The following is a 57069-nucleotide window of genomic DNA, read 5'->3' on the forward strand; positions in this document are numbered from 1 at the left end:
TGAGCGACAATTCATCTTCCAATTTAAAACAGTTTCCAATCGACTCTGCTGAATTGAGCTTGCCTTGGAATTGTTCAGCCTTTTTGGCTAGTTTTTTGACTTCTTCGTATTCTTGATCCCATGCTTTGCGGTTAGGAAACAAATCTTCCAGTTTCCATGTATTTTCCACTGGCGCATCAGCGCGTTTTACAATTTCACTCATGGAGAGCCTCCTCTGATCGAACGTAATGTGGGGTAGGGCTGCGGCAGTAAGGGACGGATGCCAAAACGAAGAAACCGCCACGCTTACCATAAGCAGCAGGGCAAGAGGTTTTACAGGATGCATATAACGGCAGATCCTCCTTATACCATGGCTTGTATGCCATAGTATGACCTCTTACGCCCGAAAGTATAATTTTCCCTACTGTGGGTTGGAACCTATATTTAATAAGCTGTATACAATGAGATAAAAGGCAAGGCAAACCATGATTACAGCAGTGAGGGCCATCCACTTTTTGAGAGGAGTCGGTATCGTATCACGCTTCATGATCAGCACTCCGCCCAGCGTGAAGGCCAGAATAATGAAGATGAGATAGCTGTTGGACACCATGAATAGGCTAGACCTGTTTGAAAGCGTTCATGATCCGCTGCCACTCTTCCTCATTATCTTGAAAGGACTGCTTGGGAAACCGATTTTGAGCCCAATGCATCAGCGCCGGACGGCTTAAAAACGTGTGGGCTTCCTCGCCCCAATCATCGGATATTTCCCGTAGAACGATGTAACGGCCCTGCACCTCGACAGTCATCATGTTCCAATTGTCTTTTTTGTATATTTCGTGTTTTTTCATCATATGCATGTCTCCGATTTTATAGATGTTTTGGTTCATGATACCGCAGTTTCCGCCGCAAAAGCAAATCATTCCAGCCCGAAAAACCAGGAAAAACATCAATTGCATTGTGAAAAAGCATGAAGTATAATATGGATATTCGCCATAGATGGCGGTATTTTTAGGAGGTTGTTCACTTGAAAGGTACAGTTAAATGGTTTAACGCAGAAAAAGGTTATGGCTTCATTCAAATGGATGGTGGCGAGGACGTATTCGTACATTTCTCCGCAATCCAAGGCGACGGCTTTAAAACTTTGGAAGAAGGTCAAGCGGTTGAATTCGAAATCACTGAAGGTAACCGTGGACCCCAAGCAGCTAACGTAATCAAACTGTAAGTGTAACTGAATTGTAAGAATGGTTCCGTTTCTACGGATGTCTTATATATTACGGTTAAACTATGAATTGAGAGCGCAGTTCCTTAAATTTAAGGGACTGCGCTTTTTTGCGTAAATACGTTTATGCTATGAGAACATTGAGCAGGAATAGGGTATTATACGTAATAAAACTAGGCAGAAGACATTTTAAATTGAAGGAGTTGAGAAAATGAGTGCAGCAGAGGCTAATCGTAAGCCTTCCCTGATTGAAGGTCCTATTGCCAAAACGCTGTTTATGTTCTCTTTGCCGATGCTGTTCGGAAACATTCTGCAATCCCTGAATGGAACGATCAATTCGATCTGGGTTGGGAAGTTTCTGGGAGAAGCCGCATTGACTGCCGCTTCCAACGGAAATATTATAATGTTTTTTCTTATCAGTTCGATTTTTGGCGTCACCATGGCTGCCACTATTATGATCGGACAAAATATCGGAGCAGGAGACGTAGCTGAAACCAAGCGCGTAGTAGGTACAAGTGCTGTCTTTTTTCTGGTGCTCGCCTTTGCTATAGGTATTATCGGATTTTTGAGTGCGCCTTGGATTCTTCATGTACTCAATACACCTACCGAATCGGTGGATATGGCGATCACGTATACGCGTATTATATTCGCAGGCATGCCTTTTTTGTACGGCTATAACTACATCATGACTGTAATGAGAGGGGCTGGAGATTCCAAAACACCATTTTATTTTCTGATCGTTTCCGTCGTACTGGATGTACTACTCAACCCGCTGTTAATATTCGGATGGGGACCGATTCCTGCTATGGGTATTGGAGGTTCCGCTACTGCTACCCTGATCGCTCAAGGGATCAGCTTTGTGTTGATCCTCATTTACCTATATCGAGTAAAATATTTTTTGCGCATTACATCTTCAGAGCTTCATTTACTCAGATTTGATTGGAAAATTATTTGGACCCTAATCCGTAAGGGAGTGCCGATGGGGTTGCAAATGATTGCTGTCTCCACCAGTGCGATTGCATTAATGAATCTGATTAATGGCTACGGGACAGTGGCAGCTGCAGCTTATACAGCAGCCAATAATTTGTCCAGCTATGTGCAGATGCCGGCAATGGCGTTAGGTGCAGCTGTTTCTTCCTTTGCCGCTCAAAATATCGGAGCCGGACGTTGGGATCGAGTGCGTACAACAACCTGGATTGGGATTGTGTATAATTTTGTGTTGACTGGTGGAGCAGTGGTATTGATTTACATGTTTAACCGTCAGGCCTTGCTCATGTTCCTTCCTTCTACGGGGGGTGCATTGGAATTGGGTATGCGGATTAATCTGATCACCTTGTGGTCTTTTGTTATATTCGGTATTACCAATGTCATTACAGGTGTTGTTCGATCAACGGGTTCCGTAATGGTACCGCTTTTAATTACCATTATTTCATTATGGGGCATTCGTATACCTCTGGCCTATGCATTTGTCGATGAGTATGGTCTAGATGCTGTATGGTGGAGCTTTCCTGTTGGTTTTGCTATCTCTGCCGTAGCAGTCATTTTCTATTATGCTTTCGGGAAATGGAAGCAGGCAAGCATGGGAGAGGGAATCCAAGGCGTGAAGCCAGCAGAGGACAAAGGTTAGGTAGGCCATTTATACTATTTGCGGTTAAAGTCTTATAAGGATAGATTTTGTGTAACTCCTATTTTTGACTAATAATACATTACAGGTATAAAGTCTTTTTGTAAGAATAGCTCATTTTTCTTGAATCTTAAAGAAAAAAGTGAGGTTGTTCATTTGTGCTAAAAGGACGATCATATTATAATGGATATGGTTTGGATAGGTATAATTACGTAGACAACAATGTGGAGGCACCGTCATTTGAGTTATGTTGAGCAAGGACGTTATCAAGTACCGAGAGGCCCCATAGGTCTAATGAGCCGAATGTACAAGCACATTCTCCCTGAAACGAAACTAGAATTGAGTAACTGGAAGAGCAAGGCCGAACAAATTCCGGACCCTGAGCTGCGAAGTCAGGCGCTTGCGAGCATAGCGGATAAGACGTTTCACTGCGTGGGTGGGGCGGTTTATGCCGCAGCCAATATGTCTGCCCGGCAGACGCTAATTCCGCTGATCGTAGCGTATCAGACCATTAGTGATTATCTGGACAACCTGTGTGATCGCAGTACGTCCATGGATCCGGATGATTTCAGGCTGTTGCATCAGGCTATGCTGGATGCGGTTAATCCGACGGCTAGGCCAGTGAATTATTATGAGTTGCGTCGTGAGCAGGAGGATGGCGGTTATTTGACCGGGCTGGTGACAACCTGTCAGTCTTGTGTAAGCAGGCTTCCGGGCTATGAGGCGGCAATGCCTTACGTTCAGGATTTGGCGCGATTATACACGGATTTGCAAGTATACAAGCATATAAAACCCGAGCTGCGGGAACAAGCGCTTTTGGACTGGTGGTCACTTCATAAAGATCGTACACCAGAGTTGCGCTGGAATGAGTTTGCTGCGGCTACCGGTTCAACTCTGGGGGTCTTTATGCTGTTTCTTGCTGCCAGCGACCAGCATCTGACAGATGCAGGGGCTGCCTCAATACATGCATCGTATTTTCCACATGTGTGCAGTCTTCATATTTTGCTGGATTATCTAATCGATCAAGACGAAGACCGGAAGGGCGGAGATCTTAACTTTTGCAATTATTATGAAGATACCGACATGATGCTAGACCGGATCGCCTACGTTGTGAATCGGGCGCGGGCTGATATTGCAGATGTCCCTGCCAGCTCCTTTCACCGGATGATTATCGAGGGATTGCTGGCTTTATATTTATCCGACCCTAAAGTTAGCGAGCAGCAGGACGTTCGCGCTGTTTCGAGACGTTTAATGAAAAATAGTCCGCTCATGCGTTTGTTTTTCTTATTAAACAGTCGATGGATAAGAAGGCTTATATGATTATTTTGAGGAGGTCATAAATCATGACAGCAGTTAAGAAAATTGCAGTATTAACAAGTGGTGGAGATTCACAAGGGATGAACGCGGCAGTTCGCGCCGTCGTACGCAGCGGATTGTATTTTGGACTGGAAGTATTCGGGATTCAACGTGGTTATCAAGGCCTTTTGAACGACGATATTTTTCCAATGGATCTGAGAAGCGTCGGAGATATTATCCAACGTGGGGGTACTGTACTTCAATCTGCAAGATGCCTGGAATTTACGACTGAAGAAGGGCAGAAAAAAGGCGCGCAAATTTTGCGTGACCGTGGAATTGATGGCGTAGTCGTGATCGGTGGCGACGGTTCCTACCAAGGAGCTAACAAACTGACCAAGCAAGGCATTAAAACCATGTGTCTTCCAGGTACGATTGACAATGACATTTCCTTCACGGACTACACGATTGGTTTTGATACAGCGGTTAGTATCGTAGTGGACGCAATCAACAAGCTGCGTGATACAATGTCATCCCATGAACGTTCTTCCATCGTGGAAGTTATGGGACGTCATTGTGGTGATATTGCTCTGCATGCGGGCCTGGCTTCTGGCGCAGAAACAATTTTGGTGCCTGAGGTAGAATTTGACCTGAACGAAGTATCTGATCGCATGAAACAAAACTTTAAGCATGGCAAACGCCACAGTATTATTATCGTTGCGGAAGGCGTAGGCAAAGGCGAAAATGTAGCACAGGTAATCCAAGAAAACTGTCCGGATTATGAACCTCGTGTTACGGTGCTGGGGCATATCCAACGTGGAGGTACACCAACAGCGTTTGACCGTAACTTGGCGAGCCGTTTGGGTGACTTTGCTGTTCGCCAATTGATCGAGGGCGTATCTGATAAGGCTTGCGGAACGATTGACGGTAAGCTGGTAGCTACAGATATTGACAAGGTTGTAAATACTAAAAAAGATTTCAACATGGAGCTTTATGAGCTGGCCTTGCGTTTGTCCCAATAATAAGAACCTTCTACGTACAGTAGATCGGTTCTGATATTGGAAAAGATCAAAATTATGCGGATGACCCGAGTCATCCGCTATTTTTTTAGCTTTGAGTCCTATCAGGAGGTGTCATATATGTACCTATTCAAAATCGAAGTGGACAGTTCGGAAGGAGCGCTGACCGTCATTCTCGCTGCTGAAAATGAAGAACAGGCATTTGAAGAGATTGAACAACATGTGGAGAGACACTTTCTTTATCCTCCCAAGCTGAACGAAGTGGCTATTGTGGAGAAAAAACGAATAACTTTAGGCGCAGCATATGTAATCGAGACACGCAAAGGCTAAATAGCCTCTGCGTGTTGTTTTTTTTCGGCGAAACGACGTTGTACTCTCACCAGACGCCAGAGAAGTAAAATAGCGCCTACTGCCAACCCTGTTATCAAACCGATCCAGTAGCCGTAGGGTCCCAATGAAGTCCAGCGTGCCAGTATATACCCTACAGGAAGCCCAATGACCCAATAGGAGAGGAATGTGAGCAAAAAGGCTGGATTGACGTCTTTATACCCGCGTAGCGCTCCTTGTGTAGGTGTAGCGACAGCATCGGATATCTGAAAGAAAATCGCATAGATTAGAAAATGCTGTGCCAATTGAATGACCTGCGGATCGGTGGAGTAAAGTCGAGCGACCTGTTCACCCCAGATAAGGAGTACAATAGCTGTAATCAGTGATAGACCTACTGCGCTGCTAATCCCCATTACACTATAAGATTTGGCATCCCGCGGACGAGTAGCTCCTGTTTCATAGCCAACTAGAATCGTAAGTGCCATGCAAATGCTGAGAGGAATCATATACAGCGTAGATGCAAAGTTCATGGCAGCCTGATGTGCGGCTATGGTAGCTGTATTATAACTGCTCATGAAGAGAGTGACGGCTGAAAAGACGGCAGTCTCAAAAAATATAGCAAATCCAATCGGTACGCCAATCTTGATGAGCTCTTTCAAAGCACCAGCAGCAATCCCGTATATTTTGTTGAAGATTCGGTATTCGGCAAATATTTTTCCACGATGCGCAGTGATACCGGCGACCAGCATGATGATCCAGTAGGTGGTTGCCGTTGCCACTCCGGAGCCTACACCTCCCAGACGCGGAAAACCCCAGTTTCCATAAATAAGAAGATAGTTCAACAATACATTGATGGGTAACGACATGAGCGTGATGAACATCGTAAAGCGGGTTTGTCCCAATGCATCCATAAAGCTTCGGAGTACAGTGTAGGCAAATAGAGGAACAATCCCAAAGGCCATGGCACAAAGGTAGTATAGGGCCACATTATGAACTCTAAGTTCCAAGTTCATACCGTTCAAAATAGGTTTGACCAAAATGATGCCAGCAATCAAAACGATCATAGACAGGGCGAGAGAGAGCCAAAGTGCTTGAATGACATAGTAGGAGACTTTATCTTTGCGCTGTGCTCCCACTAATTGAGATACAATAGGTGTGATAGCCATAAGTATTCCGTTAAGGCCTGTTTGTACAGGAATCCACAGACTTACTCCAATGGCTACTCCAGCCAGATCAGCAGGGGAAAAGTGCCCTGACATATTCGTATCGAAAAAAGTCATGGCAGATAGTGCAAGCTGGGTAATCAGGATAGGGAGCAAAATGTAGAAAAGCTGCTTCCATTTCTGCCCCGTTGTTAGAGTCAATTGCATTTTTGTTTTCCTCATTTACTAGGGATTCATTATTCGTATATATCATAACATGTAAGTATTTATTGTAAGGGATACCGCTATATTTGAACAGTAATAAAAAAGACTGCACCCGTTCGCCAAACAACGGGACAGCCTTCGAAATAATGATATAATTTCTAAATTTTATATAAAATAATAAAAAGTCCGGAGAGATAAATTATTTGTAAGTTACTCCGCTTGTATAGCGGTTTGTGGCATTCCAGAGTAAATATTCATCCACTTTCATATCCTTAAGCGCTCGTATCTGGTCCTCTACTTGAGTTTTCCCATACTTGGCATAATGTCCGCTCCCCAACCAACTTGCGGTAAAATCCTGGATCCAAGGACGAATAATTGGCTTTAGCTTGCCCGTCGGATCGAGCTTTTTGTGTGTATCGGCCATAGAGCCTTTAATCGTCTGGTAAGGATTCTTATCGGGGTCTTTTACACCGAACCAGCCTGTGGTGTAGTGACTTGGATAAACCATGGGCGAAATGACATCCACATTTTCGGAGATTTTAGTGAAATCCTGTCCGATCCCCTCCGCAGCAGGAACGGATGCAGCATATCCGAAAATATCTACCGATACTCGTACACCTAATGGAGCAAGCTCTTTGCGGGCATATTGTACGAATTCAGCGACTGCATCCGAGCGGGAATGATCTGATTTAGTATATTTCAGCTTGTCTGCTCTTTTCTCAAAGCCTTCGGGGAAACGAACATAGTCAAATTGAATTTCCTTAAAACCAAGTTTGGCTGCTTCCTTAGCGATGGCGATATTATAATCCCATACTTCTTTATTATAGGGATTGACGAACCCGTCTCCTTTGCCGTTTTTCCAGACAGAGCCGTCAGGATTACGGAAAGACATCTCGGGATTTTTGTTTGCCAGTACCGTATCTTTAAATACGACAATACGAGCAATCGGGTAAACATTATGCTTTTTTAATCGGTCCATCAAACCGGAAATATCCCGAATGAATTTTTGCGGCTTACCCAGTTTGAGCAGCTCGGGATTGGTCGTTGGATAAGTAATGTAACCTGCATCGTCCTTAATATCAATAACCATAGAATTGAGCTCTGTCTTGTCAAGCAGTTCAAGCAACTGGGTCATACGCGTTCCGCCTGCGCTATAAGCTGTGACATAGATGCCCTTGATAGCAGGAGTCGTCGGTTGTGGGTCAATTTTAACTGGAGGATGGGAGTCATCCACCTTCGTATTATTGTGCTGAGCCTGAATCATGGCGCTGCTAATTGTTGTTGCCACCGTATCTTTTACATTTGGAGCGTTGGCTGACTGATCCCCGTTTCCGCCTATCCCCATCGCCAATAGCATAATTGCCCAAATCATATTCATTTCCTAACTCTCTCCCTTATGTATGTCGCTTACCTGATTATACGTAAAGTTATGTATCGAAAAACAACACGCTTGTAACCAATACTGGAATCATCAGGCACAGTCTTACATGATTAACCCATCACGTGTTCATTGAATCCATAAAAATACATAAATAATGCCGCTCTCTTCGCGGTTGTAGATGCAACCGGAAGAAGCGGCACTTGGTAAAGAAATTTATTGAAGATAATTATTGTCTTGATGCTCGCAAATACTGTACTGAATAATTTCTAGCGCATCCGTTGGCTTGAGTATGGCCATCCCGTCCCGAAGCACAATCATCGAGTTCAGCTCATCCTTTTTGAGAGAAGGAAGCATTTCCGGGTACCATCTTAAGACAATGTCGGACAGTTTTACCGTTTCCATTTCCACAAAAATCACCCTTTCCTGCTCGGAATCATTCCAAAAGAATCATTCAATACGATTCGGAAAAGCAAAGTGCCTGTGAAATAGCAGGTAAAGCTGGTCTTTATATACTATGGGAACAGCGCACATATAGTGTACCACAGAAACTGTATTTTGACACTTGGGTTTGTGCTTATCTTCGGCGAAATGAACCCATCACCCCAACTGTTTCCACAATATTGACAAAAGCTGAAGGGTCCACTTCTTTAATGATCCGTTTTAATTCAACTAGCTCGTAGCGTGTCGTGACAGTCATCAGCATATCCTTTTCGGTATGTGAAAATGCGCCTTCAATTTTTATTTTGCTAACACCGCGAGGTGTGGTCAACATCCGCTCCAGTAGCTTGTCGGTGTGTTCTGTAATAATGTAGACGGTAATCTTCGTGTGACTGACATAGATTTGATCCAATACCTTGCCAGTCACAAAAATAGATAGCATCGACGCAAGTGCAATATTCCAATCATCGTTCAAATATCCTGCTGCAAGAATGACCAGTCCATTCATGCCAACAAGTACAGTTCCTACGGGGAAGTCACGATAACGAGTGACGATGGAACCGATAATGTCAAAACCGCCCGTAGACCCCCCTACCCGAAAGGAAATTCCTGCTCCTACGCCGATCATCACCCCACCAAAAACGGAGGCTAGTAGGGGGTCCGACACGACAGATTGCACCGGTACCCACGCCAAAATCCACGTTGTAACGACAACGGATAAAATGCTCAGGCTAATAAAACGCTTGCCTAAAATAAACCAGCCTGCAATAAGCATCGGGATATTGATAATAAAATACATCGCGCTGATATCAAATTTTGTGAAGTAGCCAATTAACATGGAAAGACCGGCTACTCCCCCGCTCAGCAAGTGGTGTGGCACGAGAAACAGATTAAAACCGCATGCAATGGCAGCGGCTCCAAGAATGACAGTTAAGCAGTTTAACACTATTTTTAACAACTTATTTTCACCTCATTTAAATTATACGGGAAGCAACTTGCTGGTATTCATGAATTGTTCTGTGCTATAATGCGATGTGGATATTCTTGAGTAGGGACCTATGTCCAGAGAAACACTTAAAATTTAAACTGTTTTAAAAAGGATAAATTCGTTTAAGATGTATCGGATAGGTTCCCCAAATTCATTACAGAAAGATACAGTTATAGGTCTAAATAAACTGTCACTGTATTGGGGCAAACTTATACAATAATATCGCTACTTAAGAATACAGACAACATTGTGGATTGTCCACCACATCCACCATTATGAAGGAGTTTGAATAAATTTGACGACATTTGCAGAATTTGATCTTGAACCGAAAGTAATTCAGGCGATTACAGAACTGGGCTTTGAAGAAGCAACACCAATTCAATCCCAATCCATCCCGATTGCACTGCAAGGCAGAGACATGATTGGCCAAGCCCAAACAGGTACTGGTAAAACCGCTGCGTTTGGTATTCCGCTGATCAACAAAATTTCTAGAAGCGACGAAAAAATCAGAGCCCTGATCATGGCACCAACACGTGAGCTTGCTATCCAGGTAGCTGAAGAAATCGAAAAACTCTCCCGTTTCAAAGGTCTTCGTACTTTGCCAATCTATGGTGGACAAGATATCGTACGCCAGATTCGTGCTTTGAAAAAGAAACCTCAAATTATTATTGGTACGCCAGGACGCTTGCTTGACCATATTAATCGCAAAACCATCAAGCTGGAAGATGTAAACACAGTTGTTTTGGATGAAGCAGATGAAATGTTGGATATGGGCTTCATGGAAGATATTCAATCCATTCTGAAGCAAGTTCCAGACGAGCGTCAAACGATGCTTTTCTCGGCTACAATGCCTCCTAATATTAAAAGATTGGCTGAGCAATTCCTCAAAAATCCTGAGCATGTTTCAGTTATCCCTAAACAAGTTAGTGCTCCACTGATTGATCAGGCCTATATCGAAGTTCCTGAGCGTCAAAAATTCGAAGCATTGAGCCGTTTGATCGACATGGAATCCCCAGAACTTGCTATCGTATTTGGTCGTACCAAGCGTCGGGTAGACGAGCTGGCTGAAGCTCTGCAAAAACGCGGATATTCTGCAGACGGTTTGCATGGTGACTTGTCTCAAAACCAACGTGATGCTGTAATGCGTAAATTCCGTGACGGAAGCATCGATGTCCTCGTAGCGACTGACGTAGCTGCCCGTGGTTTGGACGTTTCCGGCGTAACTCACGTTGTGAACTTTGACCTTCCGCAAGATCCAGAAAGCTATGTTCACCGTATTGGACGTACTGGACGTGCAGGTAAAGAAGGGGAAGCTTGGTCTTTCGTAACGCCTCGTGAAATTGACCATTTGCACTTTATCGAACGTGTAACTCGTCACCGCATTCCACGCAAGCCGCTTCCAACGTTGGCTGAAGCTCTGGAAGGCAAACAACGCATCATTGCTGAACGTCTCCTAGAGGCTGTAGAAAGCGGTGAGCTGAACGAGTATAAAGGTTTGGCTATTCAAATGCTGGAGCAATATGACTCTGTACAACTTCTTTCCGCAGCTCTGAAGCTGATGACTGGTGAGAAGAGAGAAGCTTCGATTGAACTGACTCCAGAAGATCCGATCCGTGCAAAACGTCGTAAACCAGACGTGCGTTCTGGCGGTCGCAAGCCTTCTAACTATAGTGGTCGCAGCAACGGTGGTTACAATTCCAACCGTTCTGGCGGTAGCGGCGGTAGTGGAAGTAAAGGTGGATATGGCGGTTACAACCGTGGCAAAGAAGGCGGTGGCAACAACCGTGATTCCGGAAGCCGCTACAGTGGAGATCGCAAACCACGCCCGAGCAGCAATGGAGAAACTCGTCGTCCTGCAAGACGTGAAGATTCCTCTTCCGAGTAAGAAATGAAATAATGAAAAGTCGAAGCAGATGAAGCTTCGGCTTTTTTGTTATGATTGAATCAGTATGTATGAACCTTTTAGCCATCTGCTTTAATGGGTCACGTATTGATTTCACTGGCGTATTAGGGCTGAAATACGGTATGATATAGTCAAGAGCCGGAATTTATAGGCATAGCAACATGAGTCTTGGAACTGCCAAGGCTTGCGGAGGGAGAGACTGACATTGGAGTTTAAAGGAGCTATGGGTGGTATTTACCGCCTGACCGAGTGGATTACCCGACTGGCGGCTACAAATTTGTTATGGGTGTTATGTTCGTCGCCTTTTGTGTTCTGCCTCATACTGAAACTACTTGTAATGAATCAGAATTTGGCTAATGAATCTTTACAAATGAATTGGGCGATGGCTGTTTTGGCACCGCTTACTTTATTTCCAGCCACATCGGCTATGTTCACAGTGGTTCGCAAATGGGTAATGGGGGATACCGATACAGGCGTGTTTCGTACCTTTTTTAAAGGGTACAAAGAGAACTATAAGCAGAGTCTGATCGGGGGTATCTTTTACACGTTACTGTTTGTCATCATGTATGTGGATTATACCGTATATATGACACAACTCAGCAACTTGCAAATCGTGGGCGTAATTATGCTTATTCTTATCATTATTTTGCTTGTGTCTATGTTTAACTTCTTTTCGATGGTGGCTCATTATCATATGTCTACCGGACAAATTATTAAAAATGCGGTTTTACTGACGCTGATTCGACCATTCCGTGTATTTTCCACCATGCTCGGCAGCGCTGTTGTTATATTTATCGGAGTCAAATATCCTGTGCTTTTCCTATTCTTCATCGGCAGCGTGGTTGCCTGGTTCGCTTTCTTTAATTTTTATGGAACATTCCTCAAAATGCAGGATCAAATGGAAAAGATGAAACAGAAAGATGAAGATACGGCAAGCGTTGAAGACAAGAAAAGTGATAACCTCTAAAAATAAAACATATTTCTCCTAGCATTTACTTTCTGAGTGAGAAGCGCTATAATAAGGTCACATCCTGCGATGCACGTTACGGTCATTTGTTGTTTTGAACCAATGACAATGTCTAGGGAGATCTATACGGATGAATAGCTGAAAAGCCCTGTCAATTTCTGACAAGGGGACTTCAAAAGTTTATTCTGCGGTCACCCACCTGCTAAAGCAGGTTCAGAAGACGCTATGGTCGGACGGCATCGGCGGGTACTCCAAAGATAATGAATACACTCTGTTCATGCTTCGTGCAGAAACAGGGTGTTTTTTGTATGCAACAATGTTAAACTAAGACATGAGGTACTAAGGTCGCATACCACAGGTATGGTCGGTTAACTTTTTGTTGTTTAACGTTTTTATAAAGCGCTTGCAGCAAAACAACCGATGTGCTGCATTATGGCAACGATTATCGTGAAGGAGGAAATGTCTTGTCGTTGAAGAGGACTCTGGTAGGGATTGTGCGCAGCCAAGAAGGTACAAGCGACCGGGTCAAGGACCCCCAAATGAAGACACGCTATTATAACTTATCGAGAGACAAGGCTTGGGAAGAAGTATCATCTATTTTGAAAAAAATTCCTGGCTACAAGGTACTCCATGAGGTAGCATCTGTAGGTGAGATTACGTTAGAGAAGCGAACGGCGTTCGGTAGAACCGTCGACATTACCGTTTCTATATTGTCCGTCTCGCCAGTTCGGAGTGCGGTGGATATTTATTCTGCTTCACGCGGATCGCTAGGGGACTTGGGCGCGAATTACCGCATCATTTTGCAACTGTTCGCTGTGATTGACAAGAAGCTGTCCGCTCATAAGGTCGTGCAGTAATTGTAGATGTGTGAGCAGTGATGTGGCAGACAAACGTCAAAAAAGCGAGGAAGGCAACCCTTCACTCGCTTTTTTAATATTCAGTCTGATTTAGACGAGTTTTTTCACTGCTGCAATCGCTTGGTCATAGTCAGGATGTTCGGACATTTCGCTCAAGTATTCTACGTAAGCGATTTTATCATTTTGATCAATTACAAAAATAGCTCTATGATCCAAATGGAATTCCTTAATGAACACACCATAAGCTTCGCCGAAGGAATGATCCTTATAGTCGGACAGTGTCAATACGCGGTCGATACCGGCAGCACCGCACCAACGAGCTTGAGCGAAAGGCAGATCGACGCTGACAGTCAGCACCACGACTTGATCCCCAAGAGAATCAGCTTCCTGGTTAAAACGTCGAGTCTGTGCGTCACACACGCCTGTATCCAAAGAAGGAACAACGCTGATCAGCTTGACTTTACCTGCAAAGTCTTGAAGTGTGGCTGTTTCCAACAGGTCTTTCTGTAATTTGAAATCAGGCGCCTGATCTCCAATTTTCAGTTCAGGACCTAAGAGAGTCAAAGGATTGCCTTTAAAAGTAGCAGCTCCTGTACGTTCTTGTGCCATATGTAATAGCCTCCTTGGTTTTTAGCATTGGTTATCGTTGCCGAAATCTATTATAATCTTTTATAAAAGACATTGTCCAATTTGAATAAGGTGGAGACACCCATGAAGGAAGGATTGCCTTGATTTTTTTACGCTATGAGAACTGGAAAAGTTATTTGCGGTTTTACCCAGTGACCTGTCTGATTTTGCTCATTAATATTGTGATGTTTATTGTACTCACCGTACAGGGTGGATCGGAAAATAGTTTGACGCTGATCCGATATGGAGCATTGATTAATGAAGCGCCATTCACTGATCAGCTGTGGCGATATGTATCAGCCATGTTTTTACATGCAGGATTTGATCATCTTCTGTTCAATTCCTTCGCCATACTCGTATTCGCTCCTCCGTTGGAGCGTTTGCTGGGGTCCTTCCGTTATGTGTTATTGTATCTGGTCACAGGCATTGTAGGGAACATACTGTCCATCGCGCATTACAACATGGTGACGGAAACGACAGTCTCTGTAGGAGCCTCAGGAGCGATTTATGGCATCTATGGAGCATTTCTATACGTTGCCCTATTCCAGCGGTCACTGATGGATGACGCCTCGCGCAAAACGCTGTACACGCTGCTTGGGTTTGGTATCCTGTTTTCTTTCGCTGTAGCGAACATTAACTGGACCGCTCACTTCGGGGGATTGCTCAGTGGGTTTTTCCTTTATGGATTAATGATCAGATTGACTGGCCAACGTAAACGTCACTAAAGACAGTTTTACCGTAAGTTAGCAGGGTAAGAAGGAGGATGATGTTCGATTGACGTCTTCTTCCGGATGTTGAAAAACAGATTGGAGCGAATATCGGAGTGGAATTACGACAGTTGCAATACTTCATGAAGGTAGCGCAAAAAGAACATGTCACTCAGGCAGCCGAGGAGCTACATGTGGCGCAATCTGCGGTAAGTCGGCAAATTCATCAGCTTGAAGAGGAGCTGGGAGTTAATCTTTTTATGCAAAAGGGTCGAAATTTGCAGCTTACGCCAGTGGGACAGCTATTTTGCAAACGGGTTGAGACGATTATAAAAGATCTAGAGCGAGCTGTTTTGGAGGTTCATGAGTTTTTGGATCCTGAGGGGGGCGAAATCCGCATCGGTTTTCCGCACAGTTTGGGGATTCATCTTATTCCTACGGTGGTGGCTGAATTCCGAAAGCGGTATCCCAATGTTAAATTTAGATTTAAACAGGGAATGTACCCGAGTTTAATTCGTGATGTGTTAGCGGGTGAGGTGGATTTGGCTTTTGTATCTCCTTTTCCGGATCGTCATGATCATGTAGAGGGGGATGTGGTACTGACCGAGGAGTTGTTTGCTGTTCTCCCGCCCAATCATCCTTTAGCCACGGCCAAACACATCACGCTGAGTCAGCTTAAAGGAGAAAAATTCATCCTGTTCAGAGATGGATATTCGTTACGCCCGATTGTCTGGCAGGCTTGTCTGGAGGCAGGATTTACGCCGGATATTGCTTTTGAAGGTGAAGAGACAGATACGATTCGCGGATTAGTTGCGGCCGGTATGGGAGTCAGTCTTTTGCCTGAAATGGCGTTGTTTCAGACCAACCCGCTTCAACCTGCAAGAGTGTCGATTGTTGATCCAGAGGTCACGCGAACTATTGGCTTGATTCATCGCAGAGATGACAAACTACCCTTAGTTGCAAAGTCATTCCGAACTTTTTTGTTGCAATATTTTGGCCTTAAAGGTAGTGCTGCTACTCCGAATGGAAGTGCTAAAGCGGATTTAGGGCAGTGAGTATAGCTGATTGGTTTTAGATAAAGGAAAAAGGTTGTTCCTCTTGGTGGAGGAACAACCTTTTTTGTAATACAAGCAATTAATCCCGGCTGTTAAAGATACCGATTAAGCGGATTAGTTCCAGCAATGAAACGAGAGCTGCAGCCACATAAGTTAATGCAGCAGCATTTAATACTTTGGCTATACCCCGTTCTTCATCACTACGGATAAACCCTTCGGAAACCATAATTTCTCGGGCGCGGTTGGAAGCATTAAATTCAACCGGTAATGTAATTAATTGAAAAGCGACAGTAGCCGAGAAAAAGATGATACCCAAGCCAATCAGGTTCGTGTAGCTGAATAAGAAACCGGCAATCAGCAGAAACGGTGCAATCCCGGAAGCGAAGTTTACGATCGGAAAGATCCGGTGACGGAGTGCCAGCATGGGATAATGCTCTTTATGCTGAATGGCATGACCGACCTCGTGACATGCTACGGCAACTGCAGAAATGGATTTTTCATAATAAACGGGCTCGGACAGCCGCACGACTCTTTGCATTGGATCATAATGGTCAGATAACGCACCAGGTACTGGTTCAATAGGCACATCATGCAAACCATTGCGATCCAGCATATGTCGAGCTGCATCATAACCGGTCAACCCATTTTCATTTGGGACATCAGACCATTTATTAAAAGTACCTTTTACACGGAATTGCGCCCATAAGGATAATCCGAACGCAAGAATAATCAATATATACATACCCATCATAAAGCAACCCTCCATTATTGTTCATCATACTAGCCCGGGTATCTACATCATAGAACTATGCTCCAGGAGATACTTCAGAGCTTCGATACAAGCGGCGCTTTGTGGTAGTAGACCAGTAAGCAACTTGCGCGCTTGAACGGGCTTGAGCTGCCCCAAAAGAGGCTGTAGTTCATTGACTTCACGTTCTAGACGCTGCATGTGCATCTCTAGACTCGTTAGTTTGTCAGTGACGTGCTCTTCCCCCGCGACCGAGTTCCATTTAATCAGTGTCTGTCTGATTTCCTCAAGGCTATACTTCTCTTGTTTCATTTGGTTAATACGTTCAAGCCTGTTTAAGGTTTCATCATTATAAAGCCGATAATTTTTCAATGATCGTTCTTCAGGTGTGATCAAACCAAGCTTTGTGTAATAATCAATAGTTCGTTCGCTGACACCAGCCGCCTTGGCTAGCTCACCAATTCGATACAGCTTCATATCCCCATCTGTCTTCACCTCGCGCTCTTCGTTCAACCTTCAATATTAGCATTTGCAAACGGAGTGTTTATAAAGAATATTTTACATGATTCCCAACCATACAGTCAAACGTCATGCTTTTTTTCGGAGAGAAACAAGCTACTTTTATAGTTAGTAAATGTGACATGGAGTGTTTGGGATCATGTTTTTTTAACGTAATAAAAAAAATCTTGTCAACTTTCATGTATTCTGATTATAATGACAATAAGAATTTCACGAAATGTAAAGAAACTTAACATTCGAGGGAGTGGGCTTCATGAGAAAAAAGTGGTTAGTTGTATTATTGGCCATGCTGACAGTATTAGCTTTTCCGGTAGGTGCGTTTGCTGCTGACGGTCCGACAAATATTCAACTTCAAGCCGGGCTAAACACGGCCTTTACGTTCTTGGCATTTATACTTGTATTTTTTATGCAAGCGGGATTTGCATTGCTAGAGGCAGGCTCGACACGAATGAAGAATGCGGGCCATGTCGCTGGTAAAACGATTCTCACCACGGGTGTTGCGGCTTTGTCCTTCTGGGCACTTGGATTTGGATTCGGCTTTGGTAATGATGGCGGAAACGGATTTATGGGACTGACGGGTTTCTTCATGAGTGGTACGGATGCTGCTGCATCGTTTGATGCTCTTTCAGGTCTCGATGTTCCGATTACAATTATGTTTTTGTTCCACTTTGCTTTCGCTGCGGTATCACTTTCTATCGCATGTGGGGGGATGGCAGAGCGTGCAAAATTAAGTGTATACATTATCTTCGGTATTTTGTTCTCTATCGTGATCTATCCGGTTGTAGCTCACTGGGTGTGGGGCGGCGGATGGCTTGGTAAGTTGGGAATGCAGGATTATGCCGGTTCGACGGTAGTCCATTTGACAGGCGCTACGGCGGCACTCGTCGCTACACTGCTGCTCAAACCGCGTCTGGGCAAGTTCAATAAAGATGGCAAGCCGAACATTATCCCTGGTCATAATCAGGTGTACTCTATCTTGGGTGTTATTATTCTGTGGTTTGGTTGGTTTGGGTTTAACCCAGGTAGTGCTGTATCGGCTATGAACGACGGATTCTTTGGATATGTCGCCTTGACTACCAATATTGCTGCTGCGGCAGGTGGAGTTTTCGCTTTGCTCGTATCCTGGATGGTATACGGAAAGGCAGATATTCCTGCTATGCTAAACGGTGTGCTGGCGGCTTTGGTTGCTATTACTGGTTCTTGTGCCTTTGTAGCCCCTTGGGCGGCACTGGTCATTGGTGCAGTTGCAGGGATCGTCACTTTCTTTACAGCGCAATGGTTCGAGCGTGCAAGAGTAGATGACCCTGTATATGCTTTCTCTGTGCATGGTGTTGCAGGGATGTGGGGCGCAGTGTCCACAGGGTTCTTCGCTACTCCTGAGCTTGTAAAAATAACAGGTGTAGGTCAAGCGGGTCTGTTCTATGGTGGGGGATTTACACAATTAGGAGTACAGCTGCTTGGACTGATTGGCACCTTGGCTTTCGTGTTCGTCATTTCCTTCATTATTCTGGGTGCGATGAAAGCGATTATGGGTATTCGCGTTACGGAAGAGGAAGAAACGATGGGACTGGATATCAGTGAACACGGTACGTACGGCTATCCTGAGCAAATGAAGTTGGTTGCCGAGGCTGAAAAGCGTTCTGGAATTGTGAACTAATATGTAAAATATAAAGAACCAGTATGGATGAGCGGAGGAGATGGAAGTATGGAACTGCAAAATATGGCCTCTTGGGTGAGTTCCGCTGAAGCGATTGATCAAGCAGATACGCCTGAATCGCTAAGGCGGGCCAGGGTCGACTCTCAAAAATGGCTGCTGGCTTCCCAAGCCTCCGCTCCGTTATCAGACTGGTTACGAACGGCGAATGAAATGCATGACCGCATCGCGGCCAGAGCTGTACAAATGTGCGAAAAAGGGATGGTTGAGGATGGCTTCGGCCCTCCTCCCGTCCCTTATGCATTTATAGCCTTCGGAAGCATGGGGCGCTCGGAATCGACGCTGTGGAGTGACCAGGATAACGGGATGATTATCAGTGACACAATATTTGTTGATAAAGAATTGTATTTTAGAGAGTTTGGTCGCAGAGTGTCTGCGATGTTAGAGTATTTGGGATATCCCAAATGTGAGGGGAAAGTAATGTGCTCGGAGCCGTTGTGGCGCCAAACATTGTCTGGATGGCAAGAACAGCTAACGAAATGGTCGGACGATTTTGCTTGGGAGCCGATCCGTTATCTGATTATCTCGTCTGATATGAGGCATATCGCTGGAAATGAGCAATTATCTGCAAACTGGAAACGAAGTTTTTATGAGTTGTTCCGAAAACATCCTGATTTACCCTCGGCGGTACTTCGGAACACGGTGAGGCATAAAGCGACACTTAATATTTTAGGTCAGATTGTTACCGAGCGCTTCGGTGAGCATGCGGGCGATTTTGATGTGAAATACGGGTTGTACATTCCGCTGGTCAACGCAGTCCGTTTTTTGGCGTTGCAACATGGTGTAGAGGAAACCTCCACCCTCAAAAGGCTCAGTCGTCTCGCATCATTGGAAGCGGCACCGTTGCCTTTACTCGACGCTTGCGAGCGTGCCTTTCGGATTGCGCTTCAGCTACGAATGGCTACGCCAGTGAAGGAGAATGATGGATTGCTGGTCAGCAATGGCTACCTGGCTGTAAAGCCGCTGAAACAAAGTAAAGGCTGGCATGAGTTGCGCGAGGCGCTTTCGACGGTACGACGGCTGCATCGTGCGTTGCAAAGGCAGTTGCGATTTATGGAAGGGAGAAGGTCATGAAGGAACCAGCGCAGGGAAGTGGCTTCTGGAGCGCTCTCCGCAGAGGAGGAGTGCCGTCTGCGATTGCATCTGTAATGGGGGCTCCTACGGCTCAGCAGATGGCTTTTATTCGCTCTTTAACCCGGGAGCAACGGCGCTCTGAAGTATTGCGGACCCCGCTGGATCGTTTGGAGACGGTAGTTTTTGATCTGGAGACAACGGGATTTTCAGCACAGCATGGAGATGAGATTTTATCGTTCGGGGCGATTCGGGTTGTCGGGGACATGATTATGGAAAAAGAGCAGTTTTATACGCTTGTCAATCCACGGACTGTGATTCCTGAGCACATTACCGAGCTAACTGGGATTACCCGGGAAATGACGGATGAAGCTCCACCGCTTATGAATGGACTGCACGACTTTATGTCCTTTGTAGGTGGGCGAGTACTTGTGGCACATGCTAGCGCTCATGACAAGGCCTTTTTGAATGCTGCGTTATGGAAAACATCTAAAGTTCAATTGACTCACCGTGTTCTGGATACGATGATGCTTGCCAAATGGCTCGAGCCACAGCAACATCAAACCTACAGTTTGGATGAATTGTTGACCTACCAATCCATTCCGATTGAAGGGCGGCACCATGCGTTAGAGGATGCGAAAATGACGGCTAAGCTGTGGGTTGCGTATGTTCAGGAAATGCTGAAGCGTAATGTGACCAATTTGGCAGATGTCTACGCGCATTTAAGTCATGCTTGATTCAGTACAAGGCATAGCATTCATATACACATAAAACAGCAAGTTCGCGATTTCGTGGGTTTGCTGTTTTTTGCGTCCTGTTGAGATTTAGAAGGTTAGAGGTGGGAACAGTATGGGCATCCTATGGAGAAGGTAAGGGTCATTTAGATGAAAGACAGGTGATAAGACTGTGAAAAGATTTTTTTTCATCAGAGCGATGGTTATGCTGGTTGTGGTTGGGGCTTCATGGGGAGTTATTGCAAACACAACTTATACAGCAAGCCTGTCCATGAAAAATGCACCATTAAAAGAGGAATATGGTAGAGAAGGACTTGAAGCTGAGAAAGAGGTAGAGGCTGAAACACATGCGGTAGAGGTAATGAAAAAGATAAAGCCTGGTCAACGGCTTCCTTCTATGATTTTAAAGGGGTTAAACGGCAAGACCTACGATGTAGGGGCCACGCGCAATAAAGTTCTGGTCATTAGCTTTTGGGCTTCGTGGTGCGACCCGTGCCGATTAGAAGCGCCTATGCTGAATGAGTTGTATAGTAAGCACAAAGATGATGTGGATGTCTATGGTATCAATGTAACTCGCTATGATCGATTGGAGGATGTACAGAAGTTTTCCCGCTCTTTGGATCTCCAATTTCCCATTTTACTTGATGAGCAAGGAGCATTGTTTGAACAATTTGGAGGGGTAGCTTTTCCAACCCATGTAATGGTTGATCATCATGGACAGGTCCGCGAAATCATAATCGGCATGCTCAGTGAGCAGGAGTTGGAACGCAAAATAGAAAATCTTCAAAAAAAGAAGGTGTCTTTGGGAGCGAGTAGACCGCCAAAGGCACCTTATAAGCTCATGCGAGCACCTAATTAGTGATTAACTAATCCATGATGAGTAAGCTCTGCCTGATCGTTTTTTGGAGTCGGTGCTTCCAACAGTGCGTAACGGAAACTGTCCAAGAGAGCTTCCCAGCTGGCTTCAATTACATTTTCGGATACACCTACGTTACTCCAGACGTCCTCGTAATTTTTAGACTCAATGAGCACACGTACCTTGGCGGCAGTGGCATCCTTTTCGTCAAGCACACGTACCTTGTAGTCAGCCAAATGCATGTCACGCAAGGCAGGGAAATATTGAGAAAGAGCCTTACGGAGTGCGTTATCGAGCGCGTTAACAGGGCCGTTGCCTTCAGCTGCGGTATAGACACTTGTCCCTGCGACATTCAGTTTCAAAAATGCCTCGGATACGACCGGCCGGCCGGCTGTTTTCTCTACCAGCACTTTAAAGGACTCAAAAGAGAACATTTCCTTCACTTCACCACCTGCTTCACGAATGAGCAGTTCCAGCGAAGCATCCGCGCCTTCAAACTGGTATCCCTGATGCTCCAGTTCCTTGATGCGGCTAATTACACCGCGTGCTTCATTACTGGATGGGTCAAGGGTGATGCCCAGCTCTTGCGCTTTGGATACCACGTTGCTTTGTCCGGCCAGTTCGGAGACTAAGACCCGCTGCTTGTTCCCCACGAGTTCAGGAGCAATGTGCTCATAAGTTCGCGAGTCGCGCAGAATGGCTGACACGTGGATGCCCCCCTTATGGGCAAAAGCTGCATTGCCAACATAAGGCTGGTTAACAGGCATATTGACGTTGGCGACTTCACTCACAAAACGGGCTGTGTTGTGGAGTTGATTTAACTTCTCGGTATCTAGACATTCGTAGCCCAGCTTGAGCTGCAAATTAGGAATGACGGAGCAAAGGTTAGCGTTACCACACCGTTCACCGTAGCCGTTGATGGTACCCTGAACCTGCCTTGCGCCTGCTTGTACAGCACTTAGAGAGTTCGCTACTGCCAATTCGCAGTCATTGTGTGTATGAATACCCAACTGTGACCTCGTTATCTGGCTTTGCAGCATAGTGACAATTTCCTGAATCTCATGTGGTAGGGTACCGCCGTTTGTATCGCACATCACGAGCCAATCCGCGCCTGCTTCTTCAGCTTTTTTCATAACGGCCATTGCATACTCGGGATTGTTTTTATATCCGTCGAAAAAATGTTCGGCATCAAAAATAACCTCCATCCCCCCTTGCTTTAAAAAGGCGATGGAGTCGTAAATCATAGACAGATTTTCCTCCAGTGTCGTCTGTAAGGCGGTGTGTACATGAAAATCCCATGATTTACCCACAAGTGTAGCAGCCTGAGCGCCGGATTCCAGAATTCGTTGAAGATTGACATCCTGTGCTGCGATGCTATCTTTGCGGCGCGTGCTGCCGAAGGCCACAATCTTTGCCTGAAGACCCAGTTCTTGTACCCGTTTGAAAAATTCGATATCCTTGCTGTTGCTTCCGGGAATCCCGCCTTCAATATAATGAACACCGAGATCATCGAGTTTTTTGGCGATTTTCAATTTGTCATCAGCAGACAAGCTAATTCCTTCTCCTTGAGTGCCGTCTCGCAGCGTTGTGTCAAAGATAGAAATAGCGGTGGACATGAGGGACTCCTCCTTTGCGGATTGCTCAGATTGGTGATGCTCTGCTTTTTTAAGCACATTAATTTAGTTGTTTAACGCTTAAAAACAGGAAAGCGTTAGTTTGTCGTGTTCGTATGTTAGTCGATTATATCAACTTATGACTTCAATTGTAATATATAATTATCATTTTTAGCCGCAAAACCTTTATTTTTTATGTAAAATAGAAATAGCATTTAAGGGTATCTCAAGTATAAAATCAAAACACATATTCCCGCGATGACGGGTGAATTTACAGTTAAAAAGAAGGGTTGAGCATGAAAGATGTCAGTGCTTATTATCCGGCTGGTGGACGAGTTATTCTGCATGTGGATATGAATGCATTTTATTGTTCCGTTCATGCAGCGGAGGAGCCGGAGAAATATAAGGGACTGCCTACCGCGGTGGCAGGCAGTAGTGAGCTGCGCAAAGGTGTAATTGTAACCTGCTCTTATGAAGCTCGACGATTGGGCATTTCAACAGGGATGGTCGTTCAGCAGGCTCGTCGGATCTGTCCGCAGCTCATCGTAATACAGCCTGATTTTCACTTGTATCGTCGTTATTCCAAAGCATTTATGAGTATTGCCTATTCGTATACGCCTATGCTGGAAGCAACCTCAATTGATGAGTGCTATCTGGATATTTCTGGCTCCAAACAGTTTGGAACACCTATGGAAATTGCTGAGGAAATCCAGCGCAGAGTAGAAGACGAGCTGGGCCTGCCCTGTTCAATTGGAGTTGCTCCCAACAAGTTGCTGGCCAAAATGGCCTCTGATCTGAAAAAACCACGCGGGATCTCTGTTCTACGTTTGCGTGATGTACCCAACATTTTGTGGAACCTTCCTTGTGGTCAATTGTTTGGTGTGGGCCGCAAAACGGCAGATAAGCTTCTACAAATGAACATTCGCACCATTGGGCAACTAGCTAAAGCTGATGAGCATATGCTGGTTGGCGTATTTGGTGTGACGGGTTCGTGGTTAAAATTGGCCGCTAATGGGATTAACCATTCTCCAGTCAGCACTGAACGGGAGCCAAACAAGTCCATCGGTCACACGACTACCCTGCCTGTGGATGTGGTAAAGCTGGAAGAAGCCCAACGGGTGCTTCTTAACATTAGTGATCAGGTAGCCCGGCGGCTTCGACGGCACGGTATGCTGGCAGGAGGTATACAATTGACGATTCGGACGCCGGATATGAAGACCTTTACGCGTTCTCAAGTCAGGAGCACTCCTACGGAAAGTGCAGAGGACATATATAAGGAAGCTTGTGCGTTGTATCGTCGCCATTGGGGAGAAGATAAGCCTGTGCGCTTGCTGGGGATTACGCTACAGCAGCTCATTCCAAAGGAGGAAGCGGCCGTTCAAATGGATCTATTTGAATACCAGGATCAGCCTAAGAAAGAAAGCTTATTGAAGACGATGGATGCACTGCGCGATAAGTTTGGTGAAAATGCAATTTTGACCGCTGGAATGCTGGGAGATGATCCTTCGGTACTTCTTCGCAACTCCAAGTTGCGCGGAACTTCGCTGCAAAAAGACAATCTACCAACTCCGGAGTGAACTTTTGGGTAGATTATTGCAAGCATCACAAGCTTACGTTATAAGCATTTTTTACACGAAGGATAAAGGAAAATAATTTGTAATAATATTGGGTTTGTATTAATATGTGAATAGAATGTAAAAGCTGGTTTGTTTGATTGTATAGGAGGAAGAGAAAAGTTATGGCTAAATACACTTGGGTAGAAAAAGATACATGCATTGCTTGCGGAGCCTGTGGCGCTACAGCACCAGACATTTATGATTATGATGATGAAGGTTTGGCAGAAGTGATCTTTGAAGGGGATGCAAACCAAGGCATCAAGGCAATCTCAGAAGATTTGTTTGATGATATGCAGGATGCTTGCGATGGTTGCCCTACAGATTCCATCAAAGTAGCAGACGAGCCGTTCAATAAAGAAGGTTAAGCGTAGGCTTCTTTGATAGGCACAGCACCGACAGCTCCCTTCGCCGTATAACGGTGAGAGTAAGCTGTCGGTGCTGTTTTTTTTTAGATTATAGAATGGTTCAGCGGAGGTGAACTATTCTATAATCGCAAGAAAAACTTCTGCCAAGCGCGGTCTAGCTTCCGTGAAAGTACGTCGATAGACGTTTTTCTTATGTGCTGTCCATCGAGTCTATTTTTACCGATATACATAATAGGAAGTATGCAAGATTACACGATCAGGAGGATCCGATGAACCATTCGCCTCATCTTAAATCGTATGTAAAAAAACACCCTGATAATAAAATGGCCTGGTATTTACTCGGCAAAGAGTATGAGAGCAGCGGTCAGGAGGGCAAAGCAAATTATTGCTTTAATCGCGCAGGAGAAGTGTTCGAAGCCTTCGAGCATAAACAGATTCCGGCAGACGTATGGATGGAATATCAGGATAAACTGGTTCAGATGTCCAAGGAGAAGGAGCGAAGGACGGCTCGAACACGCCACCTGTTAACTGCGTTAATGGTACTACTGCTCATATGGGTTCCTTCAGCCAATTCACCGAGACCTTCAAATGAAAATGCATCTGTTCCATCCGGGACTGAGCAGGCAACAATTGATAATATTGAAGTTACGAAAGTGGCCACTGCTGATCCGAAGGAGATGACCCAGATCGGTGTGGTTGGTGGTGTGTTTACGGCTCAAGCTCGAAAAGGGAGTGGAGTTGGAACGGGGCTTACTGATATGTTGGCTAAGACTAGCCGACTGCCGTCCAAGACTACAGTATTGGGCATGGAGCAAGGGGGCTCGTGGCTGCTCTGGAGAGAGGGTATGAAGCCATTACTTAGTGTACAGAACAAAGGAAACGGTGGATTAGCTGTTCAGTCTTACGACGCCGCTACGTGTGCTTGCAAGCCGTCAGACAGTGAAAACCTTCGTAAAGCAGGTCTAAAATGGGCTGCTGGACAGGAGGAATTAGCTGTGTTGAATAGCTCCATGCGTGCTTTTCGCTCACAGCATCAACGTCTTCCCCAGAGTCTTGATGAACTGACTCGAGACTTTCCCGCTAACACGATGTACGGTACGACAGACGGGATGAAGAAGGCTTTTACACCTATGCGTAATTTACTTGCTTCACCTGGACAGGGAACAGAGAAGGCAGTAGATTTAGACGCTGACTCGTCGGCCGAAAGCAGTCCATTACTGGCATCGTCATTGCACGGACGGCCTTTTCTGGGGCAACCGTTGCGAATTGTGGTGGACAAATCCAAGCACAGGCTCGCCCTGGTAAGTGGCAATGTACTTATTCGAAATTATCCTATCGGTTTGGGCGGAGAAAGAACACCAGAAGGGAAGTTTGTGATTACCGATAAAGTAGTAAATCCGAACGGCAAATCCAACGGTGAGTTTGGTAGCCGTGGAATGCAACTGTCTGCAACGAATTATGCCATTCATGGCACGAACGAGCCGGATAGCATTGGCAAAAATGAGTCGTTGGGTTGCGTCCGAATGGGTAAAGAGGATGTGGAGGAATTGTTTGCACTCGTACCTTCGGGTACGGAGGTAGTTATTGGTAACGGGGGATTGCCTGATCAAGTGCTTGTGCCTGGTTCTCGATTTACAAGTGAGCCGCAGCATGACCAGACGAATCCCCGCAAAACCTATCACTGGCTAAATTAACGTTTTAATGCTATTGCTACTTGGTGTTTAACGATTTCCTGCTTGTGCTAAAACAATGACCAGAATAATCACAATGATGAGGAGAACAAAGCTGACGGCGGTCCATACAATCGCTTTCTTGTTCACCTCATCCTTTTTCTTTTGCAGACTGGGCGGCTTGCGCTTGGTCTTCATATCAGCAATCCCTCTTTTCTAACGGGCTAAGGTCTTGTCTTACTATGTCCATTGTAAATGGTTTGATTATACATTTTCAATGACATCTCCGTGACAACTGAATTGTCCTGGAGCTACACCTCGCAAATTACTTTCTTTTTGGTATGGAAAAAGCTAAACTATTTTGTAGAGATGTTTTTTTAGGATTGTGCAAGGGCATAGAACGGAGTGGATGAATTGTGTTGTATCGAAGGATTGCGAAACCTGTTTTTTTTAAAATGAGTCCAGAGACGGCCCATCATGTAGTCATTGACGGCTTAAAACATGCGGGCTCACTCCCTGGTGGAGCAGCGACACTGCGAGGGATGTACGGAGTCAAGGAAACGGAGGATCTTGCCGTTGATCTGTTTGGCATTCATTTTCCCAACCCGATTGGACTGGCTGCAGGACTGGATAAAAATGCAGAAGCGGTTACTGGTTTTTCTTCCATCGGGTTTGGATTTATGGAAGTGGGAACGGTGACACCTGTGGGACAGCCCGGTAACGATCGGCCACGTTTGTTCCGACTGCCTCCCGATGAGGCATTAGTCAATCGGATGGGCTTTAACAATCTGGGTGCTGAGAGCATGGTCAAACGTCTGGCCGCACTCAAACATCGACCTGTCCCGGTCGCTGTCAATATCGGCAAAAATAAAATTACGCCCAATGAGGATGCTCATAAGGACTATGAAAAGTGTATTTCCGCACTGTATCCTTACGCGGACTTCTTTGTAGTGAATATTAGTTCGCCGAATACGCCGGATTTACGAAAGCTCCAGCATGGTAATGAACTGAAGTCGCTATTGGAAGCGGTTCGGGCTGAGATGGGGGTTCAGGCGAAAAAGTATGGCAAAGCCAAGTCTGTACTGGTTAAAATTGCGCCTGATGTATCGGATGAGGAATTGGAATATATGACAGATGCGATTGCTGCCAGTGGAGTAGACGGCATTATTGCGACCAATACAACAATATCCAGAGCTGGTCTGACGCACCGGAATGCGAGTGAAACAGGAGGGCTGAGTGGTAAGCCGCTGCGTGACCGTTCCACAGAGGTCATCGGACGGGTGTACCGCCAGACGGAAGGGAAGCTGCCTATTATCGGATCAGGCGGCATCTTCACGAGTCGTGATGCCTATGACAAAATTAAAGCAGGCGCAAGCCTGATTGAAATTTATACAGCATTGATCTACGAAGGGCCGGAAGTAAATAGGGCTATACATGCTGGACTGCGCGAGCTGCTTCGAAAGGACGGCTTTAGGCACATTACCGAGGCTGTTGGTGCAGATCACAGATAAAAAAGTGTTGTCGGAAGAGACAGGAGGTACGGGGATGGACGGAAGAGACTGGGGAACATTTTTACTGCCATACGATCAGGCGGTGGAAGAGCTTAAGGTCAAGTTCAAAACAATGCGTGCGGAGCTGAAAAAGCGCGAGGAATACGCTCCTATCGAATTCGTAACCGGACGGGTTAAAAAAATATCAAGCATCCTCGATAAGGCGAAGAGATTACAGGTTCCTTCTGATCAGCTGGAGACGGGAATCGAGGATATTGCAGGCATTCGCATTATGTGTCAATTTGTAGAGGATATTCGGCGGGTGGCCGAATATATCAGAAGACGTAAGGATTTGACCGTACTGTATGAAAAGGACTATATCACCAATTATAAAGACAGCGGCTATCGTAGCTTTCATATGATTGTGGAGTATCCGGTTCAGACAGCAGTAGGGCTGAAAATTGTGCTGGCAGAAATTCAAATCCGTACTTTGGCTATGAATTTTTGGGCAACCATAGAGCATTCTCTTAGCTATAAGTATCGTGAAAGCTTGCCTGATAATATGCGCACACGATTGAAAAAGGCAGCTGAGGCAGCCTTTGTATTGGATAATGAGATGTCTTCCATGCGTCTTGAAATATTGGAAGCGCAGAAAAAGTTCGAGGACGAAGCCAATATCGTATCCAAAGTGCTAACAGGTATGCACCGCTTGTATTTCTACCATAAGATTAGTGAAACGATTGATGCGCAGCGCAGGTTTAATGAACTGTGGGAGCGGCACGACATGGAAGGAATCAAGCTGCTTCACGATGAGGTCAAAGAGATGCTAGAAGCCTCTACCAAGGAAGAAGACAGGGATGAGTATTAAATGGAAAACCTTTCCTACGAACCGCTATATGTGACTTATTTGGTATACTTCAATCGGGATCGGGATTACTTTGAATGTCATGAGGTACTGGAAGAGCTGTGGCTTAAGCTGGACCGTGACCCTGTATATAAAGGTTTGCTGCAAGTTGCTGTAGGACTGTATCATTTTCGGAATGGTAACTATCGTGGTGGACATATGATGCTGGATAGTGCGGTCCACCGGCTGGAGCATGCTCCTTCGCAGGCGCTGGGCATTAATATGGCGAAGCTGGTGGACGAGGCGCGCGTTTGCGCCCGGCAGCTTGCTGAAGCTGTTATGACCGGCACGGAAGAGCTTCAGCACCAACCGCCGGTTTATCGGGATTTGACGATTGAAATCGTCGAGCCTGGGCTGCGCCGGGCCGTGGAGAAGGCATCGTCGTCCATTCCAGTTAACATCCCGCAGCAGAGAGGTCCTCGGCGTGGGGAAAAGCATGAGCAGCGTCAGCAGGCGCTGGAAGCTTCAATTAGGCGAAGACAGGCCGCTGACGGCCCAGGCTCTGTCTCGGCGGAAACGAAGGATGCGCCTTGATTTTGAAGCGTATGATAAGCAAGCAGCCCGATCCGTTTCATGAGGATCGGGCTGCTTTATCGTTTCAGGTGTGTGAACGTTTGACTAGGAGGTTACGTTCTTTTTATATTTCTCAAAGAAGGCTTTGAAATCGTCGAGTGTGTACCCATTGTCCGAAGGACTTTCCTTCAACCCGCCTACCATACGTTCCTTTTCCACGCCTTTTTCGTAATAAATGAGCGTAGGGGTATACTCAATCTTATACTTGTCCCAGCCATCCTCATACTCACGCAGGTTAAATTCGTGCATCGTGATGTTCTCCTGCTTGCTCAAAGGCAAGAGCTTAGGAGTAGTGGCGCGGCAATGCACACAGTCGGACGCGAAATGATAGACGAAAAAGTTTTCCTTTTTGTCAATTTTGCTCTGTAGATCTTCCGGCTTAATAATTTGCTGATAGTTCGGGTCATTTAGTAGCTCTTGAGTAGCAGGATTTAACGAGGCTGTGGAAACGCCGTACAACTTGTTTTTAGTGCCTGAATTTAAAGCGAGCAGCACTCCAAGCAAAATGACCAGCACAACAAAAAAGCCGATGACAGGTATAAGCTTTTTTTTGTTGGATTTTTGTGCGTTCAATGCAATCTCTCCTATCAAAATTCAAAATATGTAGCTATGAATCTCATTATTATACAACATTACAGCTTGTAGTGAAAGTTTGTAAATCACACCGATATTGCAGGATAACAGGTTGAATATGGTACAATAAAATTTATTTTAAAAGGACAGGATGATTACGATTATGGGTGTACAGCTCCCCACAGCATTTGTAAAGCGCATGGAGCAACTGCTCGGCGACGAATTTGAAGCATTTATGACCGCCTATGACCACACGCCCCATGCCGGGATTCGCGTCAATACGTTAAAAATTCCGGTGGAGGACTTTAAGGAACGTTCTCCGTTCGAACTTCGGCCGATTCCATGGTGTGCCACGGGTTTTTACATTCCGCACGGTACGAAGCCGGGGCTACATCCTTACTACCATGCGGGACTGTACTATATACAGGAACCGAGTGCAATGTCTCCAGTTGAACTGCTCAATGTAGTTCAAGATGAAGCCGTATTGGACTTGTGCGCTGCACCGGGCGGGAAATCGACCCAAATAGCTGCCAAACTACAAGGAAGCGGCGTATTGGTGACAAATGATATTAGCGCTGACCGAACCAAAGCGTTGGCTAAAAATGTGGAATTGTACGGTGTACGTAATGCTGTAGTATTGAATGAAAGCCCGGATCGAATCGCCGATGCCTTTCCTCATTTTTTTGACAAGATACTAATTGACGCACCTTGCTCGGGAGAAGGTATGTTCCGCAAAGATGAGGATATGGCAAAACAATGGGAAACGCATTCGGTGGATAAATGTGTAGTCATGCAACGGGACATTTTGCGTGTAGCGGCCTCGATGCTGAGCACAGGAGGGAGAATTGTCTATTCGACCTGCACCTTTGCGCCAGAAGAAAATGAAGGAATGATCGCAGAATTTCTGGAGGCTCATCCCGATTTTGACGTAGTCCCTGTTCCATCGGAAGCAGGTTTTGCACCAGGCCACCCGGAATGGATGAGTGAAGAGGTCGCGACATCACACCCCGAACTGTGGGGAACAGCACGCCTTTGGCCGCATCTCGTAGAGGGAGAAGGCCATTTTATCGCTGTGTTGCAACACCAGGGTGGTCGTGTCACTGGGACAGAAGATCACACTGAATCCGGGGATTTGCCTCCATTTGAGGGCAAGAATGACAGGGCATTGAACATAGATGCAGCGTATCCACGGAAGAAGCAGTTTTTGTCCGTCAAGGAAGCACTGACACCAAGCGGTCAAGGAAGACATGCGACTGGTGAGCCTAAACGAAGTGGAAAAGGAATGGACGGGAATTTCGGTAAAGGAAAGTCCGCGCGCGGCTTGGGTGGCAATAAGTTTCGTTCCGGCAAAGAGAATGTAAAATCCGCTGCACGCTCCCCACAGGATGTGCTGGAGTCCTACCACCAATTTGTGAAGGAGCAGCTGGAGGTGTGCTTTACAGGCTATACGGTGGTTTACGGAGATCGTATTTATCAGTCGCCATTGGCATCACATCGTTTGGACGGCCTTAAGGTGGTGCGACCAGGCTGGTTTATGGGTACCGACAAGAATGGTCGCTTTGTGCCTTCACATCCGCTGGCGGTAGCATTACGCCCTTCAGAGGCGGTTAGAAGCATCAATCTCTCCAGTTCAGATGCTGAGGCCATCCGGTATTTAAAAGGGGAGACCTTGTCCATCCCCGTTGAGAGAATGGCACTGCGGAACGAAGTCCAGCCCAAAGGCTATACTCTCGTGTGCATTGATGGTTATTCGGCTGGGTGGGGCAAATGGCAGGACGGCATGCTCAAAAATGAATACCCTACAGGCTGGAGGTGGACATCGGTATGAGTGGAAGAGGGAGACAAACGCAACGTTTGGATAAAGTTTTAACCCATATGGGATATGGCTCCCGTAGTGATATCAAGCGACAGGTGAAGCAAGGGATGATCACGGTAAACGGGAGGATCACCAAGGATAGCGGCTTACAGGTTCATCCATACCAGGATCAGATTGAAGTGAACGGGGAACGTGTTGTTTTTCGGGAGTATATTTACATCATGCTGCACAAGCCACCGGGCGTTATATCTGCAACCGAAGATTCAAGGGAGCGGACGGTACTGGATTTGCTGAGTGCGGAGGAACGACATTTTGAGCCTTTTCCAGTAGGACGCTTAGATAAAGATACAGAAGGACTATTATTATTGACCAACGACGGTAAGCTAGCGCACGAACTACTTTCTCCACGGCGGCATGTCCCTAAAACGTATGAGGCTACTGTGTCGGGTCATGTCACGGAGGAGGATATTCATCAATTTACAGCAGGAGTGGAACTGGATGATGGGTATGTTACCCTTCCCGCGCAGTTGACCATTCTTCGCTACGAACATCCGTACCAGGCAGATGGAGAAGTCATTTCCTATATTTCGCTTGTAATCCATGAGGGTAAGTTTCATCAAGTGAAGCGTATGTTCGAGGCGGTTGGTAAAAAGGTGACCTATTTGAAAAGAACGGCCATGGGCCCATTGAAGCTGGATGAACAGCTTCCACTGGGCAGCTATCGAGAGCTGACTAGTGAAGAACTGGCATGGATCGGCCGGGATATAGCATCTGCAACGTCAGAAGTTTGATGGGCAGATTAAATATAAATGACGCACAGGCTCTTATGAGATTCCTGTGCGTCATTTTGTGGTATAGGCAACCAGACAGAGAATTATTCAAACTCAACTTTTTACAACGAATCGCAGTTTACAATTTATTGTGCGCGTGCTGTCCGACTTTTTTTCACTTCGGCAGCTGTATAAGCTGTAACCTTGTTTTTACCTGTCGTTTTGGATATGTACATCGCTTGATCGGCCTGCTTGACCAGTTCATCCGGGTTCATTTCCTTCTTCACTGTACTGTGTCCGACACTGATTGTGACAATGCTTTCCTCCGCGACCCGTTCGCGGATACGTTCTGCGACATGTCCAACCTGGGCACGTCGATCCACAACCATTGCGACCAGTTCCTCGCCACCGTATCGTCCGGTCAGTCCGATTTCATCCAGTTCATCCTCCATAATCTGTGCCACCTGTTTGAGTACTTCATCCGCACGAGCATGGCCCTGCGTATCATTCAACTTTTTGAAATTGTCAATATCGCAAAAAATGACCGACACGCGGATTCCTTGATCCATATATCGCCGTAGTCGTCCTGAAAAATATTTACGGTTATATAGCCCTGTCAGGCCATCGGTGATGGAAGAACGGTAAATCCTTTGGAGCAGCTCCACAATCCGTTCAAACAGGATGAGGAATAACGTAGTGTAGTACAGCAATGGTAAAAATGACATATATAGGACTGTGTTTGACCTGCCAGCTTCTTCAGGGATATCATTTCGCAGCCACAAATAGCCGAGCCAGAGCAAATACATGAATAAGCCCGCTACATACTTCTTTGGCTGTCCGATTCGTGGGGTGATGAACACAAGGCTCAGTATAAGTACCAGTACTCGATAAAACATAGTGAACCCAACTAGTTTCGCTGCGCTGATCCAAGCGGGCAACAAACCTGCAGTCCAGGCAATAACCGGCAATATCAATAACGCACCCAGCATTAGCAAGGTCCATGTCTGCACACGTTTCAGCTTCCGGTAGAGTTGAAATACGGCAGCATTGATGAGCACGAAGGCAGACGCCTCCAGCACATTTTTCCACACAATTCCTTGCAGTTGCATCTTGCCTCCGCCTGCTGAATAGAGATTCATGGCTTCATATGTCATAATAAAAATAGCGGCAACCGAAAAAAGGATATAGGCTTTTTTTCGTTGTCTGCTATATATGATCACGCACATCAGTGCCATCATGAGTATAATATACAAACCGCAGGCTGCACTTATGGCCCCGGCCAGAGATGGGAAACCCAAGGTTCCCGATAAGGACAACAACGTCAACATCACCGACTCCATTTGCAAAAATAGTCAATCTATTGAACGGATGATATCGTTCCGATACAATAGACAGGATTTATCCCATTTAAAATGTTATAATTTTCTTTTGTGACTAACATTTATTCTCAATATATCATCTTTCAGAAAATCCGGAAACCTATACATACCATCTGTGATCCGGGCAGTTTAATGCTTGAAAGGGGAAGCACGTCATGAAATTGCTACAGGCTCTCTTTTTCCCACCCGAGCAACCGGGAGGCGTTTCATCCATGATTCCATATCTGCAAGAGCGATTTACATCCCCCCGTTGGGAAATGGAGCTATTTTCAATCCCTAAACGGATTCGTAACAAGGGTAGGGACGAAGTAACTTTTGATACCTTTGACTGGACGAGATATGAACAATATCCAATCGTTCAAAAATATATTCAGACGTACCGTGACTATTTGTGGTGGACCCGGCTTCGTATTCAGAAGCCCTATGACCTCATTCATGCTCATCATCCGATTGCCGGAATCGCCATGAAAACTGTTTTTCCTGACATTCCGCTCGTACAGACGATTCACTCTTCCTATGAGAAGGAGTTAATTCTAAACGGGAAAATAGAGGAGAACGGGCCTGAACACCAATTCTTGGTGTCACTGTATGGGGAAATGGAGCAGAAGGCGGATCGCCTGATAGCGGTATCTCATTCTTTTCAGCATTATTTAACTCCTTACGTTCAGAATCCGCAAGACATTGCAGTCATTCCGAATGGATATGATGAGAAGCGCTTCAAGCCCATTCCACACGAAAATGAAGTGACACAGCTCATAAGCGTTTGCCGCCTTGTTCCGGCGAAAGGACTGGATATTTTATTGCAGGCCTGTGCTGAACTTAAAAAAAGAAATCTGGAATTTGTGCTTCATATTATTGGAGACGGCCCGGTTCGCCCTGAGCTGGAAGAGTTGGCGCGACAGCTCGATATATACCATGAGACGATTTTTTATGGATATACCCTTCATCCAGAAGAGTTTATGCCTTTCTTTGATGTATTTGTCTTGCCTTCTCGGGCGGAGGCCTTTGGTTCGGTATTTGCGGAAGCAGCGTTAAGTTGTCTGGCATTGGTAGGTACAGAAGTGGGAGGAATACCGGAGCAGATCGAAGATGGGGTAAATGGCCTGCTCGTGCCACCCGACAATCCGAGGGCACTGGCAGACGCATTAGAGAAGGTCATTGCTGACCCTGCCTATCGTTATGAGCTGGCTAGATCTGCTTGCGACAAGGCTAAATCAAGCTATTCTTTAAGTCGGGCGGTTAACGAGTTGAAGAAAATGTATTTGAAATTTCCACATTAACCATGACGAGTACCACCTGGTTTGGAATCAGAATGCCGAAAGCTGGAGCGAGGACGTGAGGAACGGAAAGGCCTCCCGCGTCCTGCTATGATTAGTTTACTAACCCACATCAGACTGAGCATTCCGAAAATAGGATAAAGGACAGATAACAGTGAACTGAAGCCGAACTGACTGATTAAAAAACAGGTGAGCATAATGAATAGTGTAATGAGCTTGGGCGAAATTTGGACATGCTGACGAATTTGCAGACTGACTCCATAAATGTCGGCCACAAAGGTACTGAAGATTTCCATGAAAATGAGTAGAATGTATATGATTTCGACAAAGGCACCCAGACGGTAAGCAATGCTTCCCATAGGGATTTCAAATTGCTGAATACCCGGCATATGTGCTGACATGGCAAAGTGTGCAGCCATCAGCATAAACCCGACACCAACTCCGCCCAAAACTCCGCCCCAGCGGATGGTTCTTCGGGAAAAGGTTTGGCTGCCAAGTGGTACAAGCACGGCTTGGGCCATAGTTAGGTTGAAGGACGTGTACAGCAGTGGAGAGAGCAAGGTTCGAAATGTACTGTGATCTGTCGTATTCGTAATAAAACTCTGAGGATTGGGCATGGAGAGCGTGCTGTGAACGAGCAGAAGAGACATGATGATCATCAGAGGGACAACCACGGTGTTCATGTGCAAGATGGCTTTAATGCCTTTACTTAGCAGCAAATAAGTACCAATCAGTGTAATAAGCAGTCCGGTTTGGTAATGCAGGTGAAGGTGCTCTACAAAAACAGAGCCGGCTCCTGCCAACATGACGCTGTTTACGCCAATCAGCACGATGAGCGTGAACCAGCTAATCCATTTCCCGGCATTGGCGCCAAAAAGATGTTTGTTCAGGTCCTCGTAGGATTTGGCTGAAATATCATGAGCGATCAGCATCATTTTCGTACCCAACCATACAAATATGATTGTGGATAGCATAATAGTGAGTGTAGCCCAACGACCATACTGCGTAAAAAATTGCAGAATTTCTTGTCCGGTAGCAAATCCGGCACCGACGATTGTACCGATGTATGTAAAAGCAATCTGAAAAACATGAATATTACGTTTCATCCCCAGTCCCTCCTTGCCTGCTTGAATAACGCTGCAGCGAGCATATAATACAAACTATGTTCAACTGAAATAGGACATGACTGGATGAGACTGAAAATAATTAAAGTGAATTAATGAATAGCTTGACGGGAGCGTAATTTATGGGTCAAATCCTTGCATGGATACTGGAATATGGATATTTGGCAATGTTCGGCTTGCTTGCACTTGGAGTAGCGGGTATGCCGATACCCGACGAAGTGCTAATGATCGCCTTCGGCGGGCTCGTGTCTCAAGGGCACTACAACTTCATTGCTGCACTGGCAGTCACATTTTTCGGTAGTATGACGGGTATGATGCTTAGCTACACACTAGGACGTCTGCTGGGAAAACCACTTTTGCATCGATACGGAAAATGGGTGAGGCTTACGCCTTCTAGGATTGCCTCTTCTGAAAATTGGTTTGGGCGCTATGGTACCTGGGGAATCCTGTTCGGATATTTTGTCCCCGGCTTGAGACATGTATCCTCATATCTGGCAGGTACAACCCGTCTAGGCGTTTTTCGATATATCTGTTATGCATCAGCAGGAGCTTTGCTGTGGTGCGGTACATTTTTGGGGATTGGACATGCGGTGGGCATGCATTGGGAGCAGGTGGCGAAGCTAATGGAGAAGGTGACGCATCGGGTAGGGCTGGTCGTTATTCTTTTAATCGTTGTGGGAGGAATCACCGCATGGTTCTGGAACAAGCGCAAAAAAAATGTCACATGACCGCATGGAAAGCAGCTATAGCTTGAAAGCGGCGGGTGAAGTATGGTACTTTTACCGCATAGGATTGCCGTGGGAGGTCATGTAATGGAAGTATTAAAGAAACGAATTTTAAATGAAGGCGTGATTGCATCAGATCAGGTGCTGAAGCTGGATGGTTTGCTTAATCACCAGGTTGATCCAGAACTGACAATGGCAATGGGACGAGAGTTCGCAGCTCGTTTCCGAGAAGAGAAGATTACCAGAGTAGTGACCGTGGAGTCCTCAGGCATTGCCATCGGGTTTGCGACAGCATTGGAATTGGGTGTACCGTTGGTATTTGCTCGTCGTAAAAAGACCCTATTAGCTGATCCAGACGCGCTGTGTGAACGCGTACCTTCGTTTACTAAAGGTATTGTTACGGATATTATGCTGTCTCGTCAATTTATTCACGAAGATGACCGTGTTCTGTTCATTGATGATATTATTGCTAATGGTGATGCGGCGCGAGGTATGGTTAAAATCATTCAACGCTCCGGAGCGGAGTTGGTTGGATTCGGTGTCGCGGTGGAAAAAAGCTTTCAGGCCGGAGCGAGAACCATTCGTGAGCAGGGTATTCGTGTAGAGTCATTGGTCAAAATTTCGTCGTTAGCTGACGGCAAGATTGAGTTTGCTGAATAGTAACAATTCAAAACTCCTAATCCTTATTTCTAATAATAACCTTTGCATGAGCTTCAATTTCGCTTATAATATAGATAAGGTTTTGGAGAGGAGGCAGCAACATGGGGAAAGAACAATTGACCGAACAGTTTTTTCTGGAAAAACTGGCAGCGGCTAAAGTACACTTTGAGCGTGCCTTGGATTGTAAGCATACGGAATTCGACGATTTGTATCCCTATATGATTGAACATCCTCAGTTTTTTTGGTATAAACGCTATGTGGCCTGGTCAGAGTTGTTGACGTTGGTTAACCTATGCGAAGAATTGTCCTTCTCTTGGAAAGAAGAATTTACTGCTCACCAAGTGGAGTATGTAGATCAGCGAGTGTTGTCTGCACAAGTGCTGGACTTCTGGTACGAGAAGAACGATACAAAAGAACATGATCACAGTGTAAATCAGTCGGGATAATTTGTCGCTCTGTTGGCAATCCATATAAGTAGTAAGAGAGAAGAGACCTAAATGATTCGTTTAGGTCTCTTTTTAAACTTTTTTCATGTATATAGAACCATGATCGTTATGTTAAAAAAGTGAATAAGGAGGGGACAAGGATGATTATGGACGAAGAATTGGATGCTTATCGACTCTCCGGTGAAAAGGTGCGTGTCGTACGCGATGGATTGGAGTCCAACGATGTTGTTGGCATTGTACTGGCATGGGATGATGAACAGGTGCTTATTCGTCGCCAGAATCGACGTGTGGTCAAATTGGATCGCAGCTATACATACCAGTCGTTCAGCGAGCCGCGTCACAATCCGATAGATCTGGATTAGGAATGGGTTCCAAATGGGTGTTGGATAAAAATAACTGGGTGATTCATTAGGCATACAGAATCTCTAAATCGGACACAGTAATGAAGGAAAATCCAACAGAGAGGACGTGCTGTGTCAATGACGGTTATGGACGAAAAAGTACATGCATACAAGGATCAAATCAGCCATTTGGAAGATCGGTTGCCCGAGGTAGTTCATGCATATCATCGTTTTACCGGAGAGTGCTTTCAAGCCGGCAGCTTAGATGAGAAAACCAAGCAACTGATTGCGCTAGGCATTGGCTTATTTGCCAACAATGAAGTATGCACGTTTTATCACGTGGACGAGGCGCGGTCCAAAGGAGCCAGTGATCAGGAAATTATGGAGACCATTGCTGTAGCCGCAGCAGTAGGTGGAGGACATGCTCTAAGTCAAGGGGTTACGCGTGTACAGAAGGCGTTGCAATAAGGCGAATCATTAATTGATGAGCTTATACTTCGTCATAGCGGTTATAGCCCGATTTGGATATATGATGAATATGGAAAGGAGCTTCCGAGCACAGTTGGTGTCTCGGAAGCTTTTTCTTTTGCGTGTTTGTTGTGCGAGGATTATGCTCTTCTGCTTGCGGCAAAAGCAGCAGGGCGAGACGTTTTACGCTTATAAGCCAAAGAGGATGTAACCAAACTTCGTTCAACGATGCGTAGAGGTTTGGAAGTTGAATTGTTTGGTAATTCGGGGCGATGTTTCTCTAGTAAAGGAAGGGCAGCTGTATGGGGCATAGAGGTTGAGAGCCCCAGATATGCTCGCATCCGCTCATACATTTCTTTGCGGAATGCTGGCATTTCCATACTGAACTGCTCTTTATTTCCTTTACTTATATAGGTGGCGTGAACGCCGGAGTGGTTTTGTTGTATGTCCAGAACATGAATGTGATATTTATTAAATTCATGTTTTATTTCAGACAGCAGGATCCCGGTACGATCTACACCTGCGTTAACCATTTCAACATAAAGATCAGGGGTTTTCAGCATACCGCTCTCTTCAAGAATTAGGCTGTCCCGCTCAAATACTTTTTGAATAAAGGTAAGGAGCAGATAACTTTTCACAAGAGACCATTCATACTGAGTAGTATCTAAAGAGATCATTACCATTCACCGCCTTAGGAAAATGTGATGATAATTCATAACCGATTGAAGAAAAGGAACCTTCGTTCCCGAGAACTTATGTTCTTATTTTAGTGTATTATTCCTTTTTTATCAAGAGGAAATTAACAAACATAAAAGGTTTGACATCTTGATATGAGCATGGTATGATCTATCTTGTCGCTAAGAAAGATTGATCTTTCAAGGATAAACGACAACTTATATGCGGTCGTGGCGGAATTGGCAGACGCGCACGGTTCAGGTCCGTGTGGGCTAACCCCCCGTGGAGGTTCGAGTCCTCTCGACCGCATCTATTAGAAAAGGTCTATAGAATTGCTCTCGTAGCAGTTTTAGAGACCTTTTTCTTATATTTCCGGGGATTTGCTCATAGTTTAAGCTGAACACGTTTCTTGTCTTCCCGCAAACTATGGTTTTCCATAAAGGATCTATAAGGTTATTTTTTAAGATATGATAGAAAAATAACGCACTTTATGATGAAGTTATTGAAAGGTTGGATGTAAGATGGAGAAAGCAACTTTTGCAGGTGGATGCTTCTGGTGTATGGTGACTCCGTTTGAGGAGCAGCCGGGCATTCATGGCATTGTGTCAGGATACACTGGAGGAACGATTCCCAATCCGACCTACGAGCAGGTTAAAACAGGAAACACAGGTCACTACGAGGTGGTGCAAATTACTTTTGAGCCTGAGCTGTTTCCTTATGAAAAGCTGCTCGAATTATATTGGCCGCAAACAGATCCTACCGACGGGGAAGGTCAATTTCAGGACCGGGGTACACAGTATAAACCCGCAATTTTTTATCATACAGAGCAGCAACGTGAGCTTGCACAACAGTCCAAGGAGCAGTTGGCACAAAGTGGACGTTTTGATAAGCCAATTGTAACGGAGATTCTTCCTGCTTCAATTTTTTATCCTGCAGAGGATTATCATCAGGATTACCATAAGAAAAACGTGAAGCACTATAAGGAAGATCGGGCCCAATCAGGTCGTGATGAATTTATTGATAAGAACTGGTAAGCGGCTTTAACATACGTTTCTACGCACGGTAAGGCAGATCAGGGAGTACTCCATGGATCTGCCTTATACATATTTAGACGAGGTTACTCACACAATGAAGGGACAGAGAAGGAGGCTGACCCGCAATGAGTACACGACGGAAGCTGCACATGAGAAATATAATAAAAAAGGCTTTAAAGGCATCTCGCGCTCGGAAAGAGCCAGCTTATGTACCAGTATTCCATTCAAGATCCAAAATACGAAGAACCGTAGTACTCTGTATTTCGGTATGCATGTTATTCATGGTCTGTAGTACTGGTGTTGCAGAAGCAATAGACAAACAGGACGAGCGGCAAAAGATGGTTGCTGTCATTATTGATGATCTGGGAAACAACATGAAAGGGACTGAGCAAATTTTAAATTTGCCCGTTAAGATTACCGTTGCTGTGATGCCCTTCCTGCCTACAACCAAGCAGGACGCTATGGAAGCGCATAAGCGCGGTCATGATGTCATCGTCCATCTTCCAATGGAGCCAAAGCAGGGGAAGCCCGAATGGCTTGGGCCTGGAGCAATTAAGGCTAATATGACGGATGAAGAAGTACGTGCGAAGGTGACAGCAGCCATTAAGGATGTTCCTTATGCGATAGGGATGAACAACCACATGGGTTCCAAGGTCACTTCGGATAAGCGCATCATGTCCATTGTTCTTGATGTTTGTAAGGAGCATGGACTATTTTTTGTCGATAGCCGTACTAATTATTGGTCAGTGGTCCCTGAGCTTGCCGCTAAAAAGGGAATGCCACCAGTACGAAATGATGTTTTTCTGGATGATGTCCATAACCTCGCCCATGTGAATCGCCAACTTACAAAAGTGGTTGAATGGCTGGATGAGCACAATACCTGCGTAACGATTGGGCACGTCGGCGTGTCTGGTATGTACACATCCTCCGCTCTTCATTCGTCGGTTCCCAAGCTAAAGGAGCACGCCAAATTTGTAGGTATTAGCGATTTGGTACGAGCTGTATGGGGATGGACAGGAGACCCAGCCACCAACACTACCATGCCGTCAGATGCGCAATAATGCCTTCGGCAATAGCTTCGGCAACGCTTTTTTGACCACGATCCTCGGAAAGCATAGCTCTGTCCTGTTCGTTACTGATAAATCCAGTTTCTACAATTACAGCAGGATGCTGAATTTTATTCAAAAGATAAAAGGGCTTTCCGTACACTGTTTTTCTATTCATGCAAAATAAGCGGTTTAATGAATGCTGAATCCGTTCAGCTAACAGATAGCTGCTGCCTTCATCCTGATACAGTACAATGGGTCCCCGTTTTTCGGCACGTTTGTTCCAATTGACATGCAGGCTTACAACCAAAGCGGTGGGCAGTTGTTCTGTTAGGCTTTTCCGTTGGGCGAGGTCTTTAAGGTGCCGGGATTTGGACTGTAGCCAACGGTTGTCGTCACTCAGTGCGTAGTCCTTGTCCCGATTCAGAACAGCAGGATATCCCTGGGAGCGTAAAATCAAGTACAGCTTTTGAGCAATGGCGAGATTGATATCTTTTTCCAAAATTCCTTTGTGACTTGTTCCACCATCCACACCGCCATGGCCTACATCAATCAGGACAACGGGCTTGGCAAAAGCGTGATAGGACGAATGTACGTTGGGCGGAACATCTGTATACTTGTTCGGTTCGTTACTTTTATCGTTGGGTTGAGCAGCTGTATAGGTAAATGGGGCAAATACAGCACTGCAAAGGATGCATAGACTTAACCCCAGCCCTGTCAGCCATATTTTGTTTAACTTTTTTTTGCTCACATTCTATTCCTCCAATGGACGAATTGATTATTTACTGAAAAACCATGCATAACAAGCATCAAACCTAAAGCAGCGTAGCTGCCTTCAAATATGACAATTAGCCTTGGGGTAACTGTTATGTTGAAGATAGTATGTTCCATTTAAGGGAAACCATGCATAGTTATTCCCACAGGGGTTAGACCTTTTGGAAAATGAGCAAGCTAGTTGTATCTGCACCTAACGTGTGAATCCGATATTTCCAAGCAACGTAAATGGAAATAATAGGCGCAGATTGGAGGAGGTCATGAAGGATGGCGAAGAGTGACGAACTGGTGACGTATATTACGCAGCGGATTGTTCGCTATATGGAAACGCCGCGTGATGTTCGGCGCAGTCAAAAACAAGCCAGAGAGCCGTGGGTGAGCAAATGGTTTGGCATGTTGCCTCTCGCTCTGAAAATGTGGATGAAATCCACACGCAGAGGGCGAAGGGAGCGACATTAAACTCGCCAAAGAGACCACAAGAGGCATAGGGTATGCCATTTGAGGTCTCTTTTTGTGTTGTAGGGATCATTCCAAATCATTTTGCGTGTTTCTTAATAACTAAGAGTCCAAACGATAAAATTCACCAGCTGACAACAACTGTTTTAGTGGTACAAATCGGGAAAGTCCATTGTGGTGGGTTAACGCATATAAAATGGGTTGGGACGGATGATCTGGGGATATCCAAGACTGATACCCACTAATGGATAAGGGCCCCCCAAAGGCAAAATTGATATTTGTGGCAGAAAATATAATACGCGGTGAAATGCTCAGTGTGTCCATAAATTGGCTTGTGTTTTGGACAGAAAGCTTTTGCTTGGGTTGAAGCCAACCTAGATCGTTATAGGGATCGAAAGGAGCAGACGAGACCGTAACCGCTTGCGCCTGTGTTTTCAAAAAGGGTACAGGTGAAGAGATTTCGTTGTTCTGAAGCTTATGTTTCCAACTTCCATCTGCTACTTCTACAGGTAACGGATCGCCAGTAACAGCATCAATACATATTTCGCTGCCTGTAGAGGAGCGCACCAGCCAGTAGGCTAATAGCGGTTCCTCATACATAGGTGTGATTTGCAGCTTGTCGATAGATGAAAGATCAGTATCTGTGAGCGACACCAGGGATTGACGAAGTACATCCATACTATAAGGTCCACCCGGACCATTCCCATATTCGTTGAGTTGATATGCGCCATTGGAGTCTGATCCGATAATCAGGTAGCCGATGTATTCTCCTGCACGGTTTACTTGAACAAGCCAACTATGGGTTCCAGGTCCGAGCGGATGATAGCTAAGCTCAGCATCTTTCCACAAGGCAAAAGGGGGTTGGGACGATAGGGATTGTACCGTGTTGTCCGCTGTCTGTTTTACGTCTGCGGGCACGCCTTGCTCCTCAGTAGGAAAACTTGCTGAAACGTCGCCCGAGGGGGTAACAGGACTCGTGGAGTTCAATGGAGGAACCCACGAGCTATCGTTGTAAAGAGACTCCGAGTTTAAATTGTTGTCTTGAGCCACTGAGGGAGCCGCATGAAGGGGAGTGAACGGACAGACTGCGGACAGGCCGATCAGAACAGCTGCGATCATACCTATGCTATAGTGCCCGGAATGGTTCTTCTTCAATGAAATCCACCTTTCTGTCGGCTTGATTGCCCGACGGAGGCATTCTTTTTTATCCAGCATACAGCCTGTCCGATAAAAAGACTGCTGCACCTTGTCGGCGCAAATGTCGTATCCAGGTTCGCTTTTTGCTGTCGATACATAGGAGACATGTTTAACCAAACTTGTGGTTGCAGCAGCGGAAACTGATGTAGGCTGAAGCAAGATGTTACAAGCTGACGATACCTCTGCAACTCTCCTGCGAAGGAGCAAGAGATATCGGCTACCGCAGATGAAATATTCCGCAGTTAATGGCGGATACGAGTACCTTGGGCTCATATTGCCATACCATTTCTTTACGACGGGCTTGATGCTGCTCTGATATGGCTTCTTTTTTATCCTCTTCCTCTTTCTGCTCCTTGATTAGATCATCATAGTAGTGGTCAATAACCTCCAATTCCTCGCGCAATCGTTCCTTCGCCTGCTCAGCCCAATCATAATCTTGCTGACGGAGCTGTTCGGTGAGGTAGCTTTCAAGCGAGCTAGAAGCTTCAGGGACAGATAGCTCGGCAGGCTGCACATGCATATTGCCCGCCAGCAGCGGGCTGAGCTGCCGGGTTTCGAGCATGGCGCCAAAATCGGTTACAATGGTGCCGCTTTTAAGCGAAATACCTAGCCACTGAAGTTCTTCACGCTTCAAATCGCAGGCGAATTCAATCTTATAGCAGATGCTGAGCCAAGCTTCATAGACTACGGGAGAGCGGGCAGACAGCTGACGGGCATCAGGCTGCTCAAACAAATAAACATATTTTCCTCCATCTCGTGCGGCTTCAAAAATTTGATGTAGCCGACGGCTTCCATATCGAAGCTCCTCCTGCAGAATACGTCCAGGTCCCAATTGTGGTAACGTCGGTACATGACCGAAGTAACGCCCCATGACCTGATCTTGTGCTGCGTTGCCTGATGCTGGAGTTGGGGGCGTATGATCTGCTAAACGTTCCTGTTCTGTGCGATAGGCTTCCCCATCAAAGATGAAAGTGAAGGACATCGTCTGCGCTGGAACGCCAGTACGCTCTACGTATCCCCAATAGTAGGGCCGGTTTGTTAAGGCTTTATCCGCTTCTGGAGAAAGCTTGACGGTTACATGGTGGGGCGACCTCTCAATGACACTGCATCCGGTAGCTTCCAGATAGGTGTGGACAAAACGCTGGACTTGCTGGGCATCCATGGTCAAACTAGCGACCTCCCTTCACACTGCGTCGAGCTTTGCCCGGTGGAACCGTGTTGCCTGCTAGGCCTAATAAGCTCTCGGTGTTTGGCTGGTCTGTGCGCAGTTGTTCCATTTCCTGTTTGATGGAATCCAGCGAGTGGCCCAGCTTTTGCATTTTTTTGCGAATTTCATCATCGCTACTGGATTCAAGCATGATTTTATACAGACTTTTTTCAATAGATTCTTTCTTCTCAAACTTCTCAAGAATAACGTCCAATCCGCCAATGACCATCTCAAACATATTTATCTTTTCATGCAGCAGATGCAGGATATGCTCCTCTATCGTTCCGGTTGTGGACAAGTTGAAAATATTAACATCATGCGTCTGTCCAAGTCGATGCACCCGTCCGATCCGCTGCTCCACACGCATGGGATTCCACGGTAAATCGAAGTTAATCATATGGTGACAAAATTGCAGGTTAATGCCTTCACCACCCGCTTCGGTGGCAATCATGACCTGAATGCGCCCACGGAACAGATCCATCATCCAATCCTTGCGTCCACGGTTCATACCGCCTCGATAAGGAACAGCAGATAGGCCACGGTCACGGAAATAGTTCAGCAAATACTCCTGTGTGGCCCGGTATTCTGTAAAAATGATCACTTTTTCGTTCATCTGACGGATAAGCTCGAGCGCTTTTTCTGCTTTGGAATTGGCCTTGATCGCTTTAATATGTGCAACCAAATCCCAGACACGATCGCGTAGGGGAGAGTCTGGGGCCATCTTTTTAGACAAATTGACCAGCGTCACGAACACAGCGTCCCGGCTGCTGCAGACTTCCCGTTGAAGGGTGACGAGAGACAGCATGCTACTTAGATTTCCGCCATTCGCCTGGTATTGCTCTTTGACAAAAGAGGTCACCCCATCGTACAGTGCTTGCTCTTCCGGCGAAAGTTCCAAGTGAATGTTGGAAACATTTCGTTTGGTGAATTGAACCGGGCCTTCTCCGCGACGATTGCGGATCATGACTTTAGATAGCTCATCCTTGAGCTGATCTTCATTTTTGGGCAGACGTTTATCTACAACAAAGTTGGCTGAAAAATCGCCATGTCTCCCCAATTGACCGGGCTTGAGCAGTGTAATCAGGTTAAACAGCTCAGACAGATCGTTTTGTACAGGTGTTGCTGTCAGAAGCAAACAATATTTTTTACGCAGCTTCATAATGAACTGGTAGTTGGATGTCTTTTTATTTTTCAGCTTATGAGCCTCGTCTATAATGAGCAGGTCATAATCGGTATCTAGCAGGATGCTACTATGGGGCTCCCGCTTGGCGGTATCCATAGAGGCCACGACGACCTCGGAAGACCAAGAATACGCTTTTTTCTGGGCGACAGCGGGAATACCGAATTTGCTGTTCAGCTCACGCACCCATTGTAGAACCAGAGATGCGGGTACAAGAATAAGCACTTTGGAAGCCAGCCCGCGAACCAGATATTCCTTTAGGATCATTCCAGCTTCGATTGTTTTGCCTAGGCCGACTTCATCGGCAAGAATGGCACGTCCGGACATTTGAAACAGTACCTTTCGAGCGGTATCCAGCTGATGGGGTAGTGGAGTGAGGTCTTGCAAATGCTGTAGACATTGAAGCTCATCAAAGCTTGGCACCAGTTTGACTTTTTCAGCCTCAATGGCCAGCTGATACAGATTCCAATCTCCCCAAGGGCCACCTTTGCGCAGCCGCTGGTCCAGCTCATCCTGCCAGCTTCGATCAAATTGCACCGGAACAGGCAGTGGCGCTTGATTGGGTATGTGCGGGGAACTTGTCGATTTGGCTTTCATGATGATTTCCCTCCCTCCTGGTAGTAGCACAGTTGAAACTCTTGGTTCTGTCACATATGTGGCATCTATTTAGCACAGATCGTAGATGTAGTATGGACGGAAAAAGATATCTTCATAACAGGAGGGATGAAATCCTTTAGCTGCCTTCCATTAACTTTTGGAGTTTACTTTCCGTAGAGGTCTGCGCATTAGGGGTGTAGATGCTGCAACGGAGATCAACACTGCCTTGTACCTGAAGAGAAGTCAGGTCAAATAGCATTTTGCCAGCCTTGGCATGGCGAAATTCAATGAGTACCTCCGGCGCGGAGCTTACTTCACTCTGATTCCAAAGCTCGTTAAACTCAGGGTAGGTCTGACTCATATTTTGTATAAATTGTGCATACCAGGGATCTGTTACGTATTGCCCGTAATAAGCGCGGAAAATAGCAAGGAACCCCTTTACAAAGTGTTCCCAATTCACGGCTAGACTTTTAAACTCCTTTTTGGTGAATAACAGTTCAATCATATTGCGTTGCTCATATGGTAGCTCGGCAAAATCCATAAAAACGTGAGCAGCAGCGGCGTTCCAACCGACAATATGACAGCGCCGATCTGAAATAATAGCAGGGCAGTAGTGCAGCTCTTGTACAACCTTTTGCAGAGAGGGGGAAATGACAGCCTGCTCTGCAGGAGCTGGAAGGCTGTGAGACCCGGCCTCGATCGCCAAATCATACAAATATTTGCGCTCGTCTGTGTTCAACTGCAATGCTGCAGCAATAGCATCCAACACAGAGGCGGACACCTTAATATCTCGTCCTTGCTCCAGCCAGGTATACCAGGTCGTACTGACACCTGCCAGCTGAGCGACTTCTTCTCTGCGCAAGCCTGGTGTTCTGCGACGTGATCCTTGGGGCAGACCGACCATATGTGGGTGTAGGCGGGCCCTTTTTGTTTTTAGAAAAACAGATAGTGCTTCCAGACGTGCTTCCGTTTTCATAGGTATTTTCTCTCCATTCAATGGGTATATCCGAAGTGAGCAAATAAGGCGTTTACTATAGTAGTGTTCATTATACCAGGATAAACAAACACTTGTAATAGGATAAGACAAGGGTAAAATGAGGATTATAAGTAAGTCACTGAGCAGGAGGAATGAATAGCTTATGCAAAGAGTAGTGATAACAGGTATGGGTGTCGTTTCCCCACTGGGTAATGAAGTGGACACGTTGTGGAAGAATTTACTGGAAGGCAATTCAGGTATACGTAAAATTGATACATTCGATGTGTCCGATTTGAAAGCACAAATTGCTGGACTGGTACAGGATTTTGATGCAGAAAAGCAATGGGGACGTAAAGATGCTAGACGAATGGATCGGTTTACTCAGTTTGCATTATATGCGGCAGAACAAGCGCTTAAGGATTCCGGTCTGGAACTGGATGACACCGATTTGGAGCGTGTAGGTGTCTATGTGGGATCGGGAGTCGGCGGTTTGGATACGTTGGTGGACAATGTAAATGTTCTGCTACATCGTGGACCGGGTAGAGTTAGCCCGACGCTGGTACCCATGATGATCTCGAATATGGCCGCTGCTCAAATTAGTATCGCGTTTGGAGCGATGGGACCTACGCTTTCACCCGTGACGGCTTGCTCGATTGGGAATACAGCAATTGGAGAGGCGTTTCGGACGATTCGCACAGGAGATGCGGATGTCATTTTTGCTGGTGGAGCTGAAGCGGCGGTGACTAGATTGGCCTTGGCAAGCTTCGCTAATGCGACTGCATTGTCCACACGTAACGAGGAGCCTTCTATGGCAAGTCGACCTTTTGATCAGGATCGAGACGGCTTTGTCATGAGCGAAGGTGCAGGTATTCTGGTACTGGAGTCATTGGAACACGCTATCCAACGTGGTGCGGAAATCTATGGTGAGGTCATCGGTTATGGAGCCAGTTCGGATGCTTATCACATGGTTGCACCGCATCCCGAAGGAACCGGAGCTTACTTGGCGATGAAAGCGGCCCTTCATTCGGCCCACATCTCCCCTGAAGAAGTGGACGTGATTAGCGCCCACGCAACGAGTACGTCTGTCGGGGATATCGCTGAAACCCTTGCAATCCACAAGCTATTTGGTGAGTATGCCTATCAGATTCCGGTTACTGCGAATAAGTCCATGCTGGGTCATATGCTGGGAGCTGCAGGCGGTGTTGAAGCAATTGCGCTTGTGCAAAGCCTGCGAGAAGGTATCATTCCGCCAACGATGCATCTGGATAATCCGGACCCGGCTTGCGATTTGGATTATGTGCCTCACGAAGCGCGCAAGGTTACACTAAATATTGGGTTATCTAATTCTTTCGGCTTCGGTGGTCATAATGCGGTCATTGTGCTGAAGCGCTACGAGTCATAATTTGTAAGGAGTTATTGGAACCTCAGGCATTCTATCCGGCTGGATAGAGTACCTGAGGTTATTTTAATCGAAGAATAACAGATTCATTTTAGATAAGAGATAGAGTAAGATGAAGGAAAACATTTGGAGGGACGGGAAGCCATGGTTTTAATCAGGTACATACAACCAGCAGACGCTGAGGCTTATTGGAATTTGAGACTGGAAGCCCTACAAATGAACCCCGAAGCTTTTGGAACCTCCTATGAGGAAGCTGCACTAGTTCCGCTATCTGATGTGGTGAAGCAGATACAAAATAAACGAGATCATTACATACTTGGTGCATTTACAAAGGATCATCAGCTGGTTGGCATGACCGGGTTTAGAAGAGAGCAGAAAATAAAGACGCAGCATAAGGGAGCAATTTGGGGAGTTTATGTACCATCGACCTATCGAGGTCAGGGGATCGCTAAAAAACTTTTATTGGAAGTTATCAGCCAAGGTAGAAAAGTGGAAGGTTTGAAGCAAATCAACCTGAGTGTGGTGACTACCAATCAAGCTGCTGTTGAGCTGTATAGGAAATTGGGATTTGAAACCTATGGTATAGAAAAGAATGCTTTGGAATATCACGGTCAGGGATATGATGAGGAGTTCATGGCTTATTTTTATTAATTGTGAAAGGTTTTGAAAAAATGAAAATTGACCGATTGCTTTCTATCGTCATTTTGCTGCTAAAGAAAAATAGAATACAAGCGAAGGAACTGGCTGATTTATATGAGGTTTCGATCCGGACGATCTATAGAGATATTGAAGCGATTAGTATGGCAGGTATTCCGGTGGTCACTTATCAGGGAGCCAATGGGGGAATCGGTCTGATGGAAGGATACCGCCTGGATCGCAGTATGCTGACGGATCATGATATAAAGGACATCGTGATGGGTTTGCAGAGTTTGTCCTCGTCGTTGGGCGGCCCGAATGTGTCGCGGTTACTTCATAAATTTGAGAGTATTATACCGGAGTCTGGGAAAGAGCAATTTAGTGTCCATACCACACAGTTTATCGTCGATCATTCGGGATGGGGAAATCGGGCTGCGCAGGAAGGCAAATTGATAAAGGTAAAAGAAGCAATGAGCCAAGCGCGCACTGTCGCCTTTACCTATCGAAATGCGGGTGGAGCTATAACAGAACGGAATGTTGAACCGCATACGCTCGTTCTGAAAGGACAACAATGGTTTGTATATGCGTATTGTCCCGATAGGGAGCAGTTTCGTCTATTCAAACTCTCGCGCATGAGTGACCCTGTAGTTACAGAGACCGTTTTTGCTCGCAGGGATCTTTCTTATGAAGTGTTGCCGTGGAATGAGGGACGGATGGAGGTATCCAGAGCCGTACACCCATTTACGCTACAATTTAACCGTAATTCGAGGCATTTGGCGGAGGACTGGTTTGGCGTAGAAGCATTGACCGAGCAGGAGGAAGGGATCTATACGGTTTCGGTCCCGTTTCCCGAGGATGAATGGGCGTACGGATTTATTTTAAGCTTGGGACCGGATGTGGTTGTCAAAGAACCAGCCCATTTGCGGGACAAGATTCATAAGATGGCGCTGCGTATTGCATCTAATTATGATGAAGTTCGGGAATCATAAAGGAAATCTTAGATTAAAGTAAAACAAACCTGACCCATAGTTGTCAGGTTTGTTTCGTTATACTGGTGGCATACCTGATATCAGTTAGCGAAAGGGGATTTACGAGGATGGATAAAGCTTGTCAAAGTTGCGGGATGCCGCTAGAGCATGAGGACCAATATGGAACGGATGCACAACATCATAAAACGGATGAGTATTGCAAGTATTGTTACAAGGAAGGCGAATTTGTACAGCCTGAATTGACTATGGAGGGAATGATTCAGCAGTGTGTGCCTATCCTAGTAGAGGAAGGGATGCAGGAAGAAGAAGCGACTTCGATGCTGCGCAATTACCTACCGCATTTAAAACGATGGCGATCCTCAGAGGATACAGAGCTTCAACTTGATGGACCCATTCGGGAGGAGTACCGAGGTGAAATCCATTTAATTGGGTTGAAAGCACGTACAAATAATCAGAAGGAACAAACATCTCACGGGATCATTCCAAACATGTGGGAACGTTTTTGGAGTGAGGACGTGCCTGGTCGGATAAAGGAAAAAGCAGGACATGCTTCTGTCTATGGTTGCTATACTGACTATGAAAATGGAGCTTTGGGCGAGTATACGTTTTTTATCGGAAAAGAAGCGGATAAGGATTTCCAGACTCCTGATGACCTTCAGGAACTTGTCATTCCGGCTGCACGCTACGCCATTTTTCAGGCAACTCAGGAACCCTCTTCTGTCTTCCGTGTATGGCAGACGATCTGGCAGTGGGCTGCCACGGGACAAGGGGAGCGGACATACACAGGTGATTTTGAAGTGTATGGCCGTCCTGCTGAACCTGTTTTGATTTATATTGCAATCAAGTGATGATTTTGTCATGACAGAAGAGAACCGCCGGTCATTGTCGTGGACCCGGCGGTTTTTCTGATTCAATCAATAGCAGTCTCCCCATCAAGTTGAACGTCGAGTTAAAGCCCAAAAGATGAGAGCCAGAGCACTGACACCAGCTCCTAATAGACACACCCCGTTCCATCCGGCATAGATGTACATATGAGTGGAAGCAATGGCCCCGGTGGCGCTACCAATGGAATAAAATATCATGTAGCCTGCAGTAAGTCGGCTCCGTGCCTCAGGGCGAACATTGAAAATCAAGCTTTGGTTGGTGACATGTACAGCCTGTACCGCCAAGTCCAAAAGAATGACGCCAAGAGCTAAAGCGAATAGAGAATGCTCGGTGTAGCGGATAGGTAACCATGACAGCAGCAATAAAACTAGGGCAATACCCGTCGTCCGTTGTCCCAAGCCCTGATCGGCAAGACGCCCTGCTCGTGCTGCTGCTAAAGCTCCGGCCACTCCAGCCAGACCAAAGGCCCCGATAGCAGTATGTGAAAGAGACAATGGGGGTGCACTGAGAGGTAACACAAGCGAAGTCCACAATATGCTGAACGCCGTAAAAATGAGCAATGCAAGGACAGCACGAATGCGCAGAATTCGTTCTTGCAAAAATAGTACGATAACCGATCGGAGCAGCTGCGGATAGGAAAGTGTCGCACTTGTGGGTTCGTTCTTTGGCAACACCCGCAACAGAGCTCCAGCCATAAACAACGTAAGTATAGCAGAAACAAGGTAAACTGAACGCCAGCCTGCCAGATCAGTTAATACACCGGCCACGGTTCGTGCCAGCAGAATGCCGATAACGACTCCACTGGTCACCAGACCTACGATACGCCCACGTTCAGTCGGATTAGCCAAGGTAGAAGCGAAAGCCACGAGTGTTTGAGTGACTACAGCCAGCAGACCAACCATTGCCATTCCCATAAGCAGTATTGTACGAGTAGGAGCAAAGCTAACCACGATTAATGCCAGCACGGACAGTAGCATTTGCCCAGCAATCAGCCGCCGTCGGTTCAAAAGATCGCCAAGTGGGACGAGCAGCAGTAATCCCAAAGCATAACAAATTTGCGTCACCGTAATGACCATACCTACCGATGAATGCATAATTCCAAACTCGTGCGCCAACGCGTCAAGTAATGGTTGCGCATAATAAATGTTGGCGACAGCCAGCCCACAGGCTATGGCAAATAGAAACGCCACAGATCGGGACATGGAACGAATGGGGGTTGTTTCAGCAGCATTAGCTAAGGTTTGATGGGATAGGAATGCTGCTTTTTCTTCAGACGTCTTCATTTTCACATACCACTTCACTTTCTATAATTTACATACCGATAAGTATAATATACTGATTGGTATGTAATGAATTTAGGTCAATATAACTCGTGTAAATATGAAATGTCAAGAGTTCATCATGTACATATTTGACAGTTTCTTATCGTGATCATACAATCTTAATATACTGAACGATACGAAAAGAAGGGGTTAGTTATGGTTCGACCACGGGAATTTGATGAAGATCAAGCGTTGGAAGCAGCGATGCGAATTTTTTGGGAAAAGGGATTCGAGGCTACATCTTTAAGCGATTTAACCTCCAAAATGGGAATTCAGCGCCCTAGCATTTACGCTGCCTTTGGAGACAAGAAGCAATTATTCGAAGCCGCGCTGCGCAAATATACGCAATCCCACGCTGCTTATGTACGCTCTAGACTACAAAGCAATTCTTCTGTAAAAGAAGCGTTTTACAATTTTTTTGGAGGAGTCGTAGCCGAAGAGTACGAGGATGGGCCTAATAGGGGATGCTTTTGTATTAATACGATGGTAGAATTAGCCCCTCATGATGAGAAATTTGAAATTTTAACCAGAGAGCATCAGATGTATCTTTCTGCTGTCTTTCAGGAGACCCTCGAGCGTGGTATAAGATCAGGAGAGCTGGAGGCTAGCATGGACGCACGAGCTCTGGCCCATACGTTGGTCTCTTTGTTAATCGGGATTACCGTGATGATGAAGTCTCGCCCAGAGCGTTCTTTTGTGGATCATGCGGTTGCGACTGCACTCATGTTGCTAGATGGAAAATAACTTAGGAAGGGAGAACACCTGGATGCCACAGATAAAGGCCGTTCAAACTTCAATTGGAGCATTGTATGGACGTGATGCGGTCTATTTGGACCATGTGCATATGAATTATCCGAAGAAGGAGCTGGTTTTAAAGGGAGAAATTAATGGGGGGCTGGCAACGGAAGCAGCAGATGATTTTGTGCCCTATGAACTGATATTTACAGAAGTCTACTACTTCAACATGATTGAATTAGACGTCGCTTTGCACATGTCTGAACGGGAATATACGCAGGGCAGTAGCTTTGATGAGCTTACAGATACGCCATTATTAGCTACAATAGCAAGCGCGCGGGGGAAAAATCTAAAGCACTATATGCTGAAAACCTATGACGATATATTAGAAATCGCTTGTGCTGACTATAAAATGGTTATATAACGAAGTTGTTTTTTACGAGAGGAGGAGGATTAATGAATACCCAAATTGAACTATTAAACGTGACAATACGTGTGATGCAAGGGGATATTACCCGTTGTAAGGCGGATATTATTGTCAATGCAGCCAATACAAGCTTGCTGGGTGGCGGTGGCGTAGATGGCGCGATTCATAGGGCTGGCGGTCCGGCTATCTTAGAAGATTGTGTAAGTATCAGAAACAAGCAGGGTGGATGTCCCGTAGGAGAGGCAGTTTATACCACAGCTGGCAAGCTGGATGCCCAATATGTTATTCATACCGTCGGCCCTGTGTGGAATGGTGGCGACCATCGGGAAGAGGAGCTATTGGCGAAATGCTACCATAATGCACTCCAATTAGCTTTAAAACTGAATGCACGAAGCATTGCCTTTCCGAATATCAGCACAGGCATCTACCGTTTCCCAAAAGAAAAGGCGGCGGATATTGCTATACAGGAAGTGACACGTTTTGTACGTGAACATGCGGCTTTGAATGAGATTATTTTTGTTTGTTTTGATGCGGAAAATGCTCAGTTATACAGCCGTAAGTTACAAGATGATGTTAAGGATATTCAAAAGGATACAGTTGAATGAGAGGATACATGAGTAGAAATTAGGGGGGATCACGAATGCATGAGGAGCAAAACCAGGAACATTGGCCGGTGTGGGCTACGGAGCCTGTAAAAATAGTGAATCCTGATCCTGCCTGGTCAGAGCAGGGCTTAAAGATCATTCACCAGTTGCGGGAGTTATTACTGCCGTTTAAGGTGACGGAAATCGAACATATAGGAAGCACGGCAATTCCCAATCTTTCCGCTAAGCCCATTATTGACATAATGGCAAAATTAGAATCTTGGGATCAACTGGAACAGATCGTGTCTGCTTTACAACCAGCAGGCTGGAACTATGTTCCGCCTGAATTGGACGGTCGGGAATGGAGAAGATTTTTGGTTAAAGTGGATCAGGATCAAAGAAAGGGACATCTGCATCTCATACTGAAATCTGATGAGCATTGGGATCGGCAGCTATTGTTTCGGAACCGACTTCGTGAACAGCCTGAGCTGATTCAGCAATATGATGTATTAAAAAGGCGGCTGGCGATGGAAAATCAGCATGATCGTGAAGCGTACACGGATGCCAAGACTGATTTTGTGCAAAACGTTCTGAATATCGGACATCCTAAAGATTAGGATGTCCGGACTCCCGGTACTTTCCGACCAAGCGCCGAAATCTCCGACATTTGTTATTGCCGTGTAGGGGAATGGACGGAAGGCTTGCCAGCACACCAGAAAAAGCTTATTCAGAAGCTACTACAATAGTGTTCATCCAGTACTCATGTTCATTTCGTGATAGGAAAATCGTATTTATAGACGTTTCAAGAATGCGCTGATGCGTTCCAAAGCCATTTCCAGCTGTTCTCGCGATGACGCATACGAGCAGCGAATAAAGCCCTCGCCGCCTGGGCCAAATGCGGAACCGGGTACAGTAATGACTCCTTCTTCTTCCAACAATCGCTTGGCAAACTGCTCTGAACTTAACCCTGTGTGCATAATGGAAGGAAAAGCATAGAAGGCACCGTTTGGTTCGTGACATGGCAGTCCTGTCTGACATAGGCCTTCAACGAACCATTTTCTACGCAGATTGTAGGATTCCATCATACGATCCTTTTCCTCCAGCCCGTTGCGCAGGGATTCAATAGCGGCAATTTGTCCGATAATAGGAGCGCACATGGCGGTATATTGATGAATCTTCAGCATAGCTGAAATCAACTCTCTTGGGCCACACACGTAGCCGACCCTCCAGCCTGTCATCGCAAATGCTTTGGAAAAGCCGCTGATGAGCAGGGTGCGCTCTTTCATTCCTGGCAGAGCTGCGAAGCTTACATGCTTCTGTTCATAGGTCAGTTCAGCATAAATTTCGTCTGATATGACGACAAGATTATGCTCCTCAACTAGGCGGGCAATCGGTAGCCAATCCTCATAGGTCATCACCCCACCCGTTGGATTATTCGGATAACAGAGAATAAGCACTTTGGATCGTGGAGTCAGCTTGGCTTGGAGTGCCTCAGCTGTCAGCTTGAACTGCTGATCCGCAGAGGTTTCAACCGTTACGGTATGTCCTCCGTTCAAAAACGTGATGGGCGAATACGAAATATAACATGGAGCCGGAATGAGTATTTCATCGTCTGCGGTGATCAGGGCGCGTAGTGCCAAATCCAGTGCTTCGCTGCTTCCAATGGTAACCATGATTTCATCTGTCGGGTTGTAGGATGTGCTGAAGCTGCTCTCCAGATACCCGGCAATCTCCTCACGAAGCTCGG

62 protein-coding genes, 1 tRNA gene and 1 other RNA gene (2 of these 64 running past the window's edge) are annotated in these 57069 nt (G+C 45.8%); 41 read left to right on the forward strand and 23 right to left on the reverse strand.

Going from position 1 to position 57069, the window contains the following annotated elements; all coding sequences use genetic code 11:
* The 3 genes from pepF to T3H97_RS08960 all read right to left on the reverse strand — a co-directional run.
* Positions 1-202: the 5' end (the start) of an oligoendopeptidase F gene (gene pepF / locus T3H97_RS08950; RefSeq protein WP_328802313.1), read on the reverse strand. 1595 nt of this gene lie to the left of the window's left edge; the window shows 202 of its 1797 coding nt (coding positions 1-202); it begins with the start codon at positions 200-202; the stop codon falls past the left edge of the window.
* A gap of 198 nt (positions 203-400) precedes the next feature.
* Positions 401-589: a hypothetical protein gene (locus T3H97_RS08955; protein WP_025715827.1), complete on the reverse strand. Its 189-nt coding sequence runs from the start codon at positions 587-589 to the stop codon at positions 401-403.
* A gap of 7 nt (positions 590-596) precedes the next feature.
* The gene (locus tag T3H97_RS08960; protein ID WP_013309704.1) at positions 597-830 is read right to left on the reverse strand and encodes a hypothetical protein; all 234 of its coding nucleotides are present in this window, start codon (positions 828-830) and stop codon (positions 597-599) included.
* Positions 831-1003: 173 nt separating this feature from the next.
* Between T3H97_RS08960 and T3H97_RS08965 the strand changes: the two genes are divergently transcribed.
* The 5 genes from T3H97_RS08965 (at position 1004) to T3H97_RS08985 (ending at position 5464) form a co-directional block, all read left to right on the forward strand.
* The gene (locus T3H97_RS08965) at positions 1004-1201 is read left to right on the forward strand and encodes a cold shock domain-containing protein (protein WP_013309706.1); all 198 of its coding nucleotides are present in this window, start codon (positions 1004-1006) and stop codon (positions 1199-1201) included.
* Positions 1202-1409: 208 nt separating this feature from the next.
* Positions 1410-2825: an MATE family efflux transporter gene (locus T3H97_RS08970; protein ID WP_190299034.1), complete on the forward strand. Its 1416-nt coding sequence runs from the start codon at positions 1410-1412 to the stop codon at positions 2823-2825.
* Between the two features lie 237 nt (positions 2826-3062).
* A complete protein-coding gene (locus T3H97_RS08975; protein WP_013309708.1) occupies positions 3063-4142 on the forward strand; it encodes a tetraprenyl-beta-curcumene synthase family protein in 1080 nt (359 codons plus the stop codon).
* A gap of 23 nt (positions 4143-4165) precedes the next feature.
* Positions 4166-5137: a 6-phosphofructokinase gene (gene pfkA, locus T3H97_RS08980; RefSeq protein ID WP_013309709.1), complete on the forward strand. Its 972-nt coding sequence runs from the start codon at positions 4166-4168 to the stop codon at positions 5135-5137.
* A 117-nt stretch (positions 5138-5254) separates the two neighbouring features.
* Positions 5255-5464, forward strand: coding sequence for a DUF3906 family protein (locus T3H97_RS08985; RefSeq protein ID WP_013309710.1), 210 nt, complete (start codon positions 5255-5257; stop codon positions 5462-5464).
* Here T3H97_RS08985 and T3H97_RS08990 read toward each other — a convergent pair.
* The 4 genes from T3H97_RS08990 to T3H97_RS09005 all read right to left on the reverse strand — a co-directional run bounded on the left by T3H97_RS08990 (position 5461) and on the right by T3H97_RS09005 (position 9605).
* Positions 5461-6831: an MATE family efflux transporter gene (locus tag T3H97_RS08990; RefSeq protein WP_190299035.1), complete on the reverse strand. Its 1371-nt coding sequence runs from the start codon at positions 6829-6831 to the stop codon at positions 5461-5463. The genes T3H97_RS08985 and T3H97_RS08990 overlap by 4 nt on opposite strands.
* Positions 6832-7027: 196 nt before the next feature.
* Positions 7028-8206: a putative glycoside hydrolase gene (locus T3H97_RS08995; protein ID WP_328802314.1), complete on the reverse strand. Its 1179-nt coding sequence runs from the start codon at positions 8204-8206 to the stop codon at positions 7028-7030.
* Between the two features lie 216 nt (positions 8207-8422).
* Complete coding sequence (locus T3H97_RS09000) at positions 8423-8611, reverse strand: hypothetical protein (RefSeq protein WP_080683009.1); 189 nt, start codon at positions 8609-8611, stop codon at positions 8423-8425.
* 172 nt (positions 8612-8783) lie between these two features.
* Positions 8784-9605, reverse strand: coding sequence for a YitT family protein (locus tag T3H97_RS09005; RefSeq protein WP_025722295.1), 822 nt, complete (start codon positions 9603-9605; stop codon positions 8784-8786).
* A gap of 325 nt (positions 9606-9930) precedes the next feature.
* On the opposite strand from T3H97_RS09005, the gene T3H97_RS09010 reads away from it, so the two are divergent.
* From T3H97_RS09010 to T3H97_RS09025, 4 genes are all read left to right on the forward strand, one after another.
* Positions 9931-11520 (forward strand): degradosome RNA helicase CshA, encoded by a 1590-nt coding sequence (locus T3H97_RS09010; RefSeq protein ID WP_190299037.1) that lies wholly within the window; start codon positions 9931-9933, stop codon positions 11518-11520.
* A 223-nt stretch (positions 11521-11743) separates the two neighbouring features.
* On the forward strand, positions 11744-12505 hold the full coding sequence (locus T3H97_RS09015) for a YesL family protein (RefSeq protein ID WP_103048008.1): 762 nt from the start codon (positions 11744-11746) through the stop codon (positions 12503-12505).
* 58 nt (positions 12506-12563) lie between these two features.
* Positions 12564-12758, forward strand: a non-coding RNA gene (gene ssrS / locus T3H97_RS09020) — 6S RNA.
* Between the two features lie 211 nt (positions 12759-12969).
* A complete protein-coding gene (locus T3H97_RS09025) occupies positions 12970-13362 on the forward strand; it encodes a DUF1499 domain-containing protein (protein ID WP_013309718.1) in 393 nt (130 codons plus the stop codon).
* A gap of 90 nt (positions 13363-13452) precedes the next feature.
* Here the strand turns inward: T3H97_RS09025 and tpx are convergent, their stop codons facing one another.
* A complete protein-coding gene (tpx, locus tag T3H97_RS09030; RefSeq protein WP_103048006.1) occupies positions 13453-13971 on the reverse strand; it encodes a thiol peroxidase in 519 nt (172 codons plus the stop codon).
* A 119-nt stretch (positions 13972-14090) separates the two neighbouring features.
* On the opposite strand from tpx, the gene T3H97_RS09035 reads away from it, so the two are divergent.
* Both T3H97_RS09035 and T3H97_RS09040 read left to right on the forward strand, forming a co-directional pair.
* Complete coding sequence (locus tag T3H97_RS09035; protein WP_328802315.1) at positions 14091-14714, forward strand: rhomboid family intramembrane serine protease; 624 nt, start codon at positions 14091-14093, stop codon at positions 14712-14714.
* 98 nt (positions 14715-14812) lie between these two features.
* A complete protein-coding gene (locus T3H97_RS09040) occupies positions 14813-15751 on the forward strand; it encodes a glutamate biosynthesis transcriptional regulator GltC (protein ID WP_023988022.1) in 939 nt (312 codons plus the stop codon).
* A 79-nt stretch (positions 15752-15830) separates the two neighbouring features.
* Here T3H97_RS09040 and T3H97_RS09045 read toward each other — a convergent pair whose 3' ends face one another.
* Together T3H97_RS09045 and T3H97_RS09050 are read right to left on the reverse strand one after the other, a co-directional pair.
* Complete coding sequence (locus tag T3H97_RS09045; RefSeq protein ID WP_023988023.1) at positions 15831-16502, reverse strand: zinc metallopeptidase; 672 nt, start codon at positions 16500-16502, stop codon at positions 15831-15833.
* A gap of 42 nt (positions 16503-16544) precedes the next feature.
* The gene (locus T3H97_RS09050; RefSeq protein WP_023988024.1) at positions 16545-16976 is read right to left on the reverse strand and encodes a MerR family transcriptional regulator; all 432 of its coding nucleotides are present in this window, start codon (positions 16974-16976) and stop codon (positions 16545-16547) included.
* A gap of 295 nt (positions 16977-17271) precedes the next feature.
* Between T3H97_RS09050 and T3H97_RS09055 the strand changes: the two genes are divergently transcribed.
* The 4 genes from T3H97_RS09055 (at position 17272) to T3H97_RS09070 (ending at position 21396) form a co-directional block, all read left to right on the forward strand.
* Positions 17272-18675: an ammonium transporter gene (locus T3H97_RS09055; RefSeq protein ID WP_029516714.1), complete on the forward strand. Its 1404-nt coding sequence runs from the start codon at positions 17272-17274 to the stop codon at positions 18673-18675.
* Positions 18676-18723: 48 nt separating this feature from the next.
* Positions 18724-19806: a DUF294 nucleotidyltransferase-like domain-containing protein gene (locus T3H97_RS09060; protein ID WP_328802316.1), complete on the forward strand. Its 1083-nt coding sequence runs from the start codon at positions 18724-18726 to the stop codon at positions 19804-19806.
* Positions 19803-20540 carry an exonuclease domain-containing protein gene (locus T3H97_RS09065; RefSeq protein ID WP_061828597.1) on the forward strand — a complete coding sequence of 246 codons (738 nt, stop codon included), beginning with the start codon at positions 19803-19805 and terminating at the stop codon, positions 20538-20540. The genes T3H97_RS09060 and T3H97_RS09065 overlap by 4 nt, the downstream gene beginning before the upstream one ends.
* 169 nt (positions 20541-20709) lie before the next feature.
* Positions 20710-21396 carry a TlpA family protein disulfide reductase gene (locus T3H97_RS09070; RefSeq protein WP_328802317.1) on the forward strand — a complete coding sequence of 229 codons (687 nt, stop codon included), beginning with the start codon at positions 20710-20712 and terminating at the stop codon, positions 21394-21396.
* Here the strand turns inward: T3H97_RS09070 and cimA are convergent.
* Positions 21393-23009, reverse strand: coding sequence for a citramalate synthase (gene cimA, locus T3H97_RS09075; protein ID WP_328802318.1), 1617 nt, complete (start codon positions 23007-23009; stop codon positions 21393-21395). The two genes, T3H97_RS09070 and cimA, sit on opposite strands and share 4 nt — an antisense overlap.
* A 293-nt stretch (positions 23010-23302) precedes the next feature.
* Here cimA and T3H97_RS09080 point away from each other — a divergent pair, with 293 nt between their 5' ends.
* The 3 genes from T3H97_RS09080 to T3H97_RS09090 all read left to right on the forward strand — a co-directional run bounded on the left by T3H97_RS09080 (position 23303) and on the right by T3H97_RS09090 (position 26681).
* The gene (locus tag T3H97_RS09080) at positions 23303-24583 is read left to right on the forward strand and encodes a DNA polymerase IV (RefSeq protein WP_103048002.1); all 1281 of its coding nucleotides are present in this window, start codon (positions 23303-23305) and stop codon (positions 24581-24583) included.
* 161 nt (positions 24584-24744) lie between these two features.
* A complete protein-coding gene (locus tag T3H97_RS09085; protein ID WP_013309730.1) occupies positions 24745-24987 on the forward strand; it encodes a ferredoxin in 243 nt (80 codons plus the stop codon).
* A gap of 269 nt (positions 24988-25256) precedes the next feature.
* Complete coding sequence (locus T3H97_RS09090; RefSeq protein WP_328802319.1) at positions 25257-26681, forward strand: L,D-transpeptidase; 1425 nt, start codon at positions 25257-25259, stop codon at positions 26679-26681.
* A gap of 27 nt (positions 26682-26708) precedes the next feature.
* Here T3H97_RS09090 and T3H97_RS09095 read toward each other — a convergent pair whose 3' ends face one another.
* On the reverse strand, positions 26709-26855 hold the full coding sequence (locus tag T3H97_RS09095; RefSeq protein WP_023988033.1) for a hypothetical protein: 147 nt from the start codon (positions 26853-26855) through the stop codon (positions 26709-26711).
* Positions 26856-27073: 218 nt separating this feature from the next.
* Here T3H97_RS09095 and T3H97_RS09100 point away from each other — a divergent pair, with 218 nt between their 5' ends.
* From T3H97_RS09100 to T3H97_RS09110, 3 genes are read left to right on the forward strand one after another with little or no spacing between them, the layout of a single operon-like run.
* The gene (locus T3H97_RS09100; RefSeq protein WP_103048000.1) at positions 27074-28168 is read left to right on the forward strand and encodes a quinone-dependent dihydroorotate dehydrogenase; all 1095 of its coding nucleotides are present in this window, start codon (positions 27074-27076) and stop codon (positions 28166-28168) included.
* A 34-nt stretch (positions 28169-28202) separates the two neighbouring features.
* Positions 28203-29015: a GTP diphosphokinase gene (locus T3H97_RS09105; RefSeq protein ID WP_023988035.1), complete on the forward strand. Its 813-nt coding sequence runs from the start codon at positions 28203-28205 to the stop codon at positions 29013-29015.
* Positions 29016-29585 carry a DUF309 domain-containing protein gene (locus tag T3H97_RS09110; protein WP_328802320.1) on the forward strand — a complete coding sequence of 190 codons (570 nt, stop codon included), beginning with the start codon at positions 29016-29018 and terminating at the stop codon, positions 29583-29585. It begins immediately after the preceding gene.
* A gap of 84 nt (positions 29586-29669) precedes the next feature.
* On the opposite strand, the gene T3H97_RS09115 is transcribed toward T3H97_RS09110, so the two are convergent.
* Positions 29670-30197, reverse strand: coding sequence for a thioredoxin family protein (locus T3H97_RS09115; protein ID WP_013309735.1), 528 nt, complete (start codon positions 30195-30197; stop codon positions 29670-29672).
* A 163-nt stretch (positions 30198-30360) separates the two neighbouring features.
* On the opposite strand from T3H97_RS09115, the gene T3H97_RS09120 reads away from it, so the two are divergent.
* Both T3H97_RS09120 and T3H97_RS09125 read left to right on the forward strand, forming a co-directional pair.
* Entirely contained in the window at positions 30361-32025 is a 1665-nt protein-coding gene (locus tag T3H97_RS09120) for an RsmB/NOP family class I SAM-dependent RNA methyltransferase (protein ID WP_328802321.1), read from the forward strand.
* Positions 32022-32804 carry a pseudouridine synthase gene (locus T3H97_RS09125; protein ID WP_328802322.1) on the forward strand — a complete coding sequence of 261 codons (783 nt, stop codon included), beginning with the start codon at positions 32022-32024 and terminating at the stop codon, positions 32802-32804. The genes T3H97_RS09120 and T3H97_RS09125 overlap by 4 nt, the downstream gene beginning before the upstream one ends.
* Before the next feature lie 125 nt (positions 32805-32929).
* Here T3H97_RS09125 and T3H97_RS09130 read toward each other — a convergent pair whose 3' ends face one another.
* The gene (locus tag T3H97_RS09130) at positions 32930-34111 is read right to left on the reverse strand and encodes a GGDEF domain-containing protein (protein WP_328802323.1); all 1182 of its coding nucleotides are present in this window, start codon (positions 34109-34111) and stop codon (positions 32930-32932) included.
* 206 nt (positions 34112-34317) lie between these two features.
* On the opposite strand from T3H97_RS09130, the gene T3H97_RS09135 reads away from it, so the two are divergent.
* Complete coding sequence (locus T3H97_RS09135) at positions 34318-35442, forward strand: glycosyltransferase family 4 protein (protein ID WP_328802324.1); 1125 nt, start codon at positions 34318-34320, stop codon at positions 35440-35442.
* On the opposite strand, the gene T3H97_RS09140 is transcribed toward T3H97_RS09135, so the two are convergent.
* Positions 35439-36545, reverse strand: a complete 1107-nt coding sequence (locus T3H97_RS09140; RefSeq protein WP_250244555.1) for a YkvI family membrane protein — start codon at positions 36543-36545, stop codon at positions 35439-35441. The genes T3H97_RS09135 and T3H97_RS09140 overlap by 4 nt on opposite strands.
* 140 nt (positions 36546-36685) lie before the next feature.
* Here T3H97_RS09140 and T3H97_RS09145 point away from each other — a divergent pair, with 140 nt between their 5' ends.
* The 5 genes from T3H97_RS09145 (at position 36686) to T3H97_RS09165 (ending at position 39203) form a co-directional block, all read left to right on the forward strand.
* Complete coding sequence (locus T3H97_RS09145; protein ID WP_069011093.1) at positions 36686-37291, forward strand: DedA family protein; 606 nt, start codon at positions 36686-36688, stop codon at positions 37289-37291.
* Positions 37292-37375: 84 nt separating this feature from the next.
* Positions 37376-37948 carry a xanthine phosphoribosyltransferase gene (locus T3H97_RS09150; protein WP_013309742.1) on the forward strand — a complete coding sequence of 191 codons (573 nt, stop codon included), beginning with the start codon at positions 37376-37378 and terminating at the stop codon, positions 37946-37948.
* 101 nt (positions 37949-38049) lie between these two features.
* The gene (locus T3H97_RS09155; protein WP_007429850.1) at positions 38050-38394 is read left to right on the forward strand and encodes a hypothetical protein; all 345 of its coding nucleotides are present in this window, start codon (positions 38050-38052) and stop codon (positions 38392-38394) included.
* Between the two features lie 140 nt (positions 38395-38534).
* Positions 38535-38756 (forward strand): hypothetical protein, encoded by a 222-nt coding sequence (locus T3H97_RS09160; RefSeq protein ID WP_025720071.1) that lies wholly within the window; start codon positions 38535-38537, stop codon positions 38754-38756.
* A gap of 117 nt (positions 38757-38873) precedes the next feature.
* Entirely contained in the window at positions 38874-39203 is a 330-nt protein-coding gene (locus T3H97_RS09165) for a carboxymuconolactone decarboxylase family protein (RefSeq protein WP_165176713.1), read from the forward strand.
* Between the two features lie 140 nt (positions 39204-39343).
* Here the strand turns inward: T3H97_RS09165 and T3H97_RS09170 are convergent, their stop codons facing one another.
* Entirely contained in the window at positions 39344-39880 is a 537-nt protein-coding gene (locus T3H97_RS09170; RefSeq protein WP_328802325.1) for a YhjD family protein, read from the reverse strand.
* A gap of 222 nt (positions 39881-40102) precedes the next feature.
* On the opposite strand from T3H97_RS09170, the gene T3H97_RS09175 reads away from it, so the two are divergent.
* The 3 genes from T3H97_RS09175 (at position 40103) to T3H97_RS09185 (ending at position 41973) form a co-directional block, all read left to right on the forward strand.
* Positions 40103-40187 (forward strand) — tRNA-Leu (locus T3H97_RS09175).
* Between the two features lie 212 nt (positions 40188-40399).
* Positions 40400-40912: a peptide-methionine (S)-S-oxide reductase MsrA gene (gene msrA, locus T3H97_RS09180; protein ID WP_328802326.1), complete on the forward strand. Its 513-nt coding sequence runs from the start codon at positions 40400-40402 to the stop codon at positions 40910-40912.
* Between the two features lie 125 nt (positions 40913-41037).
* Positions 41038-41973 (forward strand): divergent polysaccharide deacetylase family protein, encoded by a 936-nt coding sequence (locus T3H97_RS09185; RefSeq protein WP_328802327.1) that lies wholly within the window; start codon positions 41038-41040, stop codon positions 41971-41973.
* Here T3H97_RS09185 and T3H97_RS09190 read toward each other — a convergent pair.
* Positions 41948-42709 (reverse strand): N-acetylmuramoyl-L-alanine amidase, encoded by a 762-nt coding sequence (locus tag T3H97_RS09190; protein WP_328802328.1) that lies wholly within the window; start codon positions 42707-42709, stop codon positions 41948-41950. The two genes, T3H97_RS09185 and T3H97_RS09190, sit on opposite strands and share 26 nt — an antisense overlap.
* A 290-nt stretch (positions 42710-42999) precedes the next feature.
* Here T3H97_RS09190 and T3H97_RS09195 point away from each other — a divergent pair, with 290 nt between their 5' ends.
* Positions 43000-43191 carry a YqzE family protein gene (locus T3H97_RS09195; RefSeq protein WP_071640287.1) on the forward strand — a complete coding sequence of 64 codons (192 nt, stop codon included), beginning with the start codon at positions 43000-43002 and terminating at the stop codon, positions 43189-43191.
* A 99-nt stretch (positions 43192-43290) separates the two neighbouring features.
* On the opposite strand, the gene T3H97_RS09200 is transcribed toward T3H97_RS09195, so the two are convergent.
* From T3H97_RS09200 to T3H97_RS09215, 4 genes are all read right to left on the reverse strand, one after another.
* A complete protein-coding gene (locus T3H97_RS09200; RefSeq protein ID WP_328802329.1) occupies positions 43291-44343 on the reverse strand; it encodes a hypothetical protein in 1053 nt (350 codons plus the stop codon).
* 259 nt (positions 44344-44602) lie between these two features.
* The gene (locus T3H97_RS09205; protein WP_328802330.1) at positions 44603-45553 is read right to left on the reverse strand and encodes a YqhG family protein; all 951 of its coding nucleotides are present in this window, start codon (positions 45551-45553) and stop codon (positions 44603-44605) included.
* Position 45554: 1 nt separating this feature from the next.
* Positions 45555-47369 carry a DEAD/DEAH box helicase gene (locus T3H97_RS09210; RefSeq protein WP_328802331.1) on the reverse strand — a complete coding sequence of 605 codons (1815 nt, stop codon included), beginning with the start codon at positions 47367-47369 and terminating at the stop codon, positions 45555-45557.
* 136 nt (positions 47370-47505) lie between these two features.
* Positions 47506-48345, reverse strand: coding sequence for a helix-turn-helix transcriptional regulator (locus T3H97_RS09215; RefSeq protein ID WP_328802332.1), 840 nt, complete (start codon positions 48343-48345; stop codon positions 47506-47508).
* 163 nt (positions 48346-48508) lie between these two features.
* Here T3H97_RS09215 and fabF point away from each other — a divergent pair, with 163 nt between their 5' ends.
* The 4 genes from fabF to T3H97_RS09235 all read left to right on the forward strand — a co-directional run bounded on the left by fabF (position 48509) and on the right by T3H97_RS09235 (position 52217).
* Complete coding sequence (gene fabF / locus T3H97_RS09220; protein ID WP_328802333.1) at positions 48509-49747, forward strand: beta-ketoacyl-ACP synthase II; 1239 nt, start codon at positions 48509-48511, stop codon at positions 49745-49747.
* 123 nt (positions 49748-49870) lie between these two features.
* The gene (locus tag T3H97_RS09225) at positions 49871-50395 is read left to right on the forward strand and encodes a GNAT family N-acetyltransferase (RefSeq protein WP_328802334.1); all 525 of its coding nucleotides are present in this window, start codon (positions 49871-49873) and stop codon (positions 50393-50395) included.
* Positions 50396-50415: 20 nt separating this feature from the next.
* Positions 50416-51369 (forward strand): helix-turn-helix transcriptional regulator, encoded by a 954-nt coding sequence (locus T3H97_RS09230; protein ID WP_328802335.1) that lies wholly within the window; start codon positions 50416-50418, stop codon positions 51367-51369.
* A gap of 107 nt (positions 51370-51476) precedes the next feature.
* Complete coding sequence (locus T3H97_RS09235; protein WP_328802336.1) at positions 51477-52217, forward strand: zinc ribbon domain-containing protein; 741 nt, start codon at positions 51477-51479, stop codon at positions 52215-52217.
* An 84-nt stretch (positions 52218-52301) separates the two neighbouring features.
* On the opposite strand, the gene T3H97_RS09240 is transcribed toward T3H97_RS09235, so the two are convergent.
* Entirely contained in the window at positions 52302-53537 is a 1236-nt protein-coding gene (locus T3H97_RS09240; protein WP_328802337.1) for an MFS transporter, read from the reverse strand.
* A gap of 195 nt (positions 53538-53732) precedes the next feature.
* On the opposite strand from T3H97_RS09240, the gene T3H97_RS09245 reads away from it, so the two are divergent.
* From T3H97_RS09245 to T3H97_RS09260, 4 genes are read left to right on the forward strand one after another with little or no spacing between them, the layout of a single operon-like run.
* Positions 53733-54320, forward strand: coding sequence for a TetR/AcrR family transcriptional regulator (locus T3H97_RS09245; protein ID WP_328802338.1), 588 nt, complete (start codon positions 53733-53735; stop codon positions 54318-54320).
* A 22-nt stretch (positions 54321-54342) separates the two neighbouring features.
* A complete protein-coding gene (locus T3H97_RS09250; protein WP_328802339.1) occupies positions 54343-54735 on the forward strand; it encodes a hypothetical protein in 393 nt (130 codons plus the stop codon).
* A 32-nt stretch (positions 54736-54767) separates the two neighbouring features.
* Complete coding sequence (locus T3H97_RS09255) at positions 54768-55343, forward strand: O-acetyl-ADP-ribose deacetylase (RefSeq protein WP_328802340.1); 576 nt, start codon at positions 54768-54770, stop codon at positions 55341-55343.
* Positions 55344-55378: 35 nt separating this feature from the next.
* The gene (locus T3H97_RS09260; RefSeq protein WP_328802341.1) at positions 55379-55939 is read left to right on the forward strand and encodes a GrpB family protein; all 561 of its coding nucleotides are present in this window, start codon (positions 55379-55381) and stop codon (positions 55937-55939) included.
* Between the two features lie 174 nt (positions 55940-56113).
* Here T3H97_RS09260 and T3H97_RS09265 read toward each other — a convergent pair whose 3' ends face one another.
* Positions 56114-57069, reverse strand: partial view of an aminotransferase class I/II-fold pyridoxal phosphate-dependent enzyme gene (locus tag T3H97_RS09265; protein ID WP_328802342.1) — the 3' portion only. Its footprint extends 229 nt past the window's final position; only the last 956 of its 1185 coding nucleotides appear in the window; the start codon falls outside the window, past its right edge; the stop codon is at positions 56114-56116.

The organism is Paenibacillus sp. LX16, from assembly GCF_036252815.1.
GTDB classification, from domain to species: Bacteria; Bacillota; Bacilli; order Paenibacillales; family Paenibacillaceae; genus Paenibacillus; species Paenibacillus polymyxa_B.

Bases quoted from the DNA above. Each gene is read 5' to 3' on its own strand.
- T3H97_RS09080 (WP_103048002.1), top strand. From the start codon at position 23,303: ATGAAAGATGTCAGTGCTTATTATCCGGCTGGTGGACGAGTTATTCTG.
- T3H97_RS08955 (WP_025715827.1), bottom strand. From the start codon at position 589: ATGGTGTCCAACAGCTATCTCATCTTCATTATTCTGGCCTTCACGCTG.
- tpx (WP_103048006.1), bottom strand. From the start codon at position 13,971: ATGGCACAAGAACGTACAGGAGCTGCTACTTTTAAAGGCAATCCTTTG.
- T3H97_RS08995 (WP_328802314.1), bottom strand. From the start codon at position 8,206: ATGAATATGATTTGGGCAATTATGCTATTGGCGATGGGGATAGGCGGA.
- T3H97_RS09170 (WP_328802325.1), bottom strand. From the start codon at position 39,880: ATGATCTCTTTAGATACTACTCAGTATGAATGGTCTCTTGTGAAAAGT.
- T3H97_RS09260 (WP_328802341.1), top strand. From the start codon at position 55,379: ATGCATGAGGAGCAAAACCAGGAACATTGGCCGGTGTGGGCTACGGAG.
- T3H97_RS09235 (WP_328802336.1), top strand. From the start codon at position 51,477: ATGGATAAAGCTTGTCAAAGTTGCGGGATGCCGCTAGAGCATGAGGAC.
- T3H97_RS09185 (WP_328802327.1), top strand. From the start codon at position 41,038: ATGAGTACACGACGGAAGCTGCACATGAGAAATATAATAAAAAAGGCT.
- T3H97_RS09240 (WP_328802337.1), bottom strand. From the start codon at position 53,537: ATGAAGACGTCTGAAGAAAAAGCAGCATTCCTATCCCATCAAACCTTA.
- T3H97_RS09210 (WP_328802331.1), bottom strand. From the start codon at position 47,369: ATGAAAGCCAAATCGACAAGTTCCCCGCACATACCCAATCAAGCGCCA.
- T3H97_RS09230 (WP_328802335.1), top strand. From the start codon at position 50,416: ATGAAAATTGACCGATTGCTTTCTATCGTCATTTTGCTGCTAAAGAAA.
- fabF (WP_328802333.1), top strand. From the start codon at position 48,509: ATGCAAAGAGTAGTGATAACAGGTATGGGTGTCGTTTCCCCACTGGGT.
- T3H97_RS09050 (WP_023988024.1), bottom strand. From the start codon at position 16,976: ATGAAGCTGTATCGAATTGGTGAGCTAGCCAAGGCGGCTGGTGTCAGC.
- T3H97_RS08985 (WP_013309710.1), top strand. From the start codon at position 5,255: ATGTACCTATTCAAAATCGAAGTGGACAGTTCGGAAGGAGCGCTGACC.
- T3H97_RS09045 (WP_023988023.1), bottom strand. From the start codon at position 16,502: ATGATGGGTATGTATATATTGATTATTCTTGCGTTCGGATTATCCTTA.
- T3H97_RS09135 (WP_328802324.1), top strand. From the start codon at position 34,318: ATGAAATTGCTACAGGCTCTCTTTTTCCCACCCGAGCAACCGGGAGGC.
- pfkA (WP_013309709.1), top strand. From the start codon at position 4,166: ATGACAGCAGTTAAGAAAATTGCAGTATTAACAAGTGGTGGAGATTCA.
- T3H97_RS09245 (WP_328802338.1), top strand. From the start codon at position 53,733: ATGGTTCGACCACGGGAATTTGATGAAGATCAAGCGTTGGAAGCAGCG.
- T3H97_RS09125 (WP_328802322.1), top strand. From the start codon at position 32,022: ATGAGTGGAAGAGGGAGACAAACGCAACGTTTGGATAAAGTTTTAACC.
- T3H97_RS09145 (WP_069011093.1), top strand. From the start codon at position 36,686: ATGGGTCAAATCCTTGCATGGATACTGGAATATGGATATTTGGCAATG.
- T3H97_RS08970 (WP_190299034.1), top strand. From the start codon at position 1,410: ATGAGTGCAGCAGAGGCTAATCGTAAGCCTTCCCTGATTGAAGGTCCT.
- T3H97_RS09110 (WP_328802320.1), top strand. From the start codon at position 29,016: ATGGAAAACCTTTCCTACGAACCGCTATATGTGACTTATTTGGTATAC.
- T3H97_RS09160 (WP_025720071.1), top strand. From the start codon at position 38,535: ATGATTATGGACGAAGAATTGGATGCTTATCGACTCTCCGGTGAAAAG.
- cimA (WP_328802318.1), bottom strand. From the start codon at position 23,009: ATGTCCACCGCTATTTCTATCTTTGACACAACGCTGCGAGACGGCACT.
- T3H97_RS09060 (WP_328802316.1), top strand. From the start codon at position 18,724: ATGGAACTGCAAAATATGGCCTCTTGGGTGAGTTCCGCTGAAGCGATT.
- T3H97_RS09090 (WP_328802319.1), top strand. From the start codon at position 25,257: ATGAACCATTCGCCTCATCTTAAATCGTATGTAAAAAAACACCCTGAT.
- T3H97_RS09095 (WP_023988033.1), bottom strand. From the start codon at position 26,855: ATGAAGACCAAGCGCAAGCCGCCCAGTCTGCAAAAGAAAAAGGATGAG.
- T3H97_RS09140 (WP_250244555.1), bottom strand. From the start codon at position 36,545: ATGAAACGTAATATTCATGTTTTTCAGATTGCTTTTACATACATCGGT.
- T3H97_RS09120 (WP_328802321.1), top strand. From the start codon at position 30,361: ATGGGTGTACAGCTCCCCACAGCATTTGTAAAGCGCATGGAGCAACTG.
- msrA (WP_328802326.1), top strand. From the start codon at position 40,400: ATGGAGAAAGCAACTTTTGCAGGTGGATGCTTCTGGTGTATGGTGACT.
- T3H97_RS09215 (WP_328802332.1), bottom strand. From the start codon at position 48,345: ATGAAAACGGAAGCACGTCTGGAAGCACTATCTGTTTTTCTAAAAACA.
- T3H97_RS09065 (WP_061828597.1), top strand. From the start codon at position 19,803: ATGAAGGAACCAGCGCAGGGAAGTGGCTTCTGGAGCGCTCTCCGCAGA.
- T3H97_RS08990 (WP_190299035.1), bottom strand. From the start codon at position 6,831: ATGCAATTGACTCTAACAACGGGGCAGAAATGGAAGCAGCTTTTCTAC.
- T3H97_RS09165 (WP_165176713.1), top strand. From the start codon at position 38,874: ATGACGGTTATGGACGAAAAAGTACATGCATACAAGGATCAAATCAGC.
- T3H97_RS09105 (WP_023988035.1), top strand. From the start codon at position 28,203: ATGGACGGAAGAGACTGGGGAACATTTTTACTGCCATACGATCAGGCG.
- T3H97_RS09000 (WP_080683009.1), bottom strand. From the start codon at position 8,611: ATGGAAACGGTAAAACTGTCCGACATTGTCTTAAGATGGTACCCGGAA.
- T3H97_RS08960 (WP_013309704.1), bottom strand. From the start codon at position 830: ATGATGAAAAAACACGAAATATACAAAAAAGACAATTGGAACATGATG.
- T3H97_RS09195 (WP_071640287.1), top strand. From the start codon at position 43,000: ATGGCGAAGAGTGACGAACTGGTGACGTATATTACGCAGCGGATTGTT.
- T3H97_RS09155 (WP_007429850.1), top strand. From the start codon at position 38,050: ATGGGGAAAGAACAATTGACCGAACAGTTTTTTCTGGAAAAACTGGCA.
- T3H97_RS09150 (WP_013309742.1), top strand. From the start codon at position 37,376: ATGGAAGTATTAAAGAAACGAATTTTAAATGAAGGCGTGATTGCATCA.
- T3H97_RS09250 (WP_328802339.1), top strand. From the start codon at position 54,343: ATGCCACAGATAAAGGCCGTTCAAACTTCAATTGGAGCATTGTATGGA.
- T3H97_RS09055 (WP_029516714.1), top strand. From the start codon at position 17,272: ATGAGAAAAAAGTGGTTAGTTGTATTATTGGCCATGCTGACAGTATTA.
- T3H97_RS09255 (WP_328802340.1), top strand. From the start codon at position 54,768: ATGAATACCCAAATTGAACTATTAAACGTGACAATACGTGTGATGCAA.
- T3H97_RS09085 (WP_013309730.1), top strand. From the start codon at position 24,745: ATGGCTAAATACACTTGGGTAGAAAAAGATACATGCATTGCTTGCGGA.
- T3H97_RS09130 (WP_328802323.1), bottom strand. From the start codon at position 34,111: ATGTTGACGTTGTTGTCCTTATCGGGAACCTTGGGTTTCCCATCTCTG.